This window comes from Gemmatimonadales bacterium (assembly GCA_035502185.1).
Classification (GTDB): Bacteria; Gemmatimonadota; Gemmatimonadetes; order Gemmatimonadales; family JACORV01; genus Fen-1245.
Genome location: DATJUT010000068.1, coordinates 1 through 55,861, shown reverse-complemented (window position 1 = coordinate 55,861; position 55,861 = coordinate 1). Strand labels below are relative to the sequence as shown.

Here is a 55,861-nt window from a genome sequence, read left to right as displayed (position 1 = left end):
CCACTTCAGTACCTGCCGTCGAGCAGCTGATCTGCGCTCCGAATTCTGGCGACTTCCGGCTCCGTAGGTTATTACCTCCGCCGTGCACGACTCCGTCATCCCCACGGTACGGCCGTTGTTTCGCGCCCTGGCCACGACTTTCGTCCCCGAGGCCGCTTCGCTGGACGAGCGCGGCTGGGCCGAGGCGGAGCAGATCGTCGCGGAGTTCCTCGCCGGGCGCCCGGCCGGCGTTCGCCGGCAGCTGACGCTCCTGCTCCGTCTGCTCGACTTCCTGCCCCTGCTCCGCTGGGGCCGGCGCTTCCGCTCGCTCGACGCCGCGCACCGCGAGCAGTTCCTCGCGGCGATGCAGGACGCGCCGCTGCTGCTCCTCAGGCGCGGCGTCTGGGGGGTGCGCACCCTCGCCTTCATGGCCTACTACGCGCGGCCGGCGGCCGCGGCCGCCATCGGCTACCGTGCCGACCCGCGCGGCTGGGAGGCGCCGGGGCGCGCGGCACCGGGCCCGGCGACGCCGCGGCGGGTGGCCGGCTCGTGATCCGGCGCGACTACGACGTGGTCGTGGTCGGCTCGGGGGCCGGCGGCGGGACGGTGGCCCAGGAGCTGGCGCCCCTGGTGAAGGACGGGGTGCGGGTGCTGGTGCTCGAGCAGGGGCCGCGCCTCGCCGACGCCGAGTTCACCGGCCGCGAGCTGGAGATGGCCGACGCACTCTACGAGGACGGCGGCGCCTTCCTCACGAGCGACGGCGCGATGACCCTCGCGTTCGGACGCGCGCTGGGCGGCTCCACCGTGGTCTACACCGGCACGTCGCTGGTCGCACCGGAGCGCGTCATCCGCGGCTGGGCCGTGCCGGGCCTCGAGCACGCCGACGTGGCGCGCCGGTCGGCGAAGTTCGCCGCCCAGAACGACGTCCACCTGCTGGAGCCCGACCTCATCAACGACAACAACCGCCTGTTCGTCGAGGGATGCCGGGCGGCCGGCCTCGCGGCCGAGCAGTTCCCGCTCAACGTGAAGGGCTGCAAGGGCTCGAGCCTGTGCAATCTCGGCTGCCCCAACGCGGCCAAGATGGGGACGGCCCGTGTCCAGCTGCCGGCCGCGCAGTCGGCAGGGGTGCAGATCGTGACCCGAGCCGAAGTCCTCAGCATCCGGGATCACGCACTGTCCGTCGTGGTGCGGGCCGGGCGGGAGGGCGAGAAGGGCGCGCCGTCGGAGTGGGAGCCCGGCCAGTACGAGGTGCGCGCCCGGGTGGTGGTCGTCGCCGGCGGCGCGGTGGGCTCCCCCGCCCTGCTGCTGCGCTCGGGCTTCGGGTCGCGGCTTCCCGCCCTCGGCGCCGGGTTCACCTGCCACCCGGCGCACATCCTGGTGGCGGAGCACGAGCGGCCGATCACCAACGACGTGGGCCATCCGAAGAGCTACTACCTGGACCGCGCGGCCGCCGAGGGATACGTGCTCGAGACCTGCATGTACTTCCCGTTCACGACCGCGAAGAACCTCACCGGCTTCGGGCCGGCGCACGGCGCGCTGATGCGCGCCTTCCCGCGCCTGCAGATGATCCTGGTGCTGGCGTGCGACAAGGCGGTCCCGGGGAACCGCGTGGGGGTCGACCGGGCGGGCAAGCCGGTGGTGCACTATCGCTTCACGCCGCAGACGGTGGAGGCCCTCGTCCGCGCCACCCGGACCTCGGCGAAGATCTTCTTCGCGGCCGGCGCCCTGCGGGTGCACGCACCTTCGGCCGACCCGCCGCTCATCGAGCGGCGCGACGCCGGGCGCGTGGACGCGCTCGTCGCCGCGCGGCACTTCCGCACCGGCAAGGTGTCGGTCTCGGCGGCGCACCTGATGGGCGGGTGCGCGATGGGGTCGGTCGGCGAGGTCGCCCGATCGGTGACCGACGCCTGGGGCCGCGTGCACGGCGTGCCGTGGCTCCGGGTGGCCGACGCGAGCCTGTTCCCCGACTCGCTCGAGATCAACCCCTACCTCACCATCATGGCGCTGGCCGATCGCGTGGCGGAGGGGATCCGCTCCGAGGCGCGCGACCTGCTCGGCGCCGGAGACGTCCGCTCGTGAAGCTGACCGGCGGCCAGATCGTCGTCCGCGCCCTCGAGGACGAGGGCGTCCCCTTCGCCTTCGGCATCCCGGGCACCCACAACATCGAGCTGTACGACGCGCTCGCCGCGGCGACGCGGGTGCGCCCGGTGCTCGTCACCGACGAGCAGAGCGCGAGCTTCATGGCCGACGCCGTGTGGCGCGCCTCGGGACGGCTCGCCTGCGCGAACGTGGTGCCGGGCGCGGGCCTCACCCACGCGATGAGCGGGATCGGCGAGGCGTACCTCGACTGCGCCGCGATGCTCGTGCTCGGCTGCGGGATCCGCCGCGACACCGGCCGGGCGTACCAGCTGCACGACGTGGATCAGGCCGCGATGGTGCGGCCGGTGACCAAGGCGCAGTTCCGGCCGATGGACGGCGAGGAGCTGTACGCCGTGATCCGGGAGGCCTGCCGCATCGCGCGCGAGGCGCCCGCCGGTCCGGTGTTCGTGGAAGTTCCGGCGAACCTGTACCTGTTCACGCACGACTGCTCGTTCGCGGTGCCCGCACACCCTACGCCCCACACCCCGCGCGCTGCCGAAGTCCAGCGTGCGGCCGACCTCCTCGCCGCCGCCAGGCATCCTCTCCTCTACCTCGGCCTCGGTGCCGCCTCCGCCGGCTCCGACCTCGTCGCCCTCGCCGAGCGGCTCGAGGCGCCGGTCGCCACGACCTTCCAGGGCAAGGGCGTCTTCCCGGAGTCGCACCCGCTCGTGCTGTGGCCCGGATTCGGCGACGCCGCGCCGCCGTTCGCGCGCCGGGCCGCCGACGGCTGCGACGCCACGCTCGCCATCGGCTGCCGGTTCGGCGAGGTCGCCACGGGGAGCTACGGCCTCGCGGTGCCGCGCCCGCTGATCCACGTGGACGCCGACCCGGGCGTGTTCGGCCGGAACTACCCGGCCGATGCCACCGTCACGGGCGACGCCGGCGCCGTGGTGCGGGCCCTGCTCGGCACGCTCGGCGCCAAGCCGAGGAACGACGCGCTGCGCGACCGGCTCCGCGAGGACCACGCCGGCCTCGCGCGGGAGCGCGCCGGCGCGGCGGACACCGGCCGGGTCTCGCCGTATCGCCTGCTCGGCGCCCTGCAGGAACGGTTCGGCCCCCGGACCGTCTTCACGGCCGACAGCGGCAACGGGACGTTTCTCGCGGTGGAGACGCTGCGCCTGGACGAGCCGGGCAAGTTCCTGGCGCCGATCGACTACTCGTGCATGGGCTACGCGGTGCCCGCGGCGATCGGGGCCAGGCTCGCCCGGCCCGATTGCCCCGTCGTGGCCCTCGCCGGCGACGGCGCCTTCCTGATGACCGGGCTCGAGCTGCTGACCGCCGCGCAGCTGGGCGCCGCGGTCGCGGTGTTCGTGCTGAACGACGGCGAGCTGGCGCAGATCGCACAGTTCCAGGACCTCGCGCTCGGCCGCAAGACGGCGAGCGTGCTCCCGGATCTCGACCTCGAGGCGCTGGCACGCGCGCTCGGCGTCGAGTTCACGCGCCTGGCGAGCGACGCCGAGATCCCCGGGGTCCTGGCGCACGTCGCCTCCGTCACCGCCGCCGGCCGCCCGGTGCTCGTGGACACCGCCATCGACTACTCGACCAGGACGTATTTCACCCGCGGCGTCGTGAAGACGACCTTCCTGCGGCTGCCGTGGAAGGACCGGCTGCGGTTCGTGGGGCGGGCGGTGCTGAGGAAAGTCGGTGGGTCGTAGGTTGTAGGTTGTGGGTTGCAGGCCGCGGACCTCTCTCACCCACCACCTGCCACCCATCAACACCCGTCTCGCCCGTCTAGAACCACACCCGCATCCCCAGCGTCGGCCCGTGGAACGGCGTCCCGACGCCGACGCGGGTCCAGCGGTATCCGGCCTGGAGCTCCACGCGGCCGATGAACACCGATCCGCGACCCATCAGGTCCACGAAGCCGGTGCCGAACGCGGGCCCACCCTGCCAGGTCAGGGCCGCGAACCGGGCGTCGGCGGCGACGCCGAGCGGCCGCCCCGGGAAGAGCTGCACGCCGAGGTCCAGCTCGGGTCCGGCCGCGCCGTGCAGGTTGTCGGTGACGACCGCCTGCACCGCGAGGCCCGCCTTGAAGTACCCGATGTCGCCCAACGGCCCCAGGCCGTCCACGGCGACGCGCCCGAGGTGCAGGTAGTCGGTCCCGTCCGGCATCGGCTCGCGGTAGAACGAATACTCCGCCGACAGCAGCGCCCAGGCGTAGGCGGCGTCGAAGGTGAACTGTCCGGCACGCAGCGTGGATCCGTCGTCCCGGAAGTAGGCCGCGCCGACGCTCGCGAACTCGCGGCCGGTGGTCACGTCGCGCAGCACGAAGGTCGAGACGTCCCGGGGCCGCGCGTACGGGTAGGCGAGATAGCCCTGGCTCGGCGGCTCCGGCGGCGGTGCCGCGCTGTCGGACGGCACGGTCTGCGTATGGGCCATCACGTGGAACAACCCGCGCACCAGGTGGAAGAGGAACCCGCCACCGCCATCGCCGTCGTCGTGGTCGTGGTGGCCCTCGCGGCCCTTCGTCGCGTTGCGGGCGGATTGCTCGACATCGTCGATCTTGCCCTTGTGCTCGTCCTGGGAGCGGAGCCGGCCGGGCAGCGCCAGGCTCACGAGGATCGCCAGCACGAGCGGGACGAGACCGGTCGGGACGAATCGTGGCGTCTTCATGCCCCATCGAACCGGCATTCACCGTGCCGAGCCGGTGGTCGGGCGTCAAGCAAGCGTCAACACCCGGCGGCTCAACACATTCTCGGCTCCCTGCCCCGAGCCCGCGCCGGCGCGCGTGTCCCTCTTCCGGGACACCCCGGCGTGCGCACCCGACACACGAGCGACGCGCGCGGCTCGCGCGACATTCGCTTGACAACCCGCGTGGGCCGCGGCGAAGCTACGCGCCACCCTTCCCCGGAGCCGCTGGATGGCCACCGCGCGCCAGGCCGCGCCGCTCGACCTCGCCGCCGCCCTGCTCACGGCGCTCGCCACGAGCGAGCGCATCACCCAGTACCTCCTCGAGAGCCTGCCCGCCGCCGCGTGGCGCGCGGAGCCGCCGGGCGGCGACGGCCGCACCGTGGCCGCGATCGTCGCCCACGTGCACAACGTGCGGCTGATGTGGCTGAAGGCGGCCGCGCCCGGCGGCAAGCTCCCCGCGCAGCTCGACCGGCTGAAGGTGACGAGCGACCAGGCGCGCAAGGCGCTGGCCACCAGCCACGCGGCCGTGGCGAAGCTGGTGGCGTCGTCGCTCGCGTCGGGCGGCAAGGTGAAGAACTTCCCGCCGGACGTCGCCGCGTTCGTGGCCTACCTGATCGCCCACGAGGCGCACCACCGCGGGCAGGTGTGCATGCTGACCCGGCAGCTGGGCCACCGGCTCCCCAACCAGGTCACCTTCGGGATGTGGGAGTGGAACGCGAGAAGAAAAGAAGCGGGGGTGGGGGACTGACGACCGGGGTTCGGGGCTGGGGTCTGGGGATTGGCGCCCCAAACCCCAACCCCCAATTCCCAAACCCTTACCCCAGTCTCTACCCCAGTCTCTCCAGCCTCTGCCTGATCCTCGGATTGTCCGGGAACTGCTTGACCAGACCCTGCAGCACCGCCCGCGCCGAGTCCTTCAGGCCGGCGGCGACGTACGCGTCGGCCCGCGCGAAGCCGACCCGCATCCTCAGGAAGGCCTGCGAGTCGGGCACCACGATCCGGTCGAGGGCCGCGAGGGCCGCGTGCGGGTCCTTGCGATCCTCCATCAGCGACTGCGCGGCCACCAGCTGCACCTCGACGTTCCCCGGATCGCGCCGCGCCAGCTCCGTGATGAGCGAGTCGGCCTGGGCGCCGCGGTGCGCGCCGCGGGCCAGCATCGCCTCCTCGAACAGGCCCGCCGTCAGGAGGCGGTGCACGTCCGCCGTGTCCCCGGTCCTGAGCCCCGGACCCCCCGCGTAGGCGTACACGAGGTCGCCGCCTCGGTCCGCGGCCTTGTAGACCGCCCCGACCGCGGCGAGGCAGGCCACGGCCGACGCGATCTCGGCGTAGCGGCGCCACCGCGCGCTCCGGACCAGGGCGAGCCCCACGATCTCCAATCCGGCCACGACGAGGAGCGCGTCACGGGCCCACTCCCCGGCGCCCTCGTGCGCCTGCACCGCCGCGCGCACGCCGGGGATGCGCTCGGGGCGGTCGTGCGCCTGGCGCCCCGACTCCGCCGCCAGGACGGCGGCACCGGCGGCGAGGATCAACAGCGTGGCCGCGGCCGGCCGGGTGAAGGCGAGGCTTCCGGTGAGCGACGTCCAGCGGAGGAGCGCGCCCACGATGGCGAGCGCGATCACGAAGTGGACGATCTCGGGATGGAAGGCCGCGATGTGGGGCATCGGTCGTTTCGTTCGGGAGAGGTCGTATGATCACCGGTCCGGTCGGGCGGAGCAAGCTTGACATCACCAACCTCGCCTGCCCAAGCTTGCGCATGCCCGTGAACGACACTTGGCACCGGGAGCACCCCATGCCAACCCGCGCGTCCCTGGCGCAGCGGGTGGCGTGGCACCAGGCGCACGCGACGCACTGCGGCTGCCGCCCGATTCCACCCGACATCATGATCGAGATCGACCGCCTGGAGCGCTCCAGGGGCAAGAAGACCTACCGGCCGCGGTGAGCGCTCCGGACCCGACGCGGTCCGCCGCGCCCGAGCGCGCGCCGTTCGCCGCGCGGACGGTGCTCGCGCTGGCCGGCGCGACCCTGCTGCTGCACCTGGTCACCAACCTCGTCACCGGGTACGGCATCCACCGCGACGAGTTCCTCTACTTCGCGATGGGCGATCACCTCCGGCTGTTCCGGATGGACTTCCCGCCGGGCATCGCCGTGCTGTCCGCCGCGTCCCGGTTCCTGCTCGGCGACTCGCTGGTCGCCCTGCGACTGGCGCCGGCCCTCGCCGCCACGGCCATCGTCGTGCTCGCGGCGCTGCTCGCCCGGGAGCTGGGCGGCGGTCGCTGGGCGCAGGGCTTCGCCGCGCTCGCGGTCGCGGGCAGCGTGTTCTTCCAGCGCGCCGGCAACCTGTTCCAGCCCGTGATCCTCGATGCGCTGTGGTGGACCGCGGGCTGCTACGCGCTGGCGCGGCTGTGCCGCGCCGAGGGGCCGGCGGGCCCGTGGTGGGGCCTGCTCGCGCTGGCCGGGGGCATCGGGCTGTTCACCAAGTTCAGCATCCTGTTCTTCGGGTTCGGCGTGCTGGTCGCGCTCCTGGCCACGCCGTGGCGGCGCACCCTGCTCACCCGCTGGCCCTGGCTGGTGCTGCTCGTCGCGCTGGCGCTCGGGAGCCCGAGCATCGTCGGCCAGATCGCGCTCGGCTGGCCGCTGGCGGGCCAGATGCGCACCCTGCAGCACGACCAGCTCGCGCACGTGTCGGTGGCCGGGTTCTTCCTCGTCCAGCTCATGTTCGGGCCGGCCATGCTGGTCGGCGCGTGCGGCCTGCTGGCGCTCCTTTTGGCGCCGGCGCTGCGGCCGTTCCGGCTGGTGGGGTGGACGTGCCTGTCGGTGTGGGTGGTGCTGATCGCGCTGCACGGCAAGGCCTACTACGTCGGCGCGACGTATCCGGTCCTGTTCGCCGCCGGCGCCGCCGCGCTCGAGCGGCTGCGCTCGCCGCGCCTCGGGGCGCATCTCCGCGGCTGGGCGGCCGGCCTCACCGCCGCGTACGGGGTGCTGGTCCTGCCGCTCGGCGTGCCGCTCCTGCCGCCCGCGGCGATGGAACGCTACGTTCACACCATCGGGGCCACCGAGGCGCTGCGCGACAACCAGGGACAGTACCTGCGGCTGCCGCAGGACTACGCGGACATGCTCGGCTGGCAGGACCGCGTGAGGGCGCTGGCCACGGCCTACGTCGCGCTCCCGCCGCTGGAGCGCGCGCAGGCGGTGATCATCGCCAACAACTTCGGCGAGGCGGGCGCCGCGGAGTTCTACGGGCCGAAGATCGGCCTGCCGCCGGTGGTGTGCGCGCAGGGGTCGTACTGGTTCTTCGGACCCGGCACGCGGCCCGGCGTCGTGGCGATCACCATCGGGGAGGGCCGCGAAGGCCTGCGACGGCTGTACGACTCCGTCGAGGTCGCGGGCCGCCTGACGAATCCGCTCACGGTGCGCGAGGAGCAGGTGCTGACGGTGTACGTGGCCCGGCGACCGAGGGAGACGCTGCAGGAGGTGTGGACGCGGGTGGCGGGGAGATACTGAAGGGTGAGAGGTGAGGGGTGAGAGGTGACTTCTCACAGTTTCAACGCAGATCAACCGCCTGCCTCACCACCAGCGCCCATCGCCCCGCCGTGACGACCGGCCCGAACCTCCCCGCCACCGCGATCTCCGTGACCTCTCCGCGCGTCGAGCGCGTGCTCCCCAGTCGCAGGGCGAGCCCAGCGTCGCCGGCGGCCCGAGGCCGCTCATCCGGGTACCACGCCCCGCCCCACTCGACGAACGGCGCGATCCCCAGGCCCACCAGGCCCAGGAAGTCGTTCGCCACGAGGAAGCGGTCCTCGGCGACCGCCCAGTAGCGCCGGGTTCCGGTGAAGGCGTGCGCCGGATAGGCCCGCGGCCCGTCCAGGTCGAGCCACAGATCGAACTCGGTGCCGGGCGCGATCCGCCGCGCCGCGCCGCCCTCCGCGTGCACCACCAGGGTCTGCCGCGGCAGCCGCTGCGTCGCCACCGTCATCGCGGCGTCGGCCCGCCCCGAGTCGAGGCCCGCCGCGCCGAGCACGCCGTCCGCATCGAGGTGCAGCCAGGCGAAGCCGTCCCGCCACGCGGTGCCCCACCGCGCGGCGACCGACGGCCCGACGCCGGCGCGGCCGGCGCGGTACCCGAATCCGGCCGGGGCCGCCCATGCGCCGACGAACAGGCGGCTCGAGACGTCCACGTCCTCGGGTCGGTCGTACTGGTCGAGGCTCCGTGCCACCACGAAGCGGCTGCGGCCCAGCTCGAGCCCGAGTCCGGCGGCGACGCTGAGCGAGTCGCCCGGCCGGCTCCCGCCGTAGCGCGCGAAGCTCTCGCGCCTGAGCTGCGCGAACGCGTCCAGGCGCACGTAGTCGTGATCGGTCGCCCGCAGCGCGACGCCGCCGGAGAGCGCGAGCCGCAGCGCCCGGCGCTCCAGGCTGTCGGCGAGGGCGCCGTCGCGGAAGCTGAGCACCCGGGTCGTCCCCGCCTCGCCGTTGGTGACCAGCGCCGCCGGCGCCGCCGTCTCGTAGAACGGGACGCCGTACGCCCAGTACGCCGCCCGGCCGTCGGACAGGTCGAGCAGCCACAGGTCGAGGCTCGCGCGCCGCAGCCCCAGGCCCGGCGAGTGCGTCAGCAGCTCCCACTCGCTGCGGTCGGGCGTCTTCTGGTACAGCGCCTGCACCGCGTTCGCCGTGCCCAGGGCGTTCTTCTCCACCACCCCGAGGTTCCAGGTCACCGAGCCCGCGGAGGAGGAGAACCCGCCCTGGGGCCGCGTGCTCCACCCGTCCGCCGTCGTGACCAGCAGGCCGAGCCGCCCGTCCACGCGGCCGGTGTCCAGCTCCACGTCGCGGAACACCCCGAGCCCCCGCAGCGCGCGGGCGCTCTCCACCGCCCGCGCGGAGTCGTAGCGGTCGCCCTGGTCGAGGAACAGCGTGCGGCGGATCACCCACGGCCGCGTCCTGACGTGCAGCGCGTCGCCCACGCGCGCCAGCAGGCCCGGGGCGTCGCCCAGCGGCTCGAAGATGTTGCGGTTCACGACAACGATGGTGTCGATGGTCTGCGCCGGCAGCCGGACCGCGAGGCCGCCCGCCAGCGCCGCGGCGGCCAGCAGCCGGCGGATCAAAGACCGGTCATGCCGGTCACCAGCAGACTGCGCGGCGCTCCTTCGTTCCGCTCCAGCACGTCCACGTACCGGGCCTGGAGCAGGTTGGAGACCTTGGCGAGGAAGACGACGCCCTTCACCCGCAGGCCGAGGCGGAGATCCACCAGGGTGATGTCGCCGCGGGGATCGAGCGGGTACAGGAGTACCTGCTCGAGCCGGCTGCGGTAGCGCACGTCCAGGCCGGCCAGTCCGCCCAGCAGGTCCACCGAGGCCGTGGCCGTGTGCCGGGAACGGTACGGCAGCGGCAGGCCGGTGGAGTCGTCGCGGGTGTCCAGGTACAGGTAGCTCAGGGTGAGGTCCACCCGCCGCGCGGCCACGCTCAGCTTCGCCGTCGCGTCCACGCCCCGCACCACCGCGCGCTCCACGTTCTGGAAGCTGAAGGCCAGGAGCTGCCCCGGCACCGCCGCCGGCCCGATGAGGTCGCGGTACCAGGACTGGAACGCCGCGCCGTCGAGCCACAGCCGGCCCAGGCTCGCCGTCCCGCCGATCTCCCCCGACCACGCGGTCTCGCCGTGGAGCGCCGGGTTCGGCAGCACCTGGACGCCCTGCTGGGCGGTCTTCACGAACTGCTCGATCGCGCTGGGCGCGCGATAGCCGCGGCCGAACGAGGCCCGCAGCGCGAGCGGCCCGTCGGGACTGAACGCGAGGCCGAGCTTCGGGTTCACCGTCTCCTCGGCCTTCCCGCCGTCCACGTGGTGGTAGTCGAACCGCAGGCCCGCGGTGGCGTGGAGCGAGGAGGCCAGCGCCCACTGCTCCTGGGCGTACGGCGCGCCGTCGGTGGTCCACTTCTTCCCGTAGTACGAGGAGCTGAGCGCCGTGCCGGCCACGTCGAGGCCGACCGTCACCGCGTGCTCCGAGCCCGGATTGAAGGTCAACAGCGTGTTGACGCCGGAGCGCGCGGCGTTGTGCCAGTTGTTGCTGTCGTGCATGTGGTCGCGCACCGCCGTGTACGTCAGCGACGGCTCGATCTGCAGCATCGCCTGGCTTCCGGCCAGCGCCGCGTACCGGCCGCCCACCAGCACGTGCACGTTGTGGTTCCAGTCGCCGAGCGCGGAATCGGGGACCTGGTAGGGCTGCGCGGGCGACAGCCAGCTGCTGAACTGCCCCGCGTCCAGGTCCGACAGCACGAGGTAGCCGTCCCAGGGGTGGGTGCTGCCCGGCATCGACGCGACCTTGGCCCGGAGCAGCCACCGGGTGAACTCGCCGTTCTGGTGGAAGCCGTCGGACTGCTCCGCCCCCAGCGCCAGCCGGACCCCCACCGCGCCGACCTGCCGCGAGTGCTGGACGTCCAGCCCGTAGTAGTCCGGCCGGGCGGCACCGTAGCGGAACGCGCTGGGCAGGTCGTACAGGCCGTAATGCACCTTCAGCGCGCTCGCGGGCCGTCCGTCGATCGGGGTGGTGATGAGGTTCACCACGCCGCCCATGGCCGAGCTGCCGTACAGGGCCGACTGGCTGCCCTTGACCACCTCGACCCGGTCGAGGTCGAGGATGGGCAGCGCCTCGTAGTCGATCTCCCCGCCGTCGCCGGTGAGGACCGGGTGGCCGTCGAGCAGCATCAGGACGCGGCTGCCGACGCCCTCCGACACGCCCGACGCCCCGCGCAGATCCACCTCGCCGTGGTTCATGTCGACGCCGGGGACGAACGGCAGCGCGTCCTGCACCTCGACCGCGCTGTGCGCGAAGATGTCGGTCCGGTCCTGGATGGCGACGCTCACCGGCGACTCGCCCAGCTTCTGGGCGCTGCCCGTGGCGGTGACGTTGATCCCGGAGAGCTGCAGGGCCACGGCGTCGAGGGCCACCCGCAGCTGGAGGGTGTCGCCCGCCGCCACCACGACGTCGGCCAGGACCGCGGGGGCGTAGCCCAGGGACAGCACCCGCAGGGTGTAGCGGCCGGGGGCGACGCTGGCCAGCGCGAACGCGCCCTGCTCGTCGGTCGTCGTGGCGAGCGGGGTGCCCAGCAGCAGCACGTGCGCGCCCGCGATCACGCTGTCGCTCCCGCGGTCGGTCACGACGCCGTGGATGTCGCCCGGCGCCGGCGGCTGCTGCGCCGCCAGGCGCGGCGCCGCCGCCGCGAGTGCCGCGAATACGGCCGCGAGGACGGCGTGGCGTGCGGCCATCAGGCTACGACGTCTTGGTCCAGACCACCGTGGCCGACTGGCCGCCGACGCTGCCCAGGAGCGTGAGCGTCGTGCCGACCAGGGAGAAGGTGCCGACGAACTGCTCGTTCCCGATCACCGAGTTCTCGCTGATGCACGACGTCCCCGTGATGGCGTAGGTGCCGCTGTCGTCCTGGGTCAGGAGCCCCGCGAGGTTGGCCCCGTAGGTGGCGGCGTGGAGCCGCAACGCTCCCGTCTCCGCCGGCGGCGTGAGGGCGGCGGCCGCGCCGAGCTGGAAGGACTGCAGCGCATACGTGCCCGCCAGCGACGGCGGCGTGCCGCTGCCGCAGCCGGACTCGCTGGTGGACTTGCAGGCGAACACGAACGCGCCGGCCGAGACGGCGGCGGCAGCCAACCAGACCTTCACACGCATCGTGCCTCCTCGAGCGAAAGGAACGTGGACCCGAACGGCAGGGGGCCGGCCAAGCACACCCGCCGGGCCCGGCGGCCGCCACGACGGTGCCGCCCGACGCCGGCTAGTTCTTGATCCAGACCCAGTCGACCACGTGGGTGCCGTCGTTGCCGTTCTCGCGGAGCGTCGTGACGTTCGACACCGTGGTCACCCGGATCGAGCCGCTGAAGTGCGTGGTGTCGATGCTGGACGTGAGGATGACGCAGGTCGCGCCCACGAACTGGTACGACCCCGTCTCGAAGACCGACTGGGTCGGCGGCGTGCCCGTCGACAGGGTCATGCTGTACTGGTAGGTGGACGCGGTCATCTGCAGCAGGCCGCTGGACTGCGGCGAGGACCACGTCTGCGACCCGAGGGTGTAGGTGGACAGCAGGTAGCTGCCCGACAGGTCGGGAGGGGTGCCCTTGCCGCAGTTGTTGCCGTTGGTCGGCGTGGAGCTGCATGCCGCGATCCCGAGCGCCACCGCGCTCAGAGCGGCTGCGGCCAGGGTGTACATGGAGCGCATCGCGCCTCCGGAGTGACGGACCGCCAGGCGACCAGGATGGTCACACCATCCAACGATATGCGTCGCGGGCGGGCTCCGCCACGCCCCCGGCGCCCTGGCCGCGCCGCCCGGCGCCCGCTAAGCTACGAGGTTCCCACCCGCCACCGGAGCACCCATGGCGATGGTCGACCTGCTGATTCCCGAGTTCGACGAGGAGATGGCCGCCACGCGGCGCATGCTCGAGCGCGTGCCCGACGGCCAGGCGTCCTGGCAGCCGCACGCCAAGTCCATGACGCTCGGCCGCCTGGCCACCCACATCGCGGAGGTCCCGGGCTGGGTCACGCGCTCGCTCCGCACGGACGAGCACGACTTCGCGCCTCCCGGCGGGCCGCCGTTCCAGCCGCGCGCGCTGGGCAGCACGGCCGAGATCCTCCAGCTGTTCGACCAGAACGTGGCGGAGGCGCGCCGGGCGCTGGCGGCGGCGCCGGACGCCGAGTTCGCCAGACCGTGGACCTTCAAGCGCGGAGGGCAGGTCATCTGGACCCGCCCGAAGCACGACGTGTTCCGCCGCATGGCCATGAGCCACATGGTGCACCACCGCGCGCAGCTCGGCGTCTACCTCCGCCTCCGGGAGGTCGCCATCCCGGGCATGTACGGCCCCTCGGCGGACGAGCAGCCGCCGCGACGCTGAGCGCGGCGCGGCCACCGGCGATCCTGAACGGAGCGAACGGCACGATGGAGACGCGGAAGCTCGGGAGTCAGGGGCTGACGGTGTCGGCCCTGGGGCTCGGCTGCATGGGGATGTCGGAGTTCTACGCCGGCCGCGACGACGCCGAGTCGGTCGCCACCATCCACCGCGCGATCGAGCTGGGCTGCACCTACCTCGACACGGCCGACGTCTACGGCCCGTGGACCAACGAGGAGCTGGTGGGGCGCGCGATCAGGGGCCGCCGCGACCAGGTGGTGCTGGCCACCAAGTTCGGGAACCTGCGGGGGCCCGACAAATCGTGGGCCGGGGTGAACGGCCGGCCCGAGTACGTGAAGCAGGCGTGCGACGCCTCGCTGCGGCGGCTCGGCGTGGACTACGTGGATCTCTACCAGCAGCACCGCGTGGACCGCACCGTCCCGATCGAGGACACGGTCGGCGCGATGGCCGGCCTGGTCGCCGCCGGCAAGGTGCGCTATCTCGGGCTCTCGGAAGCCTCGGCGGCGACGATCCGCCGTGCGCATCGCACCCACCCGATCACGTCGGTCCAGACCGAGTACTCGCTGTGGAGCCGCGACCCGGAGGCCGAGATCCTCCCGACCTGCCGCGAGCTGGGGATCGGCTTCGTCGCGTACAGCCCGCTGGGCCGGGGCTTCCTGACCGGGCGGTTCCGCGCCGCGGCCGACCTCGCCGCCGACGACTACCGCCGCGTCCACCCCCGCTTCCAGAGCGGGAACCTGGAGAAGAACCAGGAGCTGGTGCGCCGCGTCGAGGCGCTCGCGGCCGCGAAGCGGTGCACGCCCAGCCAGCTCGCGCTGGCCTGGCTGCTGGCCAAGGGCCCGGACATCGTCCCGATCCCCGGCACCAAGCGGCGGACGTACCTCGAGGAGAACCTGGGCGCCGTGCAGGTCGCGCTCGGCGCCGCGGACGTCGCCCGCATCGAGACGGCGCTGCCGGCGGATCTCGCCGCCGGCCCGCGCTACAACGATCAGGCGATGCGCTCGATCAACGGCTGAGGCCGCCGGGGCCGGCGGCTAGGAGCCCGCGGACGGGGCCCCCGCGGCCGGCAGGCCGACCGTGAAGACGGTGCGCCCCGGCCGCGACTCCACCTCGATGGTCCCGTTGTTCCGGCTCACCAGCCGGCGCACGATGTCGAGCCCCAGGCCCGTGCCCTCGCCGACCGGCTTGGTGGTGAAGAACGGATCGAAGATGCTCCCGCGAATGGACTCCGGAATGCCGGGGCCGTCGTCGGCGACCCGCACCACCACCCTCCCGGCTTCCCGCTTCACGCTCACGTCCAGCCGGCCCCCCGGGTTCACGGCGTCGAGCGCGTTGTCGATCAGGTTCACCCACACCTGGTTCAGCTCGCCGCCGTAGCCTTCCACCCGGGGCAGATCCGGCTCGACCGCGACCTCGACGGTCGCGGACTTCCGCTTGACCTTGCTGCGCAGCACCGTGAGGGTGTCCGCCAGGCCCCGCTCGACGTCGATCGGCTGGGCGACCGTCTCGCGGTCCATCTGGGTGAAGCCCTTCACCGCCGCGACGATCTCGTGGATGCGCGAGGCGGCCGCTTCGATCTCCCGCGCCAGGGTGCGGGCCGCGCAGCCATAGGCCACCCAGCGCAGCGCCCCGTCGAGGAGCGGGCCGTCCAGCGACCGCGCCAGCTCGTCGAGCGCCGGGATCGTGACCGCCGTGTCGGCGAGCGGGCCGGCCACCGCGCCGTCGGCGCCGTGGGACTGCACCCAGTCGGCGATCGCGTCCGCGCGGTCGGCCTCCTCGATCGGCGAATGGGCCCCGGACCGGCGCCGGGCCAGACACGCGTCGCGCACCGCTTCCACCGCCGCTCGCTGCGCCGGGGTGAGGCCGGCCGCGCCCAGCGCCCGCGACGCGGCGTCGGACGCGCTCAAACCCTCGGACAGCGACTTCGCCGCGCGGATCACCGCGGAGGCGGGGTTGTTCAGCTCGTGCGCCAGGCCCGCCGCCAGCTTTCCCAGCGACTTCATCTTCTCGTCGTGCAGGTCGCTGCTGGTGAAGTGGCGCGCGCGGTCGAGCATCACGTGCACCAGCGCCGCGGTGACCTCGGGGCACTCCCGCATCATCTCGGGGAAGTGCTCCCGGTAGACGGTGAGCACCTCCGAGCGCTCCTCGAAGATCACGTCGCCCGGACTGGCCTTCATGCGGGAGTAGGGCAGCAGGCCCGACACGTCGCCGCCGCGCCACTCCATCACCTTGTGCCGCCCTTCCCCGCGGTCCACGTAGATCGCGAGGTGCCCGGAGAGGATGGCGTGCACCCCTTCCACCGCGCGGTAGACCGTCCCGTCCGCCTCCCCAGCCGCGACGAATCGCGCGCTCTTCTCGAACCGCCGCACGATCCCGTGCGCGGCCAGCCAGGCCAGCTCCTGCTCCGGGACGCCCCCGAGGGTGCGGTGCGCCTTGAGGCGCCGCACGATCTCGGCGGGCGGGACGTCCACCCGCTCGAACGGCCCGCTGCCCGGCCGGCTCACACCGTCTCCAGGTACTTGTGCACCATGCCGACGGCGGAGGAGCCCTCTCCCACGGCCGCCGCCACGCGCTTGCTCGAGCCATGGCGCACGTCGCCCGCGGCGAAGACGCCCGGCAAACTGGTCTCGAGCAGGAACGGGTCGCGCTCGAGCGGCCACGACGGCGGCCGCTTGCCGTCGGTCACGAGGTCGGGGCCGGTGAGGATGAAGCCGCCGGGATCGCGCTCCAGCAGGCCGGCCGCGAGGTCGGAGCGCGGGGTCGAGCCGATGAAGATGAACATCGCCGCCGCCTCGAGCCGGCGCGCGGCGCGCGCGGACCCGGTGACGACGTCGGCCGCCTCGAGCCGGTCCGTCCCGTGGACCGCCGTGACCTCGCACTCGGGGAGCACCTCGATGATGGGCGTGTCGGCGATCCGGTCCTGCAGGTACTGGGACATGCCCGCGGCGAGCGAGGCGCCCCGGATGAGCATCGTAACCTTGCGGGCGTGGCGGGCGAAGCTCAGCGCCGCCTGGCCCGCCGAGTTCGCGCCCCCGACGACCAGGACGTCCTGGCCGCGGACCGACCCCGCCTCGGTCAGCGCGGCGCCGTAGAACACGCCGGCGCCGGTCAGCGCCTCGATCCCCGGCACCTCGAGGCGGCGCACCTGCATCCCGCAGGAGAGGAGCAGCGCGTAGCAGGCCAGCTCGCCGCCGTCGTCCAGGGTCGCGACGCGGTACGGCCCGTCGACGCGGAGCTTCGTCACCTCGCGCGCCGTCAGCACCTCGGCGCCGAACCGCTTGGCCTGCGCCGTCGCGCGCCGGGCCAGGTCCGCCCCCGACAGCCCGCTCGGGAAGCCGAGGTAGTTCTCGATCGCCGCACTGGTGCCGGCCTGGCCACCGGGCGTCTCGCGCTCGATCAGCACCGTCCTGAGACCCTCCGACCCGCCGTAGACCGCCGCCGCCAGCCCGGTCGGGCCGCCGCCGACGATCAGCAGATCGTAGAACGGGCGGCTCGCGGTGGTCGCGAAGCCCACCTTCTCGGCGAGGGCCCGCGTGCTCGGCTCCACCAGCGCCGCGCCGTCGGGGAAGAAGACCACCGGCAGGCGCTTGAGGCCGGGGCTCAGCGCCTCCACCTGCGCGCGCGCGGCGGCGTCGCGCTCCACGTCGATCCACTGGTACGGCGTCTGGCTGCGGGACAGGAAGTCCTTCACCTCGTGACTCCTGGGCGACCACAGCGAGCCCGCCACCCGGATGCCCTCGAACGGCGGCCGGAACGACGCGAACCAGTCGTCGAGCAGGTCGTCCAGGACCGGGTAGAGTCGCTCGGCCGGGGGGTCCCACGGCTTCATGAGGTAGTGGTCGAGCTGGACCTGGTTGATGCCGGCGATCGCGACGTCGGTGTCCGCGTACGCCGTCAGCAGCACCTTGCGGGCGTCCGGGTAGAGTCGCCGCGCCTCGATCAGGAACTCGGTGCCGCTCATCTGCGGCATGCGCGCATCCACCAGGAACAGCGCGACGGCGGCGTTGCGCTGCTTGAGCTGGCGGACGGCGTCCAGCGCCTGGGCGCCGGAGCCGGCCTTCAGGATCCGGTACCGGCCCGCGTAGTGGCTGCGCAGGTCGCGCTCGACCGCGTTCAGCACCTCCGGCTCGTCGTCCACCGCGAGGATGGCCGGCTTGGTCATCGCGCGTCCACTCGCACGGCGGTCACGCCGGGGCGAAGCGGCCGCACCGGGCGCGGCACGGCACCGTCCTGAGGGAGCAGTCGTTCATGTCGGGATGGCGGAAAGTGGGGTGCGCCGGCCGATTGTCAAGTCGGCGCCGCGTCCCGGCGTCCGCCGTGCCGACTCGACGGAGCTAGGGCGGCAACGCGGCCGGCCCGTCCGCCGTGCCGACTCGACGCAGCTAGCGCGGCGACGCGGCCGGCCCGCCCGCCGGCGGCTCGCTGGCCAGGCGCCGCTCCACCTCCCGGTTCATCGCCTCGAGGCCCTGCCTGGCCATCAGCTGGCCGACCGACTCCAGCAGCCGATGCCCGAGGGCGGCGGCCGGCCCACCCACCTGGAAGTCGGCACGGTAGCGCAGCACCACCCCCGCCCCGTCGGGCGAGAGCTGCACGGCCACGCTGCCCTGGAGCGACGCGAGCCGGCCTCCGCCGGCGACGTGCATCGTGTAGCGCTCCGGCGCCGCCACGTCGGTCAGGGTCACCACCACGTCGAACTCCGCGACCAGCGGCCCGAGGCCCAGCCGCATCTTGCCCTCGTACCGCTCCGGAGCGACGCGCCGCATGTCCCGCGTGCCCGGCGTCGTCTTGGCGATGACGTCGGGGTCCTGCAGCGCCTCCCATACCGCCTCGCGCGAGGCGCGAAACGCGTGCGTGCCTTCGAGGATCACGCCGTCTTCCTGCACCCCGGACCCCGAACCCGGAGCCCCGCGGGTGCGGGGAGGCGGGACCGGATCACGGCAGCACCGGCAGCACGAGGTGCGAGGCGAGGTCCGCGGAGCGGTACACCCGCTGGGTCGTGGCCCGGAAGTCGGCGTCCTTCGCGCGGTAGATGTCCTCGAACCGGCCCGGATTCCGGTCGATCATCGGGAACCAGGTGCTCTGCACCTGCACCATCAACCGGTGGCCCGGCCGGAAGGTGTGGTACACGTCGTTCATCGTGAACCGCACCGCGGTCGGCGCGCCGGGCCGGAACGGCTCCGGCCTGGCCGTGCTGTTGCGGAACTTCCCGCGCATCACGTCGCCCCGGACCAGCATCTGGTAGCCGCCGAGCTTGGCCGCGGCGCTCGGCCGCCCGAACGCGAACATCTCGTCGTGCCCGTAGTCGTCGGGGAACACGTCGATCAGCTTCACCACGAAGTCCTGGTCGGTCCCGGTCGTGGAGACCGTCAGGTCCACGCCGATCGGGCCCGCCACGGTGAGCGCGGTGTCGAGGGGCGGCGTCTGCCAGACGAGGACGTCGGGCCGGCGCGCGGCGAAGCGCTGGTCCCCGACCATGAAGCCCGGGTCGTACCACTGGGTGATCTCGTCCGTGTACGGCACGGGCTTCGCGGGATCGCTCACGTACTGGTCGAACAGTGCGCGGCCGCGGGCCCGCGGCGGCTGGAACGACGCCGCGCCCTGCGCGTGCAGGTACAGGTTCCGCGCCTCGGTCGCGGGCGGCCACGCGTCCACGAAGCGCCACGCGTTGCGGCCGGTCTCGAACACCGCGGCCTCGTACTTCCGCGGCGCCGGCTGCGAATCGAGCAGGTAGTAGTTGAAGAACGGAATCTCGATGCTGTCCGAGTAGAACCGCGACGTGGCCGAGCCCCAGGCCATGTCGCCCAGCGAGTCGCCCGGCACGACGTTCCACTGCCCGTGGTGCCAGGGTCCCATCACCAGCCGGTTCTCGGCGCCGGGGCTCTGCCGCTCGGCCGCCGCGTAGGCGTGCAGCGCGCCCCACAGGTTCTCCGTGTCGAACCAGCCGCCCACCCACAGCATGGCGGGCTTGAGATTGCGGAGGTGCGGCCGGCCGCTCCGCGCCGCCCAGAAGGCGTCCCACGTCGGATGCGCCACGATCGAATCCCAGAACGCGACGCTGTCGTGGTACAGGCGCGCGTTGAGGTGGCTGAGCGCGCCGAGCCGCATCGCCCATTCGTAGCCGTCGGGGGTGCCGGGACCGGCCACCTCGGGACCCCGGCTGGTCGGCTGCGGGCGCGGCCGCCCGAAGTAGTTGAAGAAGAAGGAGTGCTGCTCCAGCAGTGCGCCGTTGTGGAAGAAGTCGTCGCCGCCCATCCACTCGGTCACCGGCGCCTGCGGCGAGACCACCTTCACCGCCGGATGCGCGTCGATGGCCGCCATCTCGGCGTAGAAGCCCGGGTACGACGTGCCGCGCACGCCCACGCGCCCGTTGTTGCCCGCGACGTTCTTGACCAGCCAGTCCACGGTGTCCCAGGTGTCCGTGGTCTCGTCCACGTCGTGGCTGGTCCGGTGCTCCACCACCGGCCGCACGTCCATGAACTCCCCCTCGCTCATCCACTGCCCGCGCACGTCCTGGTTGACCAGGATCATCCCCTCGTGCGCGTAGGCGTTGGGGATGTAGCTCAGCAGGCGCGGGAACCGGTCGGCGCCGTAGGGGCCGGAGCTGTAGGGCGTGCGGGTCATCACGAACGGATGGGTGCGCGTGGTGTCCTTCGGCACGTAGATGGCCGTGAACAGCCGCACCCCGTCCCGCATCGGGATCATCACCTCGCGCTTGGTGTAGGTGGCGCGGAACCAGCCGGTGTCGGGAGCGGGCGGGGCCGCCTGCGCGGCCAGGGGCGCGGGCGCGAGCCCGAGGGCGAGCAGGAGCGGCAGGACGAGACGCGGCATGGGGCCTCCGAGGGTTCGGCTCAATGTACGGCGCGGGGCCGCCTACGGAAGGCGGCCCCGATGAAGCCGAGAGTCAGGGGTTGGGGGTTGGACCCCAACCCCCAATCCCCAGCTTCTCACGGATTCAGCCAGTACGACCACTTCACCAAAAAGGTGTTCAGCGGGCGGACCCGGAACAGGTCGCGCAGGTCGCCGCTGTACCCGTTGGTGCCCTCCGCCCCCGCGTAGCCCTGGCGTCCCTCGTTCCACACCAGGAACAGCGTGGAGCCGGGCCGGTACTCCCAGCGGAATACGACGTTCGACTGGAACGCCTTGTAGTTGAACCCCGGGTCGGCCGTGGCCAGCGCCGGCCCCGTGAACGGCTGGTAGCGATCGTCGTAGCGCGCCGCCTGCGGCGTGCCCGACAGTTGGCGCACGTTGCTCCAGGTGCCCTTGGAGATGAACGGCTGCGCGTAGACCTGCAGCGACGTCGTCGCGGTGAACGTGTAGTTGAGGCGCAGCGTCACCGTGCTGGTGGTCTGCGCGAGGTGCGCGAAGGTGTACCGGTTCACCCCGCCCGAGTCGGGATAGAGCCCGAACCACTGGATGTCGTTGTGGCTGCGGCTGAAGTGCGTCGCGATCGAGCCGTTGAGGCGCGACGCCACCTTGAAGTCCACCTCGGGGCCGAAATCGAGGCTGTGCGAGTGGCCCGCATCGCCCGCCGCGTAGTTGATGGACAGCATCGGCACCACGGGCCGCCGGTCGTCGCCCGTGACGTACACCCAGGGCGCCACGTAGGGGCTGACGCGAAACGCCGGACCGCCGCGCGCACTGCGGTCGTCGTATGTCCCGCCGATCTGCCCGACGGTGCCGCCGGCGTTGACCCCCCAGTGGTTGCGGAGCGTGACGTGCGCGTTGCTGTTGAACGCGCGCTCCTGCGGCAGCCCCGCCGTGGTCCAGTACTGCCACCAGTTGAAGTTCCACTGGAACGACTGGTACAGCGGTCGCAGCTTGCGGTCGTAGAAACCCACCCAGGTGCTCCACGACTGCTGGTCGGCGCGCTGCAGGTAGCCCAGGTCGTTGATCTCGAAGCCCGCCGAGCGGCGCTGGTAGCTGGTCTCGAAGTTGACGTGCGCGCCCGCCACCTTGCCGAGCTTCAGCTCCTCGGCGTCGCCGCCGAGGACGGTGCTCAGGGTCGCGACCGCGCGGCCGCCCGTGGTGTCGAGCGGGAGCCCCGAGCCGGGACGCTGGTAGTAGTGGACCGCATCGGTCTCGATGCCGGCGATGGCCGAGGCGCTCCCCGCCACCCGGCTGGCGTCGAGCGATCCCGACACCTCGTAGGTGTTGCTGGCGAACCGGTGCCGGAAGTCCACGGCGCCGACGTACGCATCGCGCCCCAGGTACGGCGCGCTGAACCCGTCGAGCGCGCGGTTCACGGCGGTCAGCATCAGGCCCACGCCGCTGCCGCCGTCGCGGGAGTCGCGACGGAGCCGCAGCGCCGCGTAGTTCGTCGCCGGCTCGGTCGTCGCGAGCAGGGTGTCGAACTGCCGGGTCGCGCGGTCGGTGACCGCGTCCATGAAGCCGATCGCCACGCCGCCCGGCAGCCGGCCGGTGAGCTTCGCCGCGCCGAGGATCGTGGTCGGCTGCTGCAGACCGTCCGCCCCGTACAGCCCGCCCAGCTGCGGCGTGCGGCCGATGCGCCGGCTGTAGTACAGGCCCTCGCTGTTGCAGTTGACGTCGTTGCAGTTCACGTCGAACCGGAACAGGCCGCGGCCCGCCACGAAGAACGGCCGCCGCTCGTCGTAGAAGGTCTCGTACGCGGTGAGGTTCAGCACCGACGGGTCGGCTTCGACCTGCCCGAAGTCCGGGTTCACGGTCGCGTCGAGCGTCAGGTTCGACGCCACCCGGTACTTGAGGTCGGCGCCCACCGAGGCGTGCGAGGCGCGCGTCCAGCCCGCGTCGGGACCGTCGGACGCGTTCTTCGCGACCACGTACGGCGCCGCCTCGAGCCGCCGCGGGGCCGCCAGGTCGTCGAGGCCCGTCAGCTCGCCGAACTGCACCACCATGCCGGCCTTCGCCTGGCTGATCTGCGGCCACGCGGTGCGCTCGCTGTAGCGGTAGATGTCGCGGATCACCAGCAGCCCGAAGGTGTGGCTCCGCTGCGACCCGTAGCGCAGCTGCGACAGCGGGATCCGGAACTCGGCCGTCCAGCCCAGCGAGTCGATCCGCGTCGCCACGTCCCACACCGCGTCCCACGCGCCGTCCTCGCGGTCGTCGTAGATGGCCTGGTCCATCTTCACCCCGGAGGGCGTGACGAAGAACTCGAAGCCGTTGCGGCGGTCGTGGTAGGAGTCCACCAGGATGCCGACGTGGTCGCAGGGCGGCCAGGCGTCGCGCCGGTCCAGCAGCCGCACGATGCTGTCGGGATGCGGATCGTAGGCGCGCACGAACACGTACAGGTTCGCGGCGTCGTAGGCCACCTTCGCCACGGTGGGGAACCGCGAGTCCTTCCCCTCCGTCGGCTGCCATTCCTTGAACTGCGTGATCGCCGGCGCGAGTTGCCACACCGCGTCGTCGTCCTTCCCGTCGATCACGGGCGGCCGCGCGGCCGCCACCGCCACCGCCGTCGTGGCCGTTGCCGCCACCGCCGCCGGCGGCAGCGAGTCGCCGCCGGCAGCCTGCGGCGGCACGATCGCGCCTTGCGGGATGAGGAGCAGCGTCAGGAAGCCGACCATCGTGTACTCGACCGTTGAGGTGCGAGCGAACCGCGTGCCCCGACTGAGACACCCTACGACGCGCGACGGCCGGCAAGTTTCACGCCTGGAGTGGCTTGATGGATCGTCGACGAAGACGGTCTGAATTGCGGCGAGCGATCGCGACGGAGTGGCGGTGGGGTGCAGGGTGGAGAGTGTGGAGTCCGCGACGGGCTACACTCTCACACCCTGCACCCTGCGCTTACCAGTTCAGCCAGTACGACATCTTCACCAGGAAGGTGTTCATCGGGTGCAGCCGGAACAGGTCGCGCACGTCGCCCTGGTAGCTGTTGCTGCCCTCGAGCGGCGTCGAGCCCTGCCGTCCTTCGTTCCACACCACGAACAGCGTCGAGCCCGGCCGGTACTCCCAGCGGAACACCACGTTGGACTGGAATTCCTTGAAGTTGAACCCGCCCGGATTGCCGGTGACCGACGTGTCGCCGTAGGCCGCGTAGCGGTCGGCGTAGCTCGCCGCGCGCGGCGTGGCGCTGAGCTGGCGCACGTTCGTGTACGTGCCCTTGGCGATGAACGGCTGCGCGTACACCTGGAGCGAGATGCTGGGCGTGAAGGTGTAGTTGAGGCGCAGCGTCACGCCCGTGGTGGTCTCGCGCAGGTGGGCGAAGGTGTAGTGCGTCACCGCCAGCGAGTCGGTGAAGTTGCCGTACCACTGATTGTCGTAGACGTTGCGGCTCCAGTTCAGCGACAGCGCGCTGCTGAACCGGCCCGCGGTCTTGAAGTCGACCTCGGGTTGGAGGCTCAGCGATTCGTTGCGGCCGGCGTCGCCCTTCCAGTAGTTGACCCAGAAGTACGGCACGATCGACTTCCGGTCGTCGCCCGTGATGCCGCCCCACGGCCCGAAGTAGGGATCCTGCCGGATGGCCGGCCCGCCGCGCGCGCTGCGGTCGTCGTACGTCGTGCCCAGCTGTCCCCACGTGCCGCCGAGGTTGACCGTCATGTTGTTCTTGAGCGTGATGTGGACGTTCGTGTTGGCCGCGGCCTCGAGCGGCAGGCCCTTCGTGGTCCAGTACTGCCACCAGTTGAAGTTCCACTGGAGACGGTTGTACCAGCTGCGCTGGTGCCGGTCGAAGTACCCGGCCCAGGTGGCCCAGCTCTGCTGGTCGGCGCGCTGCAGGTAGCCGAGGTCGTTGGGCTCGAAGCCGGCCGAGCGGCGCATGTAGGCCGACTCGAACATCACGTGCTGGCCGCCCACCTTGCTGAAGTGCAGCTCCTCGGCGTCGCCGGCGAGGCTGGTGCGCGTGGTGTCGAGCGGGAGGCCCGCGTCGGGGCGCTGGTAGTAGTGCACCGCGTCGGTCTGGATGGCCGCGATGGCCGCCGGCGTCCCCTCGACCCGGCTCGCATCCACCGAGCCCGAGATCTCGTACGTGTTCTTGAACAGCCGGTTGCGGAAGTCCACCGCGCCCACGTAGGCGCTCCGGTCCATGTACGGCGAGGTGAACCGGTCGAGGCCCCGGTTCACGGCGGTCACCATGCCGCCGATGCTGGCCCCGCCGTTCCGGAGGTCCTGCCGCAGCCTCACCACCGCGAAGTTCGCGGCCGGCTCGGTGGTCGTGTCGCCCGCCAGGCTGGACCGCTCGGTCGCCGCGTCCAGCACGCCGAGCGTGAGGCCGCCCGGCAGCCGGCCGGTGAGCTTGGCCGCGCCCAGGATGGTGGTGGGCTGGAGCGGCGTCGTGTCCCCGTAGGTGCCGGCCAGCTCGGGCGTGCGCCCGATCCGGCGGCTGTAGAACAGCTCCTCGTTGCTGCAGTTGACCGAGCTGCAGTTGACGTTGAACTGGAACAGCCCGCGCCCCGCCACGAAGAACGGCCGCAGCTCGTTGAAGAACGACTCGTACGCGGTGAGGTTCAGCACCGCCGGATCGGCCTCGACCTGCCCGAAATCCGGGTTGATCGTCGCGTCGAGCGTCAGGTTGCTGGCCACCCGGTACTTGAGGTCGCCGCCGACGGTGCCGTGCGACGCGCGGTCGTACGTGTTGTTGGTGATCACCGACGCGTTCTTCGTCACCAGGTACGGCGCCATCTCCAGCCGGCGCGGCGCCTGCAGGTCGTCCAGCCCCGTCAGCGCGCCGAATTGGGACACCATGTCCGGCTTGGCCTGGCTGAACGGCGGCCAGCTCAGTCGCTCGTTGTAGCGGTAGATGTCGCGGTCGATGGTGAAGCCGAACGTGTGTTCGCGCGACGTGCCGAACCGCAGCTGCGAGAGCGGGATCCGGTACTCCGCCGTCCAGCCCAGCGAGTCGATCCGGGTCGCCACGTCCCACACCCCGTCCCACGCGCCGTCCTCGTTGTTCCCGTCGGAGATGGCCTGGTCGATCTTCACCCCCGCCGCGTTCACGCCGAACTCGTAGCCGGTGCGCCGGTCGTGGTAGGAATCGATGAACAGCCACACCATGTCGCTGGGCGTGAAGGTGTCGCGCCGCTCCAGGATGCGGATGATGCTGTCGGGGTGCGGGTCGAAGCAGCGCACGAACACGTACAGGTTGGCCGCGTCGTAGGCCACCTTCGCCTCGGTGCGGAAGCGCGGCGTCTTCCCCTCCGTGGGCTGCCAGTCGGTGAAGGCCGAGATGACCGGCGCCGTCGCCCACACCGGGTCGTCGTCCCGGCCGTCGATCACCGGCGCCCGCGCGGCGCGCACCGCCATCGCCGAGGTCGCGGTCACGACCGCCGCCGGCGGCGCCGCCGGGGGATCCACCCGGCCCGTCGTCTTCTCCGGTCCCTGCAGGCTCAGCCCGAGAGTCAACAGCGCGGCGACGCCGAGCATCGTGGTGTCCTCGTATGCTGAAATTTTAGCAGTATGCTGAATATTCAGCAACGCGGCCGGACTGTCAAGCGGCTGGCGCGCGCGCCCCGGCGACTACACACGTAGGACACCGTACGGAGCGGAATGGTTGGACGGTTTCAACACGGCGGCGGCGGCGCGCGGGGGACGGCGGAGGGGGTGGCGCCGCGGGAGACGGCGGCGGCGGCGGCGCGCGGGAGACGGCGGCGGCGGCGGCGCGCGGGAGACGGCGGAGGGGGCGGCGCCGCGGGGGACGGCGGACCCGGGATGGACGGCCCCGCGGCGGGGCCGTCCCTTCAGCGGGACAGTGACCGCTCCTGGTGACGGGCGCGGTGCTTCGCGGCGTACAGCATCCGGTCGGCGGCGGCCACCAGCGCCTCGGCGCTGGTGCCGTCCTTGGGATACGCGGCGATGCCGGTGCTCACGCTCACCGGGGGCTGCCGCGTGTCGGCCGCGAGCAGCTCGGCGACGCGGGCGGCGACCAGCTGGCCGGCCGCCTCGTCCGACTCGGGGAGCACCAGGGCGAATTCGTCGCCGCCGTAGCGCGCCGCGGTGTCGATCGAGCGGCAGGCCGTCCGCAGCACCTCGGCGATGCGGCACAGCGCCCGGCTGCCGACCAGGTGGCCGTAGCGGTCGTTGATCATCTTCAGGTGGTCCATGTCGAGGAACAGGACCGTGAACTGCCGCTCGGTGCGCAGCGACCGCTGGACCTCGCCCTCGAGCACGTCCACCAGGTGGCCGTAGTTCGACAGCCCGGTCAGCGGATCGCTCACCGCCAGGACCCGCAGCTGGTCCTCGACCTGGCGCCGCTCCAGCACCACCGCGGCCAGCATCAGCGCGGTGACCGAGGAGACGCAGGTGAACACCTGCAGGTAGACCAGCGAGTGGTTCCAGGGGAACGGGGCGAACGGCCCGTAGCCCCGCAGCGTGCCGATGACGGCGACCACGTACACGATGGCCACGCTGACCGCCGCACCCCGCCGGTCGAAGCGGAACGCCGCCCAGATGAACACCGGCATCGGGAGGAACGAGAGCGGGTAGTCCACCTCGTAGGTCGGGAACAGGCGCCCGAACACGACCAGCGCGACCAGCACCGAGAACGCGCCCAGCATCCCGGCCTCGATCACGCGGCGCGTGTCCCAGCGGATGCCGTAGTCGCGGGCCCACAGCAGGATCAGCGGCGCCACCACGAAGTCGCCGCTCGCGTCGCCCAGCCACCAGGTGAGCCAGGTGGCGTAGTAGCTCGACCACCGCGCGGCCCCCGCCAGGGTGAGGCTCGTGGCGGTGAAGGTGGCGCCGATCAGCGTGCTGCCGAGGGCGACGAGGAAGGTGTAGCGCAGCACGTCGCGCGAGCGGTCGAACGCCTGGCGGCCGTTGGCGAACCGCTGCAGCAGGTACGCGCCGATCAGCCCTTCCCAGGTGTTGCCGGTGGCGATGAACAGCGAGGGGATGAACCCGCCCCCGTGGGTGAGGCTCACGAGGAACGCGCCGACGTAGATGGCCGGCCAGACCCGGTTGCCCAGGAGCAGGAAGGCCGCGAGCGCGAGGCCCGCGGGAGGCCACACCGTGGTGGCGCCGGGATGGCCGAACGCCAGCAGCAGCCCCAGCCGGCCCGCCACGAAGTAGAGGGCCGTCAGCGCCACGTAGGTCGCCGCTTCGCGGGTCCGCCGACTCAGAACGATCATGGCCTCCCCGACACGCAAGATTGACGGGGGGTTCGGGCGGCGCAAGCCGAGGGCCGCGGGCCGGCGGAGGAGTTCTCCCTAGTTCGGCGCGACCCCCAGCTGGGTCAAGCGACGGTGCGCCAACGGGTTCCGGGGGTCCGCCTGGAGCGCCTGGCGGTAGCTCGCGATGGCGTCGGCCGTGTCGCCCTTGGCCAGGAACGCCTCGCCCAGCCGGGTCGGAATCTGCGGCGAGCTGGGGAAGTACTGCGCGTTGAGCCGCAGCACGGCCACGGCGTCGTCGAACCGGCGGTCGGCCACGAGGCCTTCCGCCACCGCGCTCAGGCTGGCTTCACCGAAGTCGTACGCGGCGCGGCCGTAGTACCGCTCCCGCAGCGCGCGATAGGCCCGGATGGCCGAGTCCACGCCCGCCGCGCGCGCGGCCTGGATCAGGACGGTCCCCAGATCGAAGGGCCGGCTGACCCCGCGGTGGCAGGTCACGCACGTCACCACCACGTGCGGCTCGGGCCGCTCGGGCACGTCCGCGAGGTGCTCGTCGTTGACGTGGCGCACCATGTCGAGCATCACCCGCGCGGCGCGCTTGGTGCGCAGGCTGTCGGAGCGGAAGTTGAACGAGTCGAGCGGCATGCCTTCGCGACCCACGTGGCAGAACTGGCACCGCACGCCGAGCGCGAAGGTGAAGAAGCGCATGCTGTCGATCAGGTCCCGCACCGCGATGGTCCTGGGGAAGTACTTGAGGTTCACCAGCGAGTCGGGGGGAAACCGTCCCTGGGCGCGCGCGGCGGGCGGCGCGACGGCGGCCAGCAGAACGACGACGAGCGGCGCGGCGGCGAGCTGCGCGACGGCGAGGCGCATCGGTGCGATCTCGTGGTTGGGGACGCGGAAAGCTGGCGGGGCCCGGGGCCGGGGTCCAGGGGGCGGGGCCGGGGCGCTGGGGCCGGGCGCGCTTGCGGGTCCGGGCCGAACGTGGTCTAATGGCCGGATGGACATCACGCGGCGAAGCTTCGTGCGGGGCGGTGCCGCGGCGCTCGGTGCGGCCGCCCTCCCCCTGCCCTCCTTCCTTCCATATGGTGGCGGCCCCCTCGGGCGGCCCGGCGCCCTCACCCGCCTCCTCCCGACCGCCGACGACCGGCGGATGGCGTGGTGGCGCGAGGCCCGGTTCGGGATGTTCCTCCACTGGGGGCTGTATTCGATCCTGGCCGGCGAGTGGATGGGCCGCACCGACTACGCGGAGTGGATCCGCAACTCCGCGCACATCCCGCTGGCCACCTACGACCGGCTGGTCGGCCGCTTCAACCCGGTGAAGTTCGACGCCGACGCGTGGGTCGGGATGGCGAAGGACGCGGGCATGAAGTACGTGACCATCACGAGCAAGCACCACGACGGCTTCTGCCTGTTCGACAACCGGCTCACCGACTTCTGCATCCGCTCGACGCCCTACCGGCACGACATCATGGCGCTGATGGCCGACGCCAGCCGCCGCGCCGGCCTGCACCAGTGCTGGTACCACTCCATCATGGACTGGCACCATCCGGACTGGCTGCCGCGGCGCGACTGGGAGGCCGCGACGCGGCCGGTGGACGGGGCGCGGTTCTCGCGCTACGTCCGCTACCTGCACGGCTCGGTCGAGCAGCTCCTGAAGAACTACGGCGAGATCGGCGTGATGTGGTTCGACGGGCAGTGGGAGCAGACCTGGACGCACGAGATGGGCAAGGCGCTCTACGACGAGTGCCGCCGGCTCGAGCCGGGCGTGATCGTCAACAACCGCGTGGAGGGGTGGTCGCAGGCGCCGATCGCGCAGGAGCTGGGCGACTTCCGCACGCCGGAGCAGGAGATTCCGGCCACCGGCCTGCCGGGCGTGGACTGGGAGTCGTGCATCACGATGAACGACCACTGGGGCTACTGCGCGGCCGACCACAACTTCAAGTCGGTGCCCGCGCTGATCGGCCTGCTGGTCGAGACGGCGTCGAAGGGCGGCAACCTGCTGCTCAACATCGGGCCGAGGGCCGACGGCACCTTCCCCGACGAGAGCGTCGAGCGCCTGGCGGCGATCGGCCGGTGGATGAAGGCGAACGGCGACGCGATCTACGGCACCACGGCCTCCCTGTTCGCCAGGGCGCCGTTCCGCTCGACCACCAGGGGCAACCGGATCTTCGTGTTCGTGACCGACTGGCCCGAGGTCCCGCCGTTTCCCCTGCCCGGGCTCAAGACGCCGATCCGCTCGGCGTACCTGCTCGCCGATCCCGCGAAGACGCCGATCCCGGTCCCGGGCGGCGGACCGGGCGCGCCGCAGAGCCTCGTCCTGCCGCGCAACGCGCCAGATCCGGTGTGCTCGGTGGTGGTGCTGGAGTTCGACGGGACGCCCGAGGTGGAGTAAGAGACGGGGTTTGGGGTTTGGGATTGGGGCGAAGGAAAGAGCCCCGCCGCGCGTCGCGACGGGGCTCCGGTCTTCCATGCTCACGGACCCGCGACTACATCCGGGCGGGCGTCCCCAGCTTGTTCGGATCCTGATAGATCATCAGGTGCGCGTACGGCGTGCCGGCGAACATGATGTACACGCCCGACGCGTTCTCCTTGGTCGGCAGTCCGCTCGTCGCGGCGTCGAAGTGCCACATCATCATCCAGTGCGGCGGCTCCTGAACCCGGTGCGACCCCGCCGCGTGCGGGCTCAGCTCGTGCTCCATCAGGATGTTGCCCTGGGCGTCCTCGAAGTGCGTGCCGCCCTGCGCCATGTACGAGATGCCCGGCGCGCTCATCGCCGGCGGAGCCGGCTGGCCGTGCATCATCGCCATGAAGAACGACATCGCGTTCTGGTCGGCGCACACCGCTCCCCGGAACGGGTCCGGCCGTGCGATGAAGCAGGTGAACCCGTTCGTGCCCGCCTGCACCTGGTGGAGAGTGCCGGTGGAATCCACCCAGCCGATCGTCGCGTCGCGGCTGACCGAGGCGGGCCCGCCCGCCATCGCGGCCTCGACCACCTGCTGGTGCGACATGCCGGCGGGATGCTCCATCTGGGCCCAGGCCGTCGTCGCGACAGCGAGTGCGACGACGGCGAGGGCCGGGGTGAGGACACGGTGCATTCGGCCTCCTGGTGAGTGACGGCCGCCACGGGCCGGGGACGGCACCGGCGGCCACGGAGCAACGGGATAAAGCTTGTCGGAGATTGCACCTACAGTGTCGTCGGGCGACCCGTCTGTCAAGCGGGGGGTTGGCCGTCCGTCCCGGCGTCGCCGGCGTCCGCCGCGGGGCCGCCCTCGTCGTCGGGCTCGAGCGGAATGTTGAGCCGGATCCGCCACCGCGACACGATGGGCCCGGAGAGCTCGCCCGCCGGATCGAACAGCGACACGCCGGCCGTCAGGAGGTCGCGGCACACCAGCAGCCACCCTTCATCCGCCCGGCCCGCCATCTCCGCCGCCAGGCCCAGGCGCTTGAATACGGTGCCCCGTCCGAGGCGGACCGCGTACTGGAGCAGGACCTGCGGATCCGCCTCGGCCCGCTCCAGGTAGGCCTCGACGATGTCGATCACGTGCGGCCCGCCGCCGCCCATCTCCGGCGCGTCGAGCACGTCGATGATGGTGCGGTGGATGTCCGCCATCTCGATGGGCACCGGCGCGGCCCGCACCCGCGTCGTGCCGAAGATCGTGTCGCGGCGCACCCGCCGGACCCGGTAGCTCACGCCGCCGATCTCCAGCATGCCTCGCCGCTGCGGCTTCGCGCTGAAGACCGTCACCGCCGGGCAGTGGTGCTCGGTGAGGCCCCAGTGCTCCGCCGCCGACCAGCCGGAGACGTAGCACGGCCCGAACAGCTGCATCGCCACCTCGAAGGGGTCCTCCAGCGGCGGCTCGGCGGCACTCGAGGAGAGCGGCACGACACCGTAGGCCCCCCGGCGCACGCGGCGGAGCCAGCCCTTCCGCGCCAGACGCGAGAGGAGCAGGTTCGCCGCCGACCGGCTCATCGGGTGGGCCGCCATCACGTGCGCAGCGCCGACGGTCGGCCGGCCAAGGGCGGCCAGAAGACCCAGGACCTCGCGCTCGGTCCTGCCGAGTCCGCCTCTGGGCGTCTCCGCGTCAGCCATCGCGCCTCGCCACACCACAGTATGACACTTTATGCGCTAGAAATATAGATGTATATAATTAGCGTCCATACCAGCTGAATGCGATGTAAGCTGACGCCACAATATATGATGTCGCTATGATGTTCCGACCGTGTTCACCATGCTACCACCGGCGTGGGAGCCCCCGGTGGCGCAGGGCGCGGCCGCGGCGAGCGGCCGTGGCCCCCCGTCGGCCGGCCTCACTCCTCCTTCGGCTCCCTGGGCGCGCCCGGACACCAGCCCACCCGCTTGTAGCCGCAGAACCGGCATTCCCAGGCGTGGGGGGTGAGCGACCGCTCGCCGGACTCGATGGCGGCGACGGCCGTGCCCAGCTCGGCGTCGAGGGCCGTGCGCGCCTCGGGCGTCAGGGCCTCCGACACCTGGGTGCCCGCGCGCGAGAACTGGATCGCGAACTCCGATACGCTGAGGCCCGAGATGGCCTCCGCCGCCGCCACGTAGACGTCGCGCTGGGGCGCGTAGTCCGCCGCGCGCTTCTTCGCGGCCTCGGCGTTGAGCTGGCTGGTCTTCACGTCCACCAGCACCAGGCCGTCCAGCCGCAGCGCGGCGAGGTCCATCGCGCCCTGTGTATAGGCGTCGGCCCCGAACCCGGCTCCGGCCCCGGCCACGGTCCTCTCGCCCTTGCCCGTCCCGCTGCCGAGCAGGTGGGTGAACGCCAGCTCCCGCCGCGCGGTGGGCAGGTCGGCGATGGCGCGGTACTGCGGATGTCCGGCGACCCGCTCGACCTCCTCCCGCAGGTGCCTGCGGTAGGCCGAGCCCCGGCGGCCCTCCGGCGGCGGCGCCTCGCGGTCCCAGCGGCCGATGGCCTCCTCGAGCACCTGCTCCAGCTCGTCGTCCTCGCGCAGCCGCTCGAGCACGTCGTGCACGATCTGGCCGCGCTTGACGGCGGAGATGAACTCGGCGCCGCCGCGCTCGACCTCGGGCTCGGGGACGCCGGCCACGTAGCGGAACCAGTGGCGGCGCGGACAGCGGGAGAACGCCATCAGCTCGGTGGCGGAGTGGCGCCGGCGGCCGGCGGCCACCGGGATGGCCGCGAGCGGCGCCGGCAGCGCGGCCGCGGCGGCGACGGGGGGCGGCGCGGCGGTCTCGACCAGCGCGGGGCCTTCCGGCAGGCCGACCACGGTGACCTCCGCCTGGTAGGCCACCCCGTCGCGGTCGGCGTAGTCCAGGCTTCCCGACGTGGCGGCCGGGCCCAGCCCGAGGCGCTGGATGAAGGCCTGGCCGGGCGACGCGCCCACGTCCGACCTGGCCTTGGCCCCGAGCGGCACGCCGCAGAGGATCAGCCGGTCCCGGGCCCGCGTGGCCGCGACGTACCAGACGCGCCGGTGCTCCGCGGCCAGCTCCTCCCGCTCGGCGGCGTGCGCCGCGTCGTAGGCGGCCTTGGCCGGGTCGTTCTCGTCCCGCGGCTTCAGGGCGAGCAGGTTGCGCGAGACCACCAGCTCGCCGCCCTCCCGCCCGAGCCCCGCCCGCACCAGGTCGCACCAGAACACCACCGGCCACTCCAGGCCCTTGGCGCTGTGGACCGACGTGACGGTGATCGCGTTCCGCGCCCCGCCCAGCAGCGGGGCGTCGCCCTCGTGCGTTTCCTCGCTGTCGCGCTGGGCGCGGACGGCGCGGATCGCCTCGCCGACGGTGGTCGCCCTCAGGCGGCGCAGCAGGCGCAGGAACTTCTTCACGTTGGCCTCGGCCCGCCGCTTCTCCTCGCCCAGCAGGCGCAGGTGCGCGAGGTAGCCGGACTCCACCAGCAGCTCCTCGAGCAGCGCGTCGGCGCTCACCCGGTCGCGCAGCCCGGCGAACCGGCCCAGCAGGGCGAGGCCCCGCTCGAGCAGCTCCGGCTCGCCGCCGGGCAGCTCGCGCGGCTCGCCCGCGCCGCCGCCGCCCGCCGGCGCCGCCAGGCCGCGCCAGTACGGCGTCCGGCCGGCGCGCGCGATGGCGAGCAAGGTCTCGTCCCTCACGGCGACGAACGGGCTCCGCAGGAAGCCCAGGAACGCCCGGTCGTCGTTGGGATCGGCGATCGCCTCGAGCGCGAGCAGCAGGTCCACCACCTCCCGCCGCTCGTGGAAGCCCTCGGAGCGGAGCGCGTAGGTCTCGAGGTCCACCGCGCGCAGCGCCTCGCGGTAGGTCTCCATCGCGCCCCACGAGGTGAGCAGGATGGCGATGTCGGCGGGCCGCGTGCCCGCGTCCACCAGCTCGCGCGCGCGCCGCGCCACCGCGGGGGCCTCGAGCGCGCGCACCGAGTCGTAGCGGCGCGCCCGGCCGGCGTCGTCCGGCGCCACGGCGATCACCTCGACGCGGGGCTCGACCGTCCGGTTCTCCGCCGTCGCGGTGATGCGCTCGTAGGGCACCTCGAAGTCGGCGAGCGCGAAGCCGCCCAGGGGCGAGTCGAGCACGGCCCCCACGGTGGCCTCCACCAGGCCGAGGATCGGCTGCGCGCTGCGGTAGTTCTCCTCCAGCGCCACCACCAGCGCCTGCCCCTTCTCCCGCCACTGCCGGAACTCGCGCTCCACCGACCGCCACACCGTCACGTCGGCGCGCCGGAACCGGAACACGCTCTGCTTGGGGTCGCCCACCAGCATCAGGCGCGTGCTCTCCGGCCTGCCGGCCGCGGGCTCGCCCAGGAGGTAGGCGATCTCCTTCTGCACCGGGTCCACGTCCTGGAACTCGTCCACGATCAGGCAGCGCACCCGGCGCTGCAGCGCGCGGCGCACCGGCGGCTGGTCCCGCAGCAGGTCGCGGGTCAGCGTGATCATCGCGTCGAAGTCGAGCGCGCCCAGGTCGTCGAGGCGGTGCCGCACGGCCGCGAGCGCGCGCTCGGCGAGGGCCACCAGCGTCCGCTCCCGCGGGCCCAGGTGGCCGGCCGCCAGGTGCGCCAGCCGGTCGGCGTCGGAGGCGAGCGCGGCCGTCCAGCCTTCCACGTCGCCCACCGACCGCTCGGCCAGCAGCTCGTTCAGCCCCTCGAGGTCCCCGGCCTCGAGCGAGGCCAGCAGTGTGTCCTTCGCCGCCTCCGCCACGAGCGCCGCGCCCTCGGCTTCGTCGAGGACCTTGGCGCCCGGGCTGCGGTCCATCCGCAGGGCGAACTCGCGCAGCACCCCGAGGCAGAAGGCGTGCACCGTGCCGATGCGGGAGGTATCCACCTGCGCGGCGAGGCCGGGGCTGCCCGCCTCGCGCAGCGCCACGCGGAGCTTCTTCTTGAGGTCCGCGGCGGCGGCCTCGGTGTAGGTGATCGCGGCCACGTCGCTCATCGCCAGGCGCGCCGCCTCGGGCAGCCGCCGGCCCTGCACCTCGATGCCGAGCAGGTAGAGCACGCGCCCCACGACGGTGCTGGTCTTGCCCGTGCCGGCGCCGGCCGAAACGAGCACGTGGCGGTCCACCGCCTCCACGGCCTCCCACTGCCGCGGGTTGAGCTTCACCGGTCCCACTTGGTGCGCGGGCCGCCGGGCACCCGGCAGATGTCCCACGCGTGGCAGAACGGCGGGCACCCGCACGACGGCGCGGGCCGGACGGGGAAGGCGCCGCCGCGCACCGCCGTGACGTGGCGCACCACGGCGTCGAGGGCGCCGCCCATCCGCGCCGCGCCCTCGGTGTCGAGCGCGAGCTTGTCGCCCTCCACCACCACCAGCTGCAGCGGCACCTTGTCCGCGCCGCCCCGCAGCGTGCGGTACTCGACGCGGGAGATCTTCGCGTCCGGCATCAGCGAGAGGAGCGCGGTCGCGTACAGCGGGAGCTGCAGCATCACGCCGTCGTCCCACGCGGCCGGATCCCCGGCGCCGGGCACGCCGTTCCTGCTGCTCTTGTAGTCCACCGCCGCGACGAAGCCCCGCGCGTCCACCCGCGGGTCCACGCCGACCTCGACGCGGTCGATCCGGCCGCGGAACCGGAACCGGATGCCGTCGCGCTCGAGCACGACCTCGTCGAACGGCAGCTCGTGCGCATCCACGGCGGTGCGCAGGATCCTGAGGCTCTTCTTGGCGCGCTTGCTGTCGAGCTGGCCGTTGTCCTTGATCTCCCAGGCCAGGTAGTCCTCGACGATGCGCAGCAGCTCCTGGCGCTTGGCCTCGGCCAGCGCGGGATGGCCGAGCCACACCTTCGCCTTCGCCGCCTCCAGCGCCTCCTCCAGCGAGGCGCGCATCAGCGGCACCGCCCACTCCTCCGTGCCCGGCAGCAGCAGCACCGGTTGCTTCAGCTTCCGCCTCGCCGCCTCGTAGAAGCGGCGCAGCGCGTCGTGGAGCACGTTGCCGCGCTCGATGGGGTCGATGTCCTCGTCCGGGTCCTCCAGCTTCTCGACGTGCAGCAGCCGGCCCGAGAAGTAGGCCCACGGGCACTTGGCGTACGACTCGAGCTGGGTCGGGCTCCACAGCCGGCCGTCGCCGAACTCCACGCCCAGCCACGCCACCAGCGCCGGGTCGGTGACCAGCCCGTTGTGGGGCGACTCCAGGCCCGCCGCGCGCGATGCCTCGACGGTGGCGGCATGGTGCGCGCGCGCGGCGACCTCCGGCGCGCGGTGGAGCGGCACGGCGCGGAGCACGCCGTCGAGCGCCTCGCCCTCGAGCGGCTCGCGCCGCGCCGCCGCGCCCAGCTCCTCCACGAACGCGGACTCGATCCGCTGCGCGCCGAACTCGTCCAGCGCGACGTAGCTCAGCGTGAGCGAGCGGCCGGCGGCCGCCACCAGCGCCCGGAACAGGCCGTGCTCGCGCTGGTCCCAGTCCGCGCGCAGGTCGAGCGGGAGGCCCGCCCTGCGCAGCGCCTCGCGCTCGGGCTCGGCGTAGAGGGGCGAGGAGGGCATCGGCTTCGGGAAGCGGCCGGCGTCCATCCCGACGACGAACACGTGGTCGAAGGAGCGGTAGGCGGCGGCGAGCCCCTCGAGCACGCGCACCCCGCGGTCCGACTCGGTCCACAGGGCGGCGTCGGCGTCGAGCATCGCCACCAGCCGCCGGTGGAACGCCGCGACGTCGAGTGCGGCTCCCGGCCCCGGCTCCCACCGCTCCGTGGCCTCGCGCCACTCGCGCACGATGCGCTCGAGCCCGCGCCAGCCGGCGAGGTCGAGCCGCGCGATGTCGTACCGCTCGCCGGGCACGTCGCGAGCCTTGTCCCGGATCTTCCAGGCGTCGGCGGCGAGGAACGCCTGCAGCCAGGCCAGCCACTCGGCGAGCGGGCGCGAGCCGTCGAGCGCGGCGACGTGCGCGGTGAACCGGGCGAACCGCGCGGAGGCCTCCGCCACCCGGCGCGAGGGCGGCACCCAGCGCGCGTGCTCGTCCGCGTCGCGGCGCGCCGGATCCTCCCGCGCCTTCGCCTCCTCTTCCAGCGCGGTCAGCGCGGCCGTCCAGCGCGCCAGCCCTTCGACGCGGCGGCGGTAGCCGATGAAGTTGACGATCCGGCCGTCGAGGAGGCCGCGCAGGTACGGCTGGTCGGCCAGCTCGATCAGCCGGTGCCGCGGCCAGCCCTCGGCCGCGGCGGCGAAGACGGCCAGCACCGCGCGCACCACCGGGATCTCGAGGTAGGCGTAGCGGCGGCGCGCGGTGACCGGGACGCCGCAGCGCGCCAGCGCGCGCAGCGCGATGTCCATGTGGGGCCGGGCGTCGCGCGAGACCACGGCCACGCGGTCGGGCGGCGTGCCGGCGTCGAGCAGCCGGCGCACGCGGAGCGCGACGGCCTCCAGCTCGCCGTCGATCTCGGGCGCGGGGATCAGCGAGAACGACGCGACCGGGGCGCGACCCTCGAGCCGGGTCGTGGTGCCCGCGAGCGCGGGCTCGAGCGCGACGGCGTCGGCGCTGTAGACGGCGACGCGGTCGAGGACGGGGCTCGCCGCCAGGGCCCTGAGGAGCGGCCGCCAGCCGCCCCGGAGGTCGGCGAGGCCGAAGATGCGGATCTCGCGTCGGCCGCCGAGCGTCCGGGCGAGCGCCTGCGGGTCGGCGGCGATGGCGCGGGCGCTGTCGGCCAGCGCGTCGCGTCCGTCGCGCAGGCCGGCCTTCGCCAGCTCCTCGAGGTAGAGCGCGTAGGCGGCGGCCAGCTCCCGGTCGCGCGCCTCCTCGAACGCGTCGCGGCCCGCGAGCGTGGCCAGGGCGGCGCGGAGCTGCTCCGGCGCCACGTCCTCGCCCACCAGCTCGCCGAACAGGCGCTCGACGTGGTCGAGGAAGTACTCGACCCGGCCGGGCCGCTCGAACACGGTGCCCGCGCTCCGGCGCAGCACGTCGGCCAGAAGCGCCGCGCGGGCGAAGTCGCCGCACGGCTGGCGGGCCGTCCGGCCGAGCCACTCGGGCAGCTCGCCGAACACGCACAGCGGCGGATCGAACCAGCCCTGCACGCCGCGCTCGCCCGCGAGTGCGATCAGGTCGTCGCGGATGCCGCCCTGGCGCAGGGCCAGCAGATACGGCGGCGTGGGGAACGGCCGCTCGAGCGTCCCGTGGAGCGGCGCGAGGAAGCCGCCGGCCGCGTGCTCGAGGAGCGCGCGGGGGTCGCGGCCGACGACGAGGTCTAGCTTCGGCACGATCTCACGCCGCGCGCGGGCGGGCGGAGCGCATCGGGGTCATCGCAGCAGCACCCGGAATCCGCCGTCGTCCGCGTCGCGGTCCCAATCCCTGACGTACCTGGCGCACTCGCCCTTGAGGAGGCCGGCCACCATGGGCCGGAGCCTGGGCCCCTCGGGCCCCGAGCCCCTGCCCTTGCCCGTGACGATGTGCACGCGGCTGCCCGGATCGGTGCGCACTCTCGCGGCGAGGAGCTGCACCACGCGGGCGCGGGCCGCCGCCACCGTGTCGCCGTGGAGGTCCAGCGTGGTCGCGGGGCCGTCGAGGAGTGCGTCGCGGCTGTCGAAGGTGGGCTGGCGGGTGCGGCGGGGCATCGGCTGCCCCCTCAGCGGCGCGTCTCGATGGCCGCCTTGAGGCGCTCGATGCGCTGGTCGTCCGCCTTCTCGACCATCCTGGCCATCATCCCTTCCATCAGCCGGCCGAGGCCCTTCCCCTCGCAGCTGCAGTCGAACGTCACCTTGGTGGCGCTCCCCTCGGGCCAGAAGGAGAAGGTGAAGCTCAGCTCCACGCCCATGATGCGGGTCTTCACGGCGTGGGTGCGCGGCCGGTCGTGGGTCGTGACTTCGACCTTGTTCGTCATGGTGCGCCCGCCCTGCCGGCGCTTCTGGACGAACCGCGTGCCCACCTCGATCGGCCCGCCGCCGGCGATCTCGCTGCTCACGACCTCCGGCGACCAGAGGGGGAGCTTGGCCTGGTCGGTGACGAAGTCGAACACCTGGTGCGGCTGGGCGCGGATCACGCCCTGGCGGCTGAAGCGGTGCACGAGAGCCTCGATGCGGAGCGACGGCCAACGATAGTCGGCGACGCGGCTGCGCGCCAACCCCCGATCGGCCCGCCGGCGGGACGGTCGCGCGCCGGCCGGGCGTCAGCCTGCCGAGCGCTCGGCCGCCGGCTGCGGGACGCGGCGCCGGCTCTCGACCAGGATCGCGCCGCTCGCCGCGGCGAGGGCCGCGAGGCCGGCCGCCACCAGCATCGCCAGCCTGAAGGCCGAGGTGAACGAGTCGTCCACCGCCTCCCGCAGCGCACGCGCCACGGGATCGGGGAGATCGTCCGGCATCCGCGCCGCGGCGATCCGGGTGCCCGCGTCGGCGACGAACGCCCGGGCCGACGGCGCCGTGCTCACCCGCGCCGCGCTCTCGGCGAGGTCGGCGCGGAACCGGCCGAACACCAGCACGCCGAGGACGGCGATCGCCAGCACGCCGCCGGTCCGCGCCACGGCGTTGTTCACGCCCGACGCCGTGCCCACGAGCGAGGCGTCCGCCGCGTTCATCACCGTGGTGGTGAGCGGCGCGACGGCGATCGCCATGCCGAGGCCGAGCACCGCGATGCCCGGGAAGCACGTGGTCCAGTAGCTGCCCGGATTCCCCGCCAGCGTGAGCAGTCCGAACCCCAGTCCGGCCACCAGCGGCCCCACGACCAGGAACGGCCGCGGCCCGTGCCGGTCGGCGAGTCCGCCCGACCAGCGCGACAGCGCGAACACCAGCAGGATGAACGGCAGCAGCGCGGCGCCGGCCGCCGTGGCCGTGTAGCCGCGCACCTGGATCAGGAGGAACGGCACGAAGAACAGCGCGCCCGAGAGCGCGGCGTAGAGCAGCAGCGTGAGCAGGTTGGCGCCGGTGAAGGTGCGCACCTTGAAGAGCCGCGGCGGCACCATCGGCTGGCGCTCCGCGCGCTCGGCGATGCCGAACGCGACCAGCGCGAGCGAGCCCACGACGAGCGGCACCCGCACGCGCGGGGCGGCGAAGCCCAGCTCGGGCGCCGCGATGAACCCGAACACCAGGCCGCCCAGCCCCACCGTCACCAGCGCCGTGCCGATCCAGTCGAGGCGGCGCGGGGCGTCGGGGTCGCGCGTCTCGCGCACCCAGCGGAACAGGATCGGCAGCACGACCACGCACAGCGGCAGGTTGAGGAAGAAGATCCCGCGCCAGCTGAACCGTTCGATGACCCAGCCGCCGATCACGGGTCCCACCGCGGCGAGAATCGCGGTGGCTGCGGACCACGTGCCGATCGCGCGCCCGCGCGAGCGCTCGTCGAACTCGGCGCTGATGATCGCCAGGCTCCCGGGCACGAGCAGCGCGGCCCCGACGCCCTGGAAGGCGCGCGCCACGATCAGCTCCGCCGGGCCACGCGACAGCCCGCACCACAGCGATCCCAGGCCGAACAACGCGACCCCGGCCGCGAACACGCGCCGCCGCCCCAGCCGGTCGCCCAGCGCGCCGCCCACGAGGATCAGCGCCGAGAGCACCAGCGCGTAGGACTCCACGACCCACTGGGCCTGGGACATGGTCGCGCCGAGGTGCGCCTGCAGCGCGGGCAGCGCGACGTTCACCACGGTCCCGTCGATGAACGTCATGCCCGAGGCGATGATGGTCGCGGCCAGCACCCACGGCGCCGCCTCCGGCGTGCAGCCGCCGCGGCACGGCCGGCCCTCGATCACGCCGCGATCGCACGGCGGCCGGAAGGTGGCCGTCATGGCTCGCTCCCGGCGGCCGGCGTGGCCGCTCGACGGACGGGCCCGACCCCTCGCCCGGTCGAGCTTCCCGCCGCCGCCGGCCCCGCGGCGGGCTCAGTACTCGGCAAACGCGTCGTCCGGATAGCAGTACAGCCAGCGTTCGCCGGGCTCGGCCGAGGCGACGACCGGGTGGCTGCTGGCGCGCGCGTGCTTCGACGCGTGCTTGTTCGGCGAGCTGTCGCAGCACAGCGTGGCGCCGCATTCCTGGCAGGTCCTGAGGTGGACCCACTTGGAGCGGATCTTGACGCACTCCTCGCACTCGCGGCGCTTGGGCTTCCGCACGTCCTCGACGGCCGTGATGTGGGCGCAGGGTTCCTGGGCCATGTCCGTTCAGATTCCTTTCGCGCCTGTTGAGGGTGGAGGCGCCGCCGGCGCCCGGCCGGCGCCGAGACCGGCGAGGAACTCGCGGGCCACCTCGGCCGCGCCCCGGTGCCGGACGTCCACTTCGTAGTTGAGCCGCTGCATCGTCGTGTCGCCGATCGTGCCCGCCAGCTCGGCCAGGGCCGCCCGGATCTCCGGGTGGCGCCCCAGCGCCGCGTCGCCCACCACGGGCGCCGCCTGGTAGGAGGGGAAGTAGCGCCGGTCGTCCACCAGCTGCACCAGGCGGAGCGCCGCGATCTGCCCGTCGGTCGAGTTGCCGGCGATCAGGTCCACCACGCTGTCGGCCAGCGCGCGATAGGTGAGCCCCAGGTCCATGGTGCGCGGGGCCGCGGCCAGCTTCAGGCCGTAGAGCTTCGCCAGGCCGGGCCACCCGTCGGCGCGGTCGGCGAACTCGTAGCCGAAGCCCGCCCGCCACGTCGGCGCGAAGCGCGCGGCGTCGCTGATGGTGCGGATCCCGAGCCGCCGCGCGTCGGCGCCGCGCACCAGCATCGCGAACGTGTTGTCGAACCCGAACGGCGCCAGCCAGGTGGCGTGGTACCGCGCGGCGTACTGGAGCTGCACGCGGCCGTACGCGGAGTCGGGGTCCGCGGTGGGCGGCTGCTGGAGGATCGCGACCAGCGCGGTGCCCGTGTACTCCGGGTACACGTCGATCTTCCCGGCCACCAGCGCCTGGTGGCACACGAACGTCCCGCCGAGGTGGAGCTTCCGCTCGACCGTGAGCGTGGTGCGGCGCTCCAGCTGCTGGGCGATGATCTCGCCCAGGATGTCCTGCTCCGTGAAGTTCTTCGAGCCGACCACGACCCGATTGCCGCGCGGCGCGCAGGAGGCGAGGAGGCAGAAGATGCCAAGGCTCGCCCGGAGCCAGAGCCGGACAGAGAGCGCACCTCTCACGTCATCGCCTCTCACTGCTCACTTGAACCTCTCACTTCTCACCCCTCACCTCTGACCTCTCACGCTCGCACGCCTCTGGGAGTCAGTCTCTTCTCCAATCTCCCCAGCACCCAGTCGAACCCCAGCGCCATCACCGCCGCCGGCAATGCCCCCGCCAGTATCAGCGTGTCATTGACCATGGCGACGCCCCGGAAGATGTACACCCCCAGCCCGCCCGCGCCGATGGCCGCGGCGATCGTCGCCACCCCCACCCCTATCACCGTCGCGATGCGGACCCCGGCCATGATGAAGCCGAGCGACAGCGGCAGCTCGACGAGCTTCAACAGCTCGCCGCTCGTGAGTCCCATGCCGAGCCCCGCCTCCCGCACCGCCGGATCGATGCCCTGGATCCCCGCGTAGGTGTTGCGGATGATCGGCAGCAGCGCGTACACCACCAGCGCCACGACGGCGGTGCGCGCGCCGATGCCCCCCAGGAACGGCAGCGGGATCAGGAAGCCGAACAGCGCGAGGCTGGGGATGGTCTGAAACACGTTGGCGACGCCCAGCACCGGACCGCGGAGCCGCGGCCGCCGGGTCAGCACGATGCCGAGCGGCACGCCGATCGCCACCGCGAGGGACGTGCTCGCGAGGACCAGCAGCAGGTGCTGCAGCAGGAGCTGCAGCGCCTCGCCCGAGTTCGCCGCGTAGAACCGCAGCAGGCTCACGCGTCCAGCGTCGCGGCGAAGGCGCGCGCCTCCGGGTGCTCCGCGCGCCGCAGCTCCTCCGGCGCACCGCTGAACACCAGCCGTCCCTCGGCGAGGAGCGCGAGCCGCGTCCCCAGCAGCAGGGCCTCTCGCACGTCGTGGGTGACGAACACGATCGTCTTCCCCAGCCGCCGGCACAGCGCCTTGAACTCGCGCTGCAGCTCGGCGCGGGTCAGCGGGTCGAGCGCGCCGAACGGCTCGTCCATCAGGAGCAGCGCCGGGTCGGCGGCGAGCGCGCGGGCGATGCCCACCCGCTGCCGCTGGCCGCCCGACAGCTCGCGCGGGTAGCGGTGCAGGAACTCGGACGGCTCGAGTCCCACCAGCCTCAGCATCTCCGTCACCCGCGCGCGCACCCGGTCCGGCTCCCAGCGCTCCAGCGCGGGCAGCAGCGCCACGTTGCGCTCGACGGTGAAGTGGGGAAACAGGCCGATGTCCTGGATGACGTACCCGATCTGCCGGCGGAGCCGGTGCGGCTCCCAGTCGCGGGTCGCGCGTCCCTCGACCACCACCTCGCCCGAGGTCGGCAGGACGAGGGCGTTGAGGAGCTTCAGCGTCGTGGTCTTGCCGGATCCGCTCCTGCCCAGCAGCACCAGCGTCTCGCCGCGCGCCACGTCGAGGGTGAGGTCCCGCAGTGCCGACCGGCCGTCCGCGAAGGCGACCGTGGCCCCGCGGCAGCTGGCGACCGCGCCCTCAGCCGCGGGCGACACACCGGAACTTGGCGAACACGTACGGATAGTGCGGCTGGAACCAGTTGCGGAAGCTGCGCCGCACCAGCGCCCCGTCGGTGGCCCACGACGCGCCGAGCATCGAGTAGTGCTTCCCGTCGAAGAAGTCCGCCGAGTAGCCGGGATAGGTGCGCGCGTAGGCGGTGAAGCCGGGGTACGGCTCGAACACGCTCGAGGTCCACTCCCACCCGTTGCCCACCAGCTCGTGCACGCCCCACGCGCTCGCGCCGGCGTGGTGCGAGCCGACCGGCGTCGGCGCCCAGTCGCGGAAGTCGAAGCTGCCGTGGTCGGGGCACGGCGCGCCGTTGCCCCAGGGGTGCTCGCGCACGTTCCCCTCCGGCGTCCCGAACGCCGCGCGGTGGAACTCCGCTTCCGTGGGCAGGTCGAGGCCCCTCCACCGCGCGTACGCGCGCGCCTCGGCCCAGCTCACGTACACCGGCCAGTCCTTCGCCTCCTCGAGCGGCGTCGCGCCGAACAGCGTCAGCACCGACCAGCCCTTGCCGCTCCGCGCCCAGAGGTTGGGGTGACCGACGCCGGCCTTCTCCTTCCACGCCCACGCCTCGTCCGACCACAGCCCGCGCTTTCCGTAGCCGCCGGCTTCCATGAACGCCAGATACTCCGAGTTCCGGACCGGCGTCGCGTCCATCGTGAACGCCTCGACCTCCACCTCGCGCTCCGGGAACTCGTTGTCCCAGCCGAACGGCGCCTGCTCGAACGAGGCGCCCAGCGTCACCGGGCCGCCCGGGATCGGCACGGTGCCCGAGGGCGTCCCGCCGCGGGTGCGGCAGGGCGGCAGCCAGTCCGGCTCGTACCGGTACCGCGGCTCGAGCTGCTGGACCATGTAGAGCAGCGTCTCGTGGTGCATCAGTTCGTGCTCGATCGCGAGGTTGTAGATGCGGCCGCGATCGGCGAGCGGGTCCTTCCCCTCGAGGGCGGCGACGTCGTCGAACGACGCGCGCAGCGCCTCGCGCACCCGGTCGCGGTAGGCCAGCACCTCGGACGGGGACGGCCACGACACCGCGGTCGGCTTGTAGTCGTCGCCCACCGGATCGATGCCGCGCTCGAACAGCGTGTCGAACGGCGCGTTGAACGAGGGCCGCTTCAGGACGCCGCGGCACACCTGGTTCCAGGCGAACGCCGGCAGGTGGCCGACATAGAAGATGAAAGGCTGCCTGAGGGCGATGGGCCGCTGCAGCCATACGTCGTCGGAGAGGAGGCCGAAGATCAGGTCGGACCGCTCCCACGCGGCCTCGAGCCGGTCCAGCAGATCGGCTGGCGCTGCGCTCATCGTAGCCTTCCGTCGTCGTCGCGCCCCCGCCCCCGCCCCAGCAGGGCGAGCGCGAACAGGTTCTTGGGGTCCGTGTACCAGCGGTCCAGCGCCAGGCCGGTGCCCGGCAGCAGGGCCGTGAACGACTCGCGGGTGTACTTGCAGCTGATCTCGGTGCGGATCTCCTCGCCGGCCTCGAACGCGAGGTCGAGCCGCGCGGCCGGGATCCGCACCCGCTGCAGCTTGAGCGAGCGGAGCCGCATCTCGATCCAGGCCGCGTCGCGGTCGTAGAACGCCACGTGCTCGAAGGCCCCGGGGTCGAAGTCCGCGTCGAGCCGCTCGTTCATCACTAGCAGGATGTTCTTGTTGAACTCGGCCGTCACGCCGGCGGCGTCGTTGTAGGCGGCCTCGAGGCGGGCCGGGTCCTTCACGAGGTCCACGCCCACCAGGAAGGCGTCGCCCGGCGCGAGGTGGTCGGCCACGCGCGCCAGGAACGGCGGCACCTCGTCGGGGTGCAGGTTCCCGATCGTGGAGGCGAAGAAGACGGCGAGGCGGCGGCCGCCGGGGCCCAGCACCTCGAGGTCGCCGAGAAAGTCGCCCACGACGCCGTGCACGGCGAGGCCCGGGAAGTCGCGGGCCAGCGCGTGCGTGGACTCTGACAGGAAGCGCGCGTTGATGTCCATCAGGACGCAGCGCTCCGACAGCCGGGCGCGCGCCATCGCCGCCAGCAGCATGCGGATCTTGCGGCCGGCGCCCGAGCCCAGCTCCACCAGCTCGGCGGGCAGCACCCGCGCGATCACGTCGCCCGCGATCGCGGCGAGCAGCGCCTCCTCGGTGCGGGTGAGGTAGTACTCCGGCAGCCGGGTGATGTCCTCGAACAGACGGCTGCCGCGGTCGTCGTAGAAGTACTTGCTCGGCAGGGAGCGCGGCCGGGTGGCCAGGCCGCGGCGGATCTCCTCGGCCATGCGCTGCGCCCGTTCGTCGTCGCCCCGCGCCGACTCGACGTGAAAAAGCGCGCCCGACATCCTGCCCCCTAGCGGCGAGCGGGAAGTGTGGTGATCCGATGTGTTGTGGCGGGTACCGCTGAATCAATCGCCAGCCGGCCGGGGCCCGTCAAGCGCTGCGCCGGACCTCGCGCCGGTGCCCTCCGGCCGGAGCCGGCGCCGCTCGCGGCAGGCGCCCTCCCCTTCCCGGCCCCGCCTCCCGGCGGCTACCATTGTCCGACCCCATCTCCGGAAGGTCCGATGCCCACCTGGCACCTGCTCGGCACCCGTGCCGAGCTCGAGGGGCGGGTTCCGTTCTCGGTCAAGCTCGACCGCCACACCATCGCGGTGTTCCTCCACGAGGGGAGGCTGCGCGCGATCGGGAACAGCTGCAACCACAAGGGCGGCCCGCTGTGCGACGGGCGCCTCAGGGGCGAGTTCGTGACCTGCCCGTGGCACGGGTGGGAGTACAGCGTCGTCACCGGCAAGGGGCCGGAGGGCTACGACGAGGAGCAGGTGCCGGTGTTCGACGTCGAGGAGCGGCCCGACGGCGTGTACGTCGCGACGCCGCCGGCCATGCCGCGGAAACTCCTCAAGCACAAACCCTCGCACCTGCTCGAGAGCCACGAGAAGCCGGCCGGCGCGCCCCCGCGGGTACTGGGCCTCTCGACCACCGCGATGGACGACGCCAACCCGCGCTACTCGACCTCCGACGCGCTCCTGGAGCACGCGCTGCGGCACGCGGCCGACGTCCGGCACGCGGACACCAGGCTGATCCGGCTGCGCGATCTCGCCTTCCGGCACTGCGAGGGGAACTACTCCAAGGCGGCGCGCGCCTGCACCTGGCCGTGCGCCATCACCGAGCGCGATCCCGGCGACCAGCTCGCCGCGGTGTACGAGGGGCTGGTGCACTGGGCCGACGTGGTGCTGGTGGCGACGCCGATCCGCTGGGGCAACGCGTCGTCGCTGTACTACAAGATGATCGAGCGGCTGAACTGCGTGCAGAACCAGATCACCATCCACAACCGGATGCTGATCAGCAACAAGGCGGCGGCGTTCATCATCACCGGCGGGCAGGACAACATCCAGGGCGTGGCGGGCTCGATGCTGACTTTCTGGAGCGAGCTGGGCTTCCTGTTCCCGCCCTATCCCTTCATCGCGCACTCGCGCGGCTGGGACGCCGAGGACATGGAGCGCAACGTGCAGCTGGTGAAGGCGAGCGACATGCTGCGGGTCGCGGCGCAGGAGCTGGTCGAGCGCGCGCTCGACTTCTGGACGATCCTGGACCACCACAAGGCCGAGCTGGCCAAGCCGATGGAGCGCGCCGGCCGGAAGGCCAACGCCCTGATGCCCCGCGACGAGGCCGTGGTATGACCGACCACCTGGCCGTCGCCCGCGCGTACGAGAAGGCGCTGTTCGCCGGCCGGATGGACGAGGTGGCGAGCTGCTTCACCGAGGACATCGTGTACTGGATCGCGGGCTCTCCGCCGCTGGGCGGCGAGTGGCGCGGCCGGGACGCCGTGATCCGCGCGTTCACCAACCGCGAGTTCGGCCTGGGCGCGGCGGACTGGGGCTACGAGGAGGTGTGGCGCGACTGGTACCCCGCGCAGGACCGGGTGATCGTCGAGATCCGGGAGCGGAGCTGGCTCAAGAGCGCGCCGAACGACGTGATGGACCAGCGGACCTGTGTGGTGATCCGGTTCCGCGGCGAGCGGATCTGCGAGATGCGCGACTACACCGACGCGCACCTCTACGAGGAGTTCCGCACGCGGCACCCGGAGCTGCCGAGGTTCAAGCAGTAGCGCCGCGCGGCAGCGCCCGGTCGAGCGGGAGCAGCGCCTTCACACCCCGGGGGCGCCCCGGGCGGCGAGCAGCAGCGGGTCGCCGTCGAGCGTCGGCCGGACCCCTTGACGCGTGGCCGGCCGGCGGCTTATTCGAGCCGATTCCCTCAATGGACCCGCGCCCACCGGCCGTCCCGCCGGCGCGGCCGGGTCTCCCCCTCGGAGGTCCCATGATGCGCTCACGCGTTGTGCCTCTCGCCGCCCTCGTGGCTCTGGGCGGCGTCGTCGCCTGCAGCCGGACGAAGGAGCAGGCACCGGCGGCCGCGGCGGCGGCCCCGACCGCCGGCCACCAGGACGTCGCCCGGACGCTGGTCGCGGCGGCGATGATCCGCGCCGGCGACAAGGTGTTCGTCACCGGGGGCGTGCGTGACTGGGCGCTGCTAAGCAACATCGCGATCGAGGTGATGAAGGCGGGAGCCCAGCCGCTGATCACGGTGAGCGACGACCGGACCGACCGCCGCTCCTACGACGACGTCCCGGCGGCGTTCGACACCACCTCGCCGACCCTCGGCCTCGGGCTCACGAACCTGATCGACGCCCAGATCAACGTCGAATACGGCGACTCGGACAACGTGATGGCGGGCGTGCCCGCGGCGCGCATCGCGGCGAGGAACAAGGCGGGGATCCCGGTCGGCCAGGCCTTCCTGAAGCGTCGCGTGCGCTTCGTGGACCTCGGGAACGGGCTCGCTCCCAACGCGCAGCTCGCCGCGCGGCTCGGCCGGCCGCTGGCCGAGGTCGCGGACATGTTCTGGAAGGCCGCTGCCGTCTCGCCCGACACGATCCGCGCGAAGGGCGCCGGGCTCCGGGCCGCGATCGCGGCCGGCCGGAAGCTGACCCTCACGGCCCCCAACGGTACCAACCTCACCTTCGCAGTGGATGCGTCCAGGGCATTTGTCTCCGACGGCGCGCTCACGCCCGAGAAGCTGCGCCAGGGCGGCGCCGCGGCGTCCACCTGGCTCCCCGCGGGCGAGCTGCTCGTCCCGGCGGTCCTCGGCACGGCCGAGGGCACGGTCGTCGTGGACCGCTACGTCTTTCAGGGGACGATGATCGACAGCCTGGTGCTGCACTTCTCCGCCGGCAGGATGACAGGCATGTCGGCCAAGTCGGGCCTCGACCCGCTGCGGGCGCTGTACGACGCGTCCACCGGCGGGAAGGACATGTTCGCGTACCTGGACCTGGGGCTCAATCCGGCGATGCAGCTGCCGACGAATTCCGGGCGGATCGTGTGGATGGCCGCGGGCGGCGTCACGGTGGGCACCGGCGACAACACCTCCTGGGGCGGCACCAACGTGAGCACCTTCGGTCTGCCCATGGCGGTGAGCCGGGCGACGCTGGCGGTGGACGGCCGCGATGTCATCGCTGACGGCGCGCTGAAGTAGGGCCGCCGCGTCTGCCGGCGGCGTCCGCCGTAACGCATGAAATGGAGGCCGGGGCGAGCGCTCCGGCCTCCCGCGTATGAGGTGGCGCGGTCTGCCGCCCCCGACCGCGCCTCAGCCGCCCGTGATCGCCTTCGTCAGCGCGGGGACGAGGCCCATCAGCCGCTGGTAGGTGGTCAGCTGGCCGCGGTGGTACTCCTCCTGGGCGATGCCGTGGTGCCACCAGGCGTACTTGGTGCCCTGCTTCCCGTCGAACCGGGTGTGGAACTGGAACAGCGCCAGCTCGCCCGCGGCGCGGAACTTCTTCTCCGCGTCCTTCATCTGGGTGCCGAGCAGCTTGACGAGCTGCGGCTTGGTCGTGGCGTCGTAGGCGGCGCCGGCGTAGCGGGCCAGCAGCTTGGGCCACGGCTCGCGCTTGAGGTTGGTGTCCGGCCGCGTCAGCTCGCCCGTCATCATCATCGCGATCTCGAGGATGTGCTGCACCATCTCGCGGACGTTGCGGACCTCGGGCACCGGGCGGAAGTCGAACTTGCCGGCCGGGATGTTCTCCACCTCGGCGATGACGCCGTTGCGGACGTCCCACCAGCCCTCGATGGTCTCGTCCAGCAGGGACACGAATTCGGACATCGCGGTCTCCGAGCGCGGGGGATGACGATAGTGGCGCACGGCGCCGGGCGGCGCCAGGGCCGGGGGAAGCGGGCGCCGCGCGCGGGCGCGGCGCACGATCCTCGGCGCCGGCCGCCGGCCCTCAGCCTACGGAATCCGCCAGATGTCGAGCACGCCGCTGGTGCTGTGGTTGTTGGCGTTGCCCTCGGGGAGCGCGATGCGGCCGTCCGCCACGATCGGGCTGTTCCAGTGTCCGCCGCCGCACGAGAGCGTGGTGACGAGGTTGCCCGAGGCGGCGTCGTAGACGCGGAGCCCGCCGCCCGGGCCGTACACGAACGCCATCCCGTCCACGACCACGGGGCTCGTGCCGCCGTTCCCGTGGCTCCACGCCGACACCAGCTGCCCGGCGCTCAGCGTCCAGGCCGCGGTGCCGCCGTTGTCGCCGGCCACGAGCATCGTGGTGGAGCCGTTGCGCCACACCGCCGGCGCGGTGAACAGGTCCGTCCCGCTCGGCGTGGACACGGTCTGCGCCTCGCCGCCCTTGTGGGCCGTGGTGCCCGCCATCGCCGACCAGGTGAGCAGCCGGATGATCCCGTCCTTGCCGCCCTGGGCGACGAGGCCGCCCCCCAGGAGCACCGGCGACGTCGAGCCCAGGTCGGCGTCGGTGGTGTTGAGCTGCGCCGTGTTGGTGGGCGTGTAGTTGCCGGTCATGGTCGTCGCGAGCGAGTCGAGCGAGAGGGTCGCGTCGCCCCAGTAGGTCACGCCGTCCCACAGCGCGTTGCCGGTGGCGACGTACAGCTGCCCGGTCGCGGTGTCGATCACGGCGCCCGCGCGGCCCCAGATGGCGGCGTCGCTCTCGGCGCACCCCGAGGGCGTAAGCAGCCCGGCCGTGTCGCTGCACAGCGAGTTCCACACGTGCAGCAGCTGGCCGCTGGCGGCGTCGAGCACGGCGACGTGGCCCTGGTAGGGCGGCGCGTCGCCGATGTAGCCGCCGGTGGTGGCGATCACGCGGCCGTGCCAGTAGTTGAGGGACGACGCGATCTTCTCGCGCGTGGGGAGCCTGGTGATCGAGGTGGTCCAGCCCACGCTGCCGTCGGCGACGGCCAGCCGGCGGATGGCGCCCTCGGGGCTCGCGGCGTAGATGTGCGCGCGGTCGGGGTCGGCGACCGGCGTGGAGGTCGTGATCTGCGCGGAGCCCGCCCAGCCGGCGTAGCCGCTCGGCGTGAACTCCCAGAGGATCGTCCCGCTGTCGGCGTCGATCGCGATCGTCTTGCCGTAGGTCGTGGTGACGAAGAACGTGTTGTGGGTGGCGCCCTTCACGGTGACGGCGTGCAGGTAGATCGCGGAGGCGTCCACCGTGCCGTCGAGCGTGACCTGCTGACGGGTCATCGAGTCCACGTTGGTCGCGGTCACGCCCATCGCGGCGGCCGGCGCGCTCGAGCGGCCGGCGTCGTAGCCGAAGCGCGGCCAGTCGTTCGTGCTCGACCCTCCGCCACCGCCGCCTCCGCCTCCTCCACCGCCGCCCCCGCCCCCGCCGGCTGAAGGCAGCGACGACCGGCATCCGGGCGCCTGGGCCGCGGCGAGCAGGGCGCAGCCGGCGACGAGGAGGCCCCCGCGGAGTCTCGAGCGCGCGCTCATCCGACGCATACCTCTGGTGAGGGAACGGTTGCAGGATAGCCGGGCCGGCCGATGGGCGCCACGCCCGAAGCGGGCCACGGCTCCACTTACCCGACCGCGGCCTTCCAGTGCGGGTCCAGCACCGGCTCGTACTCGGGGTGGCGCTGCAGGAACGCGCGGACGAACGGGCAGAACGGCACGACCTTGAGGTCGTTGGCGCGGGCGTGCTCGAGGCCGGCGCGGGCGAGGACCTCGCCGTACTTGCGTCCGCGCAGCTCGGGAGGCACTTCAGTGTGCATGAGGCGCAGCCGGCTCCCGGCCAGCACGTATTCGAGGACGGCGGTGTGACCGTCCGCGGTCAGCTCAAAGCGGCTGCCGGCGGCGTTGTTGACGACCGCCGGGACGGGGTCGGCCATGGGGATCTCCGGTGGAGGGCGAACCTCTCAAAGCCTCTCAAAGCTAGGTACTTCGAGCGGGAACCCACAGGGCGCCCATGAGTGAGCCGACCATCGTCGTAGCGGGAGCGACCGGCAACCTCGGCGGACGGATCGCGCGAGCGTTGCGCGAGCGGGGCGCCGGCGTGAGGGCGCTGGTGCGCCGCGGCGCCGCGCCCGACAAGGTCGAGGGGCTGCGGCAGCTCGGCGTCGAGATCGCCGCCGTGGATCTCGACGACGCGACCGGGGTGGCGGCGGCCTGCGCCGGGGCGTCCTGCGTGGTGTCGGCGCTGAACGGGTTGCGGGACGTGATCGTGGACGCGCAGTCGGTGCTGCTCGACGCGGCCGTCCGGGCCGGCGTGCCGCGCTTCATCCCGTCCGACTACTCGATCGACTTCACCGGGCTCCCGCCCGGCAGCAACCGCAATCTGGATCTGCGGCGGGCATTCCATCGGCGCCTGGACGCGGCCTCGATCGCGGCGACGACGATCTGGTGCGGCGCGTTCATGGAGCTGCTCACCGCCCGGATGCCGCTGATACTCTTCAGGCGCCGGCGCGTCCTCTACTGGGGGAACGCGGACCAGCGCCTGGACTTCACGACGATCGGCGACACGGCTGCCTACACGGCGAGGGCCGCACTGGACCCTTCCACGCCCCGATTCCTCCGCGTCGCCGGCGATCAGGTCACTGCCCGGTCGCTGGCGGCGCTGCTGGGCGAGCTGACCGGCACGCGCTTCCGTCTGTTCCGCGCCGGAGGCCTCGGCCTGCTCGGCACGATCATCACGGTCGCGCGAACGGTCGCTCCCGCGAAGCACGAGATCTTTCCCGCCTGGCAGGGCATGCAGTACATGCACAACATGTTCAACGGCCGGGCCGTGCTGGAGCCGCTCGACAACGAGCGCTATCCCGGCATGCGCTGGACGACGGTGCGGGACCTGCTGACCGGGTTCCTGGGGCGGTCGTGACCCGCGGCGCGGCGCCTGAGGCGGCGAGCAAGGCCGTGCGGCGGCAGCGCGGCTTCGTCTACTACGACGTCTGGATCCTCGCCGCCGCTGTGGGGCTCCTCGCCCTGATCGTCGTCCCCGCCGTGGTGCGCGGCGTGCGCGCGGCGCGGCAACGCCGGGCCGACCTCACCGAACCGTTGCGCCCGCGGTTCCAGAGCCGAATTGCCCTGCTGACCATGCGGGCGGATAGCGCCGAGCAGCAGCATCGGTTCGCCGGAGCCGCGGGGCTCTACGAGCAGGCGTTCGCCGTGTCTGGGTTCCAGCCGCTGTTCCTGGCGCTCGCCGCCGCCGACGCCGCGCAGGCGGGGGACAGCAACCGCGCCTTCCGGGACCTCGGCCGCGCGGTGGACGAGGGGTTTCTCGATCCGGGGTACTTCACGCGGGACAGCGCCACGTTCGTGCTGCACCGCGACGGGCGCTGGCCGGCGCTCGAGGCGAGGCTGCGGGCGCGCCGTACCTCGCTCGACTCGACGCTGATGGCGGAGCTGATCGCGCTCGCCGACTCGGACCAGCTGGCCCGGCAGAGCCTGAACGACGTGGTGGTGCGATACGGGCGGTCTTCTCCGCAGGGGGACTCCGTATTCCGGGCGCTCGACGCTTCGGATGCGCCGCGCTACGCGCAGATCAGGGCGATCATCGCCGCGCGCGGCTGGCCGGGCCGCCGCCTGGTAGGAGACGAGGCCGCGCACGACGCGTGGCTGCTGGTGCAGCACGCGCCGCCGGAGTTCCAGAAGCAGGTGCTGCCGCTCCTCCTGGCAGCGGTGCGCAAGGACGACGCGCGGGCCGGCGACGGCGCGCTGCTCGAGGATCGTGTGCTGGTGGCCGAGGGGAAGCCGCAGCTCTACGGCACGCAGACGCGGTACTCGGACCGCCCCGGTCCGCCGGCCCTCGACTCGATCGCGAACGAGCCCTGCGTGGACGTCCGGCGCCGGGAGGTCGGCCTCGAGCCGTTGGCGATCTACCTGCAGTCGCTCGGCGTGGAGTACGCGGGGCCGCCGGGGGTGTGCCGGCGGCGCTGACGCATGGCCTGTGGGCCGACGCGAGCTATGCCGCCCGCGGCTTCCGCCGCGGGACGTGAGCGGCGACGACGGCCGCGGCCGTGGTGAGTGCCCACGAGATCCAGAATTCGGTCCAGTTCTCGCGCGTGCCGGGCGCGGCAACCACCGCCGGAACCCACACGAGGATGGTGAAGATCCCGAGCATGGCCGCTTCGAGGCCAGCGGCCAGCCTGGGCAGCACGCCGAGCAGGATGCCGAGGCCGGCGGCGAGGTGGCACGCGCCGGTGAAGTACGCCCATCCCAGGCGGTACGGGAGCCACGCGGGCACCAGCGGGACGGTCAGGTTGACGTAAACGAAGTGCGACAGGCCGGTCGGGATCAGGCCGAGCCCAAAGAGCAGGCGCGCGAGCCTCGCGCCCCGCTCGCCCCCCAGGACGGGCCGCCCGCCGATGTCGGCGTAGAGGGTCCACGCTCCCGCCAGCAGCATCCCGTACATGCCACAATCGAGCCAACTCAGCTCGGTGAGCGGGTCGGTGACCACGGGCGGCACCTTGAGCAGCAACCACCAGAGCGCGACGTAGACGAACAGCACCAGCGACGCCGCAGCCGCGGTCCGCCGGGCGAGCAGGGCGATTCCCGCTGCGAGGGCCACCGCGGCGCACGCGCAGGCGAGCGCCGTGCGCCAGGCGACCCAGCCGGGCAGCGGCCCCCACACCAGTGGGAAGTCGCGGAAAACGAGGCCGATCGCGCCCAGGGCGATCATGCTCGACGCGAATCCCGCACGGCTGACCTTCGCGAAGCGCTGCACGGAGAGCCCTCCCGTGTGGAGGCTAGACGGGGCGGCTGGGTGCCGGGATCGCCGGGAAGATCACTCGGCCAGGCGGCGCCGATCAACGGCATGGCCGCTAGGCGTCGCCCCGCGCAGCATGCGGCGCGTCGCCCCCTGCGCCTCGCCATGCTGCCAGCACCCAGATGCCGCCTCCCAGGAGCGCCGCCACAGGCAGGATGAGCACCGCCACGCCCAGCGAGCTTCGATCGGATATCACGCCCACGAGCGTCGGCGCCGGCACATCTCCGAAGGTGTGGATCGCGAAGATGCTCAGCGCCACCGCGGTCGCCCGCATCTCGGGCGGCACTTCGTTGACGATGGCCGAGTTGACGGGGCCGGTGGAGGCGAACATCAGGAACTCGGCCACCATCACGGCCGTCCAGTAGAGCGGCGGATCGCGCGCCGTCAACGCCAGGAAGATCAGCGGCGCCGCGGCGAGCGTCGCGACGCCGGAGAGCCAGAGGTACGCCTGCCGGGTGCGCTCGAGCAGCCGGTCCCCCAGCCACCCGCCGAGAAAGGTGCCGGCGAGGCCCGTCGTGACGGCGATCATGCCGAAGGTCACGGTGGCCTTCACCTCGGGGAGCCCGCGCACCCGTTGCAGGAAGCTCGGCATCACCGTCGCGAGCCCGCCCAAGGCGAAGGTGTAGGCGGCGTAGCCCGCCACGGTCAGCGCGTACGGGCCGTTGCGCAACAGCGCGGCGTAGGTCGCTCGAGCGCTCCTGGCGGCGCCGCTCGGCGTCTCGTCGTGCAGCCCGCGCGGAGGGTCCCACAGGCGCAGGGCCACGAGCGCCAGCGCGAGGCCGGGGAACCCCGCCACGAAGAACGCCCGCCGCCATCCCCAGTGCGTGTCCACGAGCCCACCGACCACGTAGCCGAGGGCCGAGCCCACGGGGATGGCCACGAAGAAGATCGAGAAGACCCGGCCACGCACGGAGCGCGGGAAGTAATCGGCGAGGAGACTGGGGGCGATCGTGCCGTACGCGGCCTCGCCCACGCCGACCGATGCGCGGGCCAGAAACAGGGCGCCGTAGCTTCGCGCGAACCCGGCGAGCGCCGTGGCGATGCTCCACAGCCCCACGCCGGCGGCGATCAGCCTGGGCCGCGAGCCGCGGTCGCCCACCGTCCCGAAGAGAGGCGCCGAGACCGTGTAGACGATGAGGAAGGCGGAAGTGAGGGAGAAGAGCTGCGTGTCGGTGGGGTGCAGCTCGGAGTGCTTGATGCTCTCGAGCAGCGGCGGAACCACGTAGCGGTCCACGTAGTTCAGGAGGTTCATCGCGGTCAGCACGATGAGCCCGTTCCGGGCGGCGCGCGCGAGCGCGGGATCGGGGTCAGGCACGGACAG

Annotated in this window: 46 protein-coding genes; 14 read left to right on the top strand and 32 right to left on the bottom strand. The window is 72.8% G+C overall.

What is annotated here, in order from left to right:
* The first annotated feature begins 82 nt into the window (after positions 1 to 82).
* From VMF70_09540 to VMF70_09530, 3 genes are read left to right on the top strand one after another with little or no spacing between them, the layout of a single operon-like run.
* Positions 83 to 532, top strand: a complete 450-nt coding sequence (locus VMF70_09540; protein ID HTT68261.1) for a hypothetical protein — start codon at positions 83 to 85, stop codon at positions 530 to 532.
* The gene (locus VMF70_09535; GenBank protein HTT68260.1) at positions 529 to 2,058 is read left to right on the top strand and encodes a GMC family oxidoreductase N-terminal domain-containing protein; all 1,530 of its coding nucleotides are present in this window, start codon (positions 529 to 531) and stop codon (positions 2,056 to 2,058) included. Before VMF70_09540 ends, VMF70_09535 begins: the two co-directional genes overlap by 4 nt.
* Positions 2,055 to 3,773, top strand: a complete 1,719-nt coding sequence (locus tag VMF70_09530; protein HTT68259.1) for a thiamine pyrophosphate-binding protein — start codon at positions 2,055 to 2,057, stop codon at positions 3,771 to 3,773. The genes VMF70_09535 and VMF70_09530 overlap by 4 nt, the downstream gene beginning before the upstream one ends.
* Before the next feature lie 76 nt (positions 3,774 to 3,849).
* On the opposite strand, the gene VMF70_09525 is transcribed toward VMF70_09530, so the two are convergent.
* Entirely contained in the window at positions 3,850 to 4,731 is an 882-nt protein-coding gene (locus VMF70_09525; protein ID HTT68258.1) for a hypothetical protein, read from the bottom strand.
* Positions 4,732 to 4,978: 247 nt separating this feature from the next.
* Between VMF70_09525 and VMF70_09520 the strand changes: the two genes are divergently transcribed.
* Positions 4,979 to 5,497 (top strand): DinB family protein, encoded by a 519-nt coding sequence (locus VMF70_09520; protein HTT68257.1) that lies wholly within the window; start codon positions 4,979 to 4,981, stop codon positions 5,495 to 5,497.
* 79 nt (positions 5,498 to 5,576) lie between these two features.
* Here the strand turns inward: VMF70_09520 and VMF70_09515 are convergent, their stop codons facing one another.
* Positions 5,577 to 6,410: a tetratricopeptide repeat protein gene (locus tag VMF70_09515; GenBank protein ID HTT68256.1), complete on the bottom strand. Its 834-nt coding sequence runs from the start codon at positions 6,408 to 6,410 to the stop codon at positions 5,577 to 5,579.
* 128 nt (positions 6,411 to 6,538) lie between these two features.
* Between VMF70_09515 and VMF70_09510 the strand changes: the two genes are divergently transcribed.
* Complete coding sequence (locus VMF70_09510; GenBank protein ID HTT68255.1) at positions 6,539 to 6,688, top strand: hypothetical protein; 150 nt, start codon at positions 6,539 to 6,541, stop codon at positions 6,686 to 6,688.
* On the top strand, positions 6,685 to 8,250 hold the full coding sequence (locus VMF70_09505) for a glycosyltransferase family 39 protein (GenBank protein ID HTT68254.1): 1,566 nt from the start codon (positions 6,685 to 6,687) through the stop codon (positions 8,248 to 8,250). Before VMF70_09510 ends, VMF70_09505 begins: the two co-directional genes overlap by 4 nt.
* A 40-nt stretch (positions 8,251 to 8,290) precedes the next feature.
* On the opposite strand, the gene VMF70_09500 is transcribed toward VMF70_09505, so the two are convergent.
* From VMF70_09500 to VMF70_09485, 4 genes are all read right to left on the bottom strand, one after another.
* On the bottom strand, positions 8,291 to 9,844 hold the full coding sequence (locus tag VMF70_09500) for a hypothetical protein (GenBank protein HTT68253.1): 1,554 nt from the start codon (positions 9,842 to 9,844) through the stop codon (positions 8,291 to 8,293).
* Positions 9,841 to 12,000, bottom strand: coding sequence for a TonB-dependent receptor (locus tag VMF70_09495; GenBank protein ID HTT68252.1), 2,160 nt, complete (start codon positions 11,998 to 12,000; stop codon positions 9,841 to 9,843). Before VMF70_09495 ends, VMF70_09500 begins: the two co-directional genes overlap by 4 nt.
* Positions 12,001 to 12,004: 4 nt before the next feature.
* Positions 12,005 to 12,412: a hypothetical protein gene (locus tag VMF70_09490; GenBank protein ID HTT68251.1), complete on the bottom strand. Its 408-nt coding sequence runs from the start codon at positions 12,410 to 12,412 to the stop codon at positions 12,005 to 12,007.
* Between the two features lie 103 nt (positions 12,413 to 12,515).
* Positions 12,516 to 12,956, bottom strand: coding sequence for a hypothetical protein (locus VMF70_09485; GenBank protein ID HTT68250.1), 441 nt, complete (start codon positions 12,954 to 12,956; stop codon positions 12,516 to 12,518).
* 154 nt (positions 12,957 to 13,110) lie between these two features.
* On the opposite strand from VMF70_09485, the gene VMF70_09480 reads away from it, so the two are divergent.
* Positions 13,111 to 13,626 (top strand): DinB family protein, encoded by a 516-nt coding sequence (locus VMF70_09480; protein ID HTT68249.1) that lies wholly within the window; start codon positions 13,111 to 13,113, stop codon positions 13,624 to 13,626.
* A gap of 44 nt (positions 13,627 to 13,670) precedes the next feature.
* Positions 13,671 to 14,657: an aldo/keto reductase gene (locus VMF70_09475; GenBank protein HTT68248.1), complete on the top strand. Its 987-nt coding sequence runs from the start codon at positions 13,671 to 13,673 to the stop codon at positions 14,655 to 14,657.
* A gap of 18 nt (positions 14,658 to 14,675) precedes the next feature.
* On the opposite strand, the gene VMF70_09470 is transcribed toward VMF70_09475, so the two are convergent.
* From VMF70_09470 to VMF70_09435, 8 genes are all read right to left on the bottom strand, one after another.
* Entirely contained in the window at positions 14,676 to 16,145 is a 1,470-nt protein-coding gene (locus VMF70_09470) for an ATP-binding protein (GenBank protein ID HTT68247.1), read from the bottom strand.
* Positions 16,142 to 17,803: an FAD-dependent oxidoreductase gene (locus VMF70_09465; GenBank protein ID HTT68246.1), complete on the bottom strand. Its 1,662-nt coding sequence runs from the start codon at positions 17,801 to 17,803 to the stop codon at positions 16,142 to 16,144. The genes VMF70_09470 and VMF70_09465 overlap by 4 nt, the downstream gene beginning before the upstream one ends.
* A gap of 220 nt (positions 17,804 to 18,023) precedes the next feature.
* Positions 18,024 to 18,509 (bottom strand): carbon monoxide dehydrogenase subunit G, encoded by a 486-nt coding sequence (locus VMF70_09460; GenBank protein HTT68245.1) that lies wholly within the window; start codon positions 18,507 to 18,509, stop codon positions 18,024 to 18,026.
* Positions 18,510 to 18,573: 64 nt separating this feature from the next.
* Entirely contained in the window at positions 18,574 to 20,469 is a 1,896-nt protein-coding gene (locus tag VMF70_09455) for a CocE/NonD family hydrolase (protein HTT68244.1), read from the bottom strand.
* A gap of 116 nt (positions 20,470 to 20,585) precedes the next feature.
* Complete coding sequence (locus tag VMF70_09450; GenBank protein ID HTT68243.1) at positions 20,586 to 23,183, bottom strand: DUF5916 domain-containing protein; 2,598 nt, start codon at positions 23,181 to 23,183, stop codon at positions 20,586 to 20,588.
* A gap of 220 nt (positions 23,184 to 23,403) precedes the next feature.
* Positions 23,404 to 25,977 (bottom strand): DUF5916 domain-containing protein, encoded by a 2,574-nt coding sequence (locus VMF70_09445; protein HTT68242.1) that lies wholly within the window; start codon positions 25,975 to 25,977, stop codon positions 23,404 to 23,406.
* 314 nt (positions 25,978 to 26,291) lie between these two features.
* Complete coding sequence (locus VMF70_09440) at positions 26,292 to 27,680, bottom strand: MASE1 domain-containing protein (protein HTT68241.1); 1,389 nt, start codon at positions 27,678 to 27,680, stop codon at positions 26,292 to 26,294.
* 78 nt (positions 27,681 to 27,758) lie between these two features.
* A complete protein-coding gene (locus tag VMF70_09435; GenBank protein HTT68240.1) occupies positions 27,759 to 28,532 on the bottom strand; it encodes a c-type cytochrome in 774 nt (257 codons plus the stop codon).
* A gap of 127 nt (positions 28,533 to 28,659) precedes the next feature.
* On the opposite strand from VMF70_09435, the gene VMF70_09430 reads away from it, so the two are divergent.
* Positions 28,660 to 30,054 carry an alpha-L-fucosidase gene (locus tag VMF70_09430; protein HTT68239.1) on the top strand — a complete coding sequence of 465 codons (1,395 nt, stop codon included), beginning with the start codon at positions 28,660 to 28,662 and terminating at the stop codon, positions 30,052 to 30,054.
* A gap of 94 nt (positions 30,055 to 30,148) precedes the next feature.
* Here VMF70_09430 and VMF70_09425 read toward each other — a convergent pair whose 3' ends face one another.
* From VMF70_09425 to egtD, 13 genes are all read right to left on the bottom strand, one after another.
* Complete coding sequence (locus tag VMF70_09425; protein ID HTT68238.1) at positions 30,149 to 30,757, bottom strand: hypothetical protein; 609 nt, start codon at positions 30,755 to 30,757, stop codon at positions 30,149 to 30,151.
* A 116-nt stretch (positions 30,758 to 30,873) separates the two neighbouring features.
* The gene (locus VMF70_09420) at positions 30,874 to 31,752 is read right to left on the bottom strand and encodes a type IV toxin-antitoxin system AbiEi family antitoxin domain-containing protein (protein ID HTT68237.1); all 879 of its coding nucleotides are present in this window, start codon (positions 31,750 to 31,752) and stop codon (positions 30,874 to 30,876) included.
* Between the two features lie 218 nt (positions 31,753 to 31,970).
* Complete coding sequence (locus VMF70_09415; protein ID HTT68236.1) at positions 31,971 to 35,198, bottom strand: ATP-dependent DNA helicase; 3,228 nt, start codon at positions 35,196 to 35,198, stop codon at positions 31,971 to 31,973.
* Positions 35,195 to 38,272 (bottom strand): PD-(D/E)XK nuclease family protein, encoded by a 3,078-nt coding sequence (locus VMF70_09410; protein ID HTT68235.1) that lies wholly within the window; start codon positions 38,270 to 38,272, stop codon positions 35,195 to 35,197. Before VMF70_09410 ends, VMF70_09415 begins: the two co-directional genes overlap by 4 nt.
* A 39-nt stretch (positions 38,273 to 38,311) precedes the next feature.
* Positions 38,312 to 38,626, bottom strand: a complete 315-nt coding sequence (locus tag VMF70_09405; protein ID HTT68234.1) for a Smr/MutS family protein — start codon at positions 38,624 to 38,626, stop codon at positions 38,312 to 38,314.
* 11 nt (positions 38,627 to 38,637) lie between these two features.
* On the bottom strand, positions 38,638 to 39,132 hold the full coding sequence (locus VMF70_09400; GenBank protein ID HTT68233.1) for an SRPBCC family protein: 495 nt from the start codon (positions 39,130 to 39,132) through the stop codon (positions 38,638 to 38,640).
* A 45-nt stretch (positions 39,133 to 39,177) separates the two neighbouring features.
* On the bottom strand, positions 39,178 to 40,785 hold the full coding sequence (locus VMF70_09395; protein HTT68232.1) for an MFS transporter: 1,608 nt from the start codon (positions 40,783 to 40,785) through the stop codon (positions 39,178 to 39,180).
* A 93-nt stretch (positions 40,786 to 40,878) separates the two neighbouring features.
* Positions 40,879 to 41,148, bottom strand: coding sequence for a UBP-type zinc finger domain-containing protein (locus VMF70_09390; GenBank protein HTT68231.1), 270 nt, complete (start codon positions 41,146 to 41,148; stop codon positions 40,879 to 40,881).
* Positions 41,149 to 41,154: 6 nt separating this feature from the next.
* Entirely contained in the window at positions 41,155 to 42,096 is a 942-nt protein-coding gene (locus tag VMF70_09385) for a glycine betaine ABC transporter substrate-binding protein (GenBank protein HTT68230.1), read from the bottom strand.
* Between the two features lie 59 nt (positions 42,097 to 42,155).
* Complete coding sequence (locus tag VMF70_09380) at positions 42,156 to 42,800, bottom strand: ABC transporter permease (protein ID HTT68229.1); 645 nt, start codon at positions 42,798 to 42,800, stop codon at positions 42,156 to 42,158.
* The gene (locus VMF70_09375) at positions 42,797 to 43,546 is read right to left on the bottom strand and encodes an ATP-binding cassette domain-containing protein (GenBank protein HTT68228.1); all 750 of its coding nucleotides are present in this window, start codon (positions 43,544 to 43,546) and stop codon (positions 42,797 to 42,799) included. Before VMF70_09375 ends, VMF70_09380 begins: the two co-directional genes overlap by 4 nt.
* Positions 43,530 to 44,852 (bottom strand): SUMF1/EgtB/PvdO family nonheme iron enzyme, encoded by a 1,323-nt coding sequence (locus tag VMF70_09370; GenBank protein HTT68227.1) that lies wholly within the window; start codon positions 44,850 to 44,852, stop codon positions 43,530 to 43,532. The genes VMF70_09375 and VMF70_09370 overlap by 17 nt, the downstream gene beginning before the upstream one ends.
* A complete protein-coding gene (gene egtD, locus VMF70_09365) occupies positions 44,849 to 45,856 on the bottom strand; it encodes an L-histidine N(alpha)-methyltransferase (protein HTT68226.1) in 1,008 nt (335 codons plus the stop codon). The genes VMF70_09370 and egtD overlap by 4 nt, the downstream gene beginning before the upstream one ends.
* Before the next feature lie 219 nt (positions 45,857 to 46,075).
* Here egtD and VMF70_09360 point away from each other — a divergent pair, with 219 nt between their 5' ends.
* From VMF70_09360 to VMF70_09350, 3 genes are all read left to right on the top strand, one after another.
* A complete protein-coding gene (locus VMF70_09360) occupies positions 46,076 to 47,188 on the top strand; it encodes a Rieske 2Fe-2S domain-containing protein (protein HTT68225.1) in 1,113 nt (370 codons plus the stop codon).
* Positions 47,185 to 47,616, top strand: a complete 432-nt coding sequence (locus tag VMF70_09355) for a nuclear transport factor 2 family protein (protein HTT68224.1) — start codon at positions 47,185 to 47,187, stop codon at positions 47,614 to 47,616. The genes VMF70_09360 and VMF70_09355 overlap by 4 nt, the downstream gene beginning before the upstream one ends.
* 212 nt (positions 47,617 to 47,828) lie before the next feature.
* Complete coding sequence (locus tag VMF70_09350) at positions 47,829 to 49,034, top strand: aminopeptidase (protein ID HTT68223.1); 1,206 nt, start codon at positions 47,829 to 47,831, stop codon at positions 49,032 to 49,034.
* Between the two features lie 111 nt (positions 49,035 to 49,145).
* Here VMF70_09350 and VMF70_09345 read toward each other — a convergent pair whose 3' ends face one another.
* The 3 genes from VMF70_09345 to VMF70_09335 form a co-directional block, all read right to left on the bottom strand.
* Complete coding sequence (locus tag VMF70_09345; GenBank protein HTT68222.1) at positions 49,146 to 49,658, bottom strand: DinB family protein; 513 nt, start codon at positions 49,656 to 49,658, stop codon at positions 49,146 to 49,148.
* A 126-nt stretch (positions 49,659 to 49,784) separates the two neighbouring features.
* A complete protein-coding gene (locus tag VMF70_09340; GenBank protein HTT68221.1) occupies positions 49,785 to 51,275 on the bottom strand; it encodes a PQQ-binding-like beta-propeller repeat protein in 1,491 nt (496 codons plus the stop codon).
* Positions 51,276 to 51,361: 86 nt separating this feature from the next.
* Complete coding sequence (locus VMF70_09335; GenBank protein ID HTT68220.1) at positions 51,362 to 51,670, bottom strand: GNAT family N-acetyltransferase; 309 nt, start codon at positions 51,668 to 51,670, stop codon at positions 51,362 to 51,364.
* Between the two features lie 77 nt (positions 51,671 to 51,747).
* Here VMF70_09335 and VMF70_09330 point away from each other — a divergent pair, with 77 nt between their 5' ends.
* Complete coding sequence (locus VMF70_09330) at positions 51,748 to 52,653, top strand: NmrA family NAD(P)-binding protein (GenBank protein HTT68219.1); 906 nt, start codon at positions 51,748 to 51,750, stop codon at positions 52,651 to 52,653.
* Complete coding sequence (locus VMF70_09325) at positions 52,650 to 53,711, top strand: DUF6624 domain-containing protein (GenBank protein ID HTT68218.1); 1,062 nt, start codon at positions 52,650 to 52,652, stop codon at positions 53,709 to 53,711. The genes VMF70_09330 and VMF70_09325 overlap by 4 nt, the downstream gene beginning before the upstream one ends.
* Positions 53,712 to 53,736: 25 nt before the next feature.
* On the opposite strand, the gene VMF70_09320 is transcribed toward VMF70_09325, so the two are convergent.
* Together VMF70_09320 and VMF70_09315 are read right to left on the bottom strand one after the other, a co-directional pair.
* Positions 53,737 to 54,498, bottom strand: coding sequence for a hypothetical protein (locus tag VMF70_09320; protein HTT68217.1), 762 nt, complete (start codon positions 54,496 to 54,498; stop codon positions 53,737 to 53,739).
* A gap of 97 nt (positions 54,499 to 54,595) precedes the next feature.
* Positions 54,596 to 55,861: MFS transporter (locus VMF70_09315; GenBank protein ID HTT68216.1), on the bottom strand; the 1,266-nt coding region annotated here is incomplete at its 5' end.

Bases quoted from the DNA above. Each gene is read 5' to 3' on its own strand.
- VMF70_09525 (HTT68258.1), bottom strand. From the start codon at position 4,731: ATGAAGACGCCACGATTCGTCCCGACCGGTCTCGTCCCGCTCGTGCTG.
- VMF70_09520 (HTT68257.1), top strand. From the start codon at position 4,979: ATGGCCACCGCGCGCCAGGCCGCGCCGCTCGACCTCGCCGCCGCCCTG.
- VMF70_09515 (HTT68256.1), bottom strand. From the start codon at position 6,410: ATGCCCCACATCGCGGCCTTCCATCCCGAGATCGTCCACTTCGTGATC.
- VMF70_09510 (HTT68255.1), top strand. From the start codon at position 6,539: ATGCCAACCCGCGCGTCCCTGGCGCAGCGGGTGGCGTGGCACCAGGCG.
- VMF70_09495 (HTT68252.1), bottom strand. From the start codon at position 12,000: ATGGCCGCACGCCACGCCGTCCTCGCGGCCGTATTCGCGGCACTCGCG.
- VMF70_09490 (HTT68251.1), bottom strand. From the start codon at position 12,412: ATGCGTGTGAAGGTCTGGTTGGCTGCCGCCGCCGTCTCGGCCGGCGCG.
- VMF70_09485 (HTT68250.1), bottom strand. From the start codon at position 12,956: ATGCGCTCCATGTACACCCTGGCCGCAGCCGCTCTGAGCGCGGTGGCG.
- VMF70_09480 (HTT68249.1), top strand. From the start codon at position 13,111: ATGGCGATGGTCGACCTGCTGATTCCCGAGTTCGACGAGGAGATGGCC.
- VMF70_09475 (HTT68248.1), top strand. From the start codon at position 13,671: ATGGAGACGCGGAAGCTCGGGAGTCAGGGGCTGACGGTGTCGGCCCTG.
- VMF70_09465 (HTT68246.1), bottom strand. From the start codon at position 17,803: ATGACCAAGCCGGCCATCCTCGCGGTGGACGACGAGCCGGAGGTGCTG.
- VMF70_09455 (HTT68244.1), bottom strand. From the start codon at position 20,469: ATGCCGCGTCTCGTCCTGCCGCTCCTGCTCGCCCTCGGGCTCGCGCCC.
- VMF70_09450 (HTT68243.1), bottom strand. From the start codon at position 23,183: ATGGTCGGCTTCCTGACGCTGCTCCTCATCCCGCAAGGCGCGATCGTG.
- VMF70_09445 (HTT68242.1), bottom strand. From the start codon at position 25,977: ATGCTCGGCGTCGCCGCGCTGTTGACTCTCGGGCTGAGCCTGCAGGGA.
- VMF70_09440 (HTT68241.1), bottom strand. From the start codon at position 27,680: ATGATCGTTCTGAGTCGGCGGACCCGCGAAGCGGCGACCTACGTGGCG.
- VMF70_09435 (HTT68240.1), bottom strand. From the start codon at position 28,532: ATGCGCCTCGCCGTCGCGCAGCTCGCCGCCGCGCCGCTCGTCGTCGTT.
- VMF70_09430 (HTT68239.1), top strand. From the start codon at position 28,660: ATGGACATCACGCGGCGAAGCTTCGTGCGGGGCGGTGCCGCGGCGCTC.
- VMF70_09425 (HTT68238.1), bottom strand. From the start codon at position 30,757: ATGCACCGTGTCCTCACCCCGGCCCTCGCCGTCGTCGCACTCGCTGTC.
- VMF70_09420 (HTT68237.1), bottom strand. From the start codon at position 31,752: ATGGCTGACGCGGAGACGCCCAGAGGCGGACTCGGCAGGACCGAGCGC.
- VMF70_09405 (HTT68234.1), bottom strand. From the start codon at position 38,626: ATGCCCCGCCGCACCCGCCAGCCCACCTTCGACAGCCGCGACGCACTC.
- VMF70_09395 (HTT68232.1), bottom strand. From the start codon at position 40,785: ATGACGGCCACCTTCCGGCCGCCGTGCGATCGCGGCGTGATCGAGGGC.
- VMF70_09390 (HTT68231.1), bottom strand. From the start codon at position 41,148: ATGGCCCAGGAACCCTGCGCCCACATCACGGCCGTCGAGGACGTGCGG.
- VMF70_09370 (HTT68227.1), bottom strand. From the start codon at position 44,852: ATGAGCGCAGCGCCAGCCGATCTGCTGGACCGGCTCGAGGCCGCGTGG.
- egtD (HTT68226.1), bottom strand. From the start codon at position 45,856: ATGTCGGGCGCGCTTTTTCACGTCGAGTCGGCGCGGGGCGACGACGAA.
- VMF70_09360 (HTT68225.1), top strand. From the start codon at position 46,076: ATGCCCACCTGGCACCTGCTCGGCACCCGTGCCGAGCTCGAGGGGCGG.
- VMF70_09355 (HTT68224.1), top strand. From the start codon at position 47,185: ATGACCGACCACCTGGCCGTCGCCCGCGCGTACGAGAAGGCGCTGTTC.
- VMF70_09350 (HTT68223.1), top strand. From the start codon at position 47,829: ATGCGCTCACGCGTTGTGCCTCTCGCCGCCCTCGTGGCTCTGGGCGGC.
- VMF70_09345 (HTT68222.1), bottom strand. From the start codon at position 49,658: ATGTCCGAATTCGTGTCCCTGCTGGACGAGACCATCGAGGGCTGGTGG.
- VMF70_09340 (HTT68221.1), bottom strand. From the start codon at position 51,275: ATGAGCGCGCGCTCGAGACTCCGCGGGGGCCTCCTCGTCGCCGGCTGC.
- VMF70_09335 (HTT68220.1), bottom strand. From the start codon at position 51,670: ATGGCCGACCCCGTCCCGGCGGTCGTCAACAACGCCGCCGGCAGCCGC.
- VMF70_09330 (HTT68219.1), top strand. From the start codon at position 51,748: ATGAGTGAGCCGACCATCGTCGTAGCGGGAGCGACCGGCAACCTCGGC.